Source organism: Nocardiopsis oceanisediminis, assembly GCF_048595525.1.
Classification (GTDB): Bacteria; Actinomycetota; Actinomycetes; order Streptosporangiales; family Streptosporangiaceae; genus Nocardiopsis_A; species Nocardiopsis_A oceanisediminis.
The window spans coordinates 1524830-1580712 of the sequence record NZ_JAFMZJ010000001.1; the positions used below are offsets into that span (position 1 = coordinate 1524830).

A 55883-nucleotide genomic window follows, 5' to 3' on the forward strand; every position below is an offset into this window, starting at 1 on the left:
TCAGCGAGAGCAGGTCGCCCGGGCGCACCAGCAGGGCGGCCGCCACGCACGACGCGACGAACACGTACCCGTTCAGCGCGCTCCAGCCGGTCGCCTCGGCGACCAGCGCGGCGAGCACCCCGGCGGCGATGATGACCAGCACGCCGCCGCGCCCGGTGAGGCGGATCTGCGCCCCGCCGGCCGCCGCCGCTGCCCGGCCGGTCCGCGCGGGCCTCCCCTTGGGCGGCCGCTGCGGCCGCTTCCCGGAGGCGGCGGGCGGTGTGGACGGCCTGGGGCGCGAACGCGTGCGGCGGCGCGGGGGCGGAGGCGTGAAGAAGGGGCCCCGGGGGTCCTCGGGGCTTTCCGTTCTACGCGAGCCCATGGCCGTACGCTCCCTTATATGACTCACAGTGATTAGTGTGTCACTCGTGGTGAGTATTCTTGCTCTTTCTCGGAAGACGTGTCGGTCGACGCCTCCGGGCCGAACACGTCGCCGTACAGTCCGACGCGGACGGCATCGTCCCCGGTTTCCGATTCCTCCCGCCCGTTTCCGGCCATTCCCGAATTCTGTCCCTGAGGCGGCCGCTCGGCTCCGCCGCCGTCCGATTCCTCCGCGGGCCCGCCGGCGGCCGCTCCGGCCGGCGCCCTGGCCGGGAGGTCCTCCGGCCCGGGGGCGGAGCCGGCTCCGGGCCCCGGCCCGGACTCCGCTCCGGCCCGCGGCCCGGTGCCGGCCGGGGCCGCCGCGTCGGCGTCGGCGTTCAGCTCGGCCGAGGCCAGCGGGCGGGCCTGCTCCTCGATCCCGGAGGGGCGGTCCAAGTCGCCGTCGACCAGGCCGAGCTCCTCGAACCGGCGGGCCGTCACCAGCACCCGGCTCTCCAGGGAGCCCACCGTCTGGTTGTAGGCGGTGACCGCCTTGGACAGCGCCCTGCCCAGCCCGTCGACGTGCCCGCCCAGGGTGGACAGCCGCGCGTGCAGCCGCTTGCCGAGCTCGAACACCTCGCGCGCGTTCTCCCCGAGCGCCTGCTGCTGCCAGGCGTACTGCGCCGTGCGCAGCAGCGACACCAGCGTGGTCGGCGTGGCGATGTGCACCCTGCGGCCCATCGCGTACTCCAGCAGCCCGGGGTCGTGCTCCAGCGCCGGGGCCAGGAACGCCTCGCCGGGGATGAACAGCACCACGAACTCCGGCGCCGGGTCGAAGGCCTTCCAGTAGCCCTTCGCCGCCAGCTGGTCGACGTGGGTGCGCAGGTGGCGGGCGTGCGCGCGGAGCCGGTCGGTGCGGAGGCCGCCGTCGTCGGAGTCCACCGCCTCCAAGTAGGCGGCCAGCGACACCTTCGAGTCGACCACGATGTTCTTGCCGCCGGCCAGCCGCACCACCATGTCCGGCCGCCGCGTCCCGTCCTCGGTGCGGACCGAGGCCTGCTCGTCGAAGTCGCAGCGGGCGCTCATCCCGGACAGCTCCGCGACCCGGCGCAGCTGCAGCTCGCCCCAGCGGCCCCGGGCCTCGGGCCGGCGCAGCGCGGTGACCAGCGACCGGGTCTCCTCGCGCAGCCGCTCGGAGCCCTCCCGAACGTACTCCACCTGCTTGGCCAGCTCGGCGTGGGCGGCGCGGCGCCCGGCGTCGGCCTCGCGCAGCTGCCCCTCGACCTTGGCCAGGGTCTCCCGCAGCGGCTCCACCAGCCGCTCCACCTCGCGGCGGCGCAGCTCCATCTCCTGCCCGGCCTCGGCGCCCACCGCGCGCATCCGCCCCTCGGCCAGCTCCATGAACCGCTGCCCGGTGGCGTCCAGGGCCTGGGCGGACAGCGCCCGGAACCGGTCGGCGAGCTGCTCCTCGATGTAGGCGGCCCGCTCCTCGGCGGCCCGGGCGTCCGCCCGCGCCTCCGCGGTGCGCCCGCGCGCCAGCATCCACCCCAGGACCGCGCCGAGGGCGAGGCCGATCAGGAGCACCGCGATCATCTCAAGGCCGTTCATAGCGGCCCATGCTCTCAATCCCGGGCGTCCCAGTGGTTTCCGCCACGCGGGGCCGCGGCGGACCGTCCCGGCGGCCCGGGACCCGCCGGGCGCGGCCGGGGATCAGTCGGCGGGGGCGCCCAGCGCGTCCAGCACCACCCCGACCAGGCGGGCCATGTCCACCGCGCCCCGGTCGTAGAGCCACTGCACCTGCAGCCCGTCCATCACCGCTATGAGCAGCGCCGCCGCGTCCTCGGGGGTGACACCGGGGCGGAGCCTGCCGCCGTGCTCCTCGCGCAGGGTCCGGGCGAACTCGGTGCGCAGCCGCTCGAACCGCTCGCCGAAGAAGCCGTGCGCCGGGTGCCCCTCGGTGACCGCCTCCGCGCTGAGCACCGTGTAGACCTGCACCAGGCCGGGCAGCTCGGTGTTGCGCCGGACGATCTCCTCCAGGCCGGCCGGTCCGATCCGGGCGGCATCGGGCACCCCGGCGCCCCCGTCCTCCCCGCCGGACCCCTCGGCGCGGGCGGCCGCGGTCCGGTTCGCCGCGTCCCGCTGCTCCAGCATCGCCACCAGCAGCGCCTGCTTGCTGGGGAAGTAGTGCAGCAGCCCCTGCTGGGTGATCCCGGCCCGCTCGGCGACCTTCGCCAGCGAGGTCCCGTTGTACCCGCCGTCGGCGAACTCGTCCATGGCGGCGTCCAGGATCGCGTCCCGGCGCCCACCGGGGGCGTACCCCGGCCGCCTGCGGCCCGAATCGGATCCCATCACGTCCTCCCCCCCCGGCCCGTCCCCGGGCCCTTCGCGGCAGTGAGGAGGGTACCGGCGGCGCCGTGGAAGCGCACGTCAGCGAAGCCCTCCGCAGACCGCCGGTGCGGCGGTGAGGGGCTTCACAACGCCGGGGCCCCGGCATACACTCCGAACATCTACCGAGTACTCGGTAGGTCGAAGGGTACGGCCCTGCGGGCGCCGAGGCGCGACCCCGCCCCACCCACCCGAACGGACCCGAGGGGGATCCACCATGACGGCTCATTCCACTGCGGCCCAGGCGGCGGAGGACGCCCGGGAGCGCCGCGTCGACGCGGCCCTCGCCGAACTCGACCTGGAAGCGAAGGTGCGGCTGCTCTCCGGGGCCGGCATGTGGTCGGTCGCCCCGAACCCCGGGATCGGCCTGGGCCGCCTGGTGATGTCGGACGGGCCGGTCGGCGTGCGCGGCGAGGACTGGACGCCCGACGACCCCTCGATCCAGCTGCCCAGCCCCACCGCCATCGCCGCCACCTGGGACACCGCCCTGGTCCGGCGGGCCGGCAACCTGCTCGCCCAGGAGGCCCGCCGCAAGGGCGTGCACGTGCTGCTCGCCCCCACGGTGAACATGCACCGCAGCCCGCTCGGCGGCCGGCACTTCGAGTGCTTCTCCGAGGACCCCTACCTGACCGGCGCCGTCGGCGCGGCCTACGTGCGCGGCGTGCAGGAGGGCGGGGTGGCCACCACCGTCAAGCACTTCGTCGCCAACGACGCCGAGACCGACCGGTTCACCGTGGACAACCGGGTCGGCGAGCGCGCGCTGCGCGAGGTCTACCTCGCCCCCTTCGAGCAGATCACCGCCGAGGCCCGCCCCTGGGGCGTGATGGCCGCCTACAACAGTGTCAACGGCACCACCATGACCGAGCACACCGAGCTCAACGGGGTGCTCCGGGACGAGTTCGGCTTCGACGGGTTCATCGTCTCCGACTGGACCGCCGCCCGGGACACCGTCCGCGACGCCCTGGCCGGACTCGACTCGGCGATGCCCGGCCCGCGCACCGTCTACGGCGACAGACTGGTCGCCGCGGTCCGCGACGGCCGCGTCCCCGAGGAGGCCGTGGACCGGATGGCCCGCCGCATCCTCCGACTGGCCGCCCGGGTCGGCCTGCTGGAGGGCGCCGACCCGGTGGTCGGGGAGTCCGGCCTGCCCGCCGCGCTGGACGGCCGCACCGTCGCCCGCGAGCTGGCCGCCCGCTCGTTCGTGCTGCTCCGCAACGAGGGCCGCGCCCTGCCGATCGACCCCTCCCGGGTGCGCAGGGTCGCCCTGATCGGCCTGGCCGCCGCCGAGGCCCGCACCAGCGGCGGCGGCTCGGCCACCGTCTTCGCCGAGCGCACCGTCGCCCCGCTGGAAGGGCTCCGCGAGGCCCTGCCCGGCGGCGTGGAGCTGACCTACGCGGTCGGCGCCGACCCGCGCGACTCGCTGCCGCCGCTGCGCGGCCCGCTCACCGCGGTCTTCCACGGCCCGGACGGCGCCGAGCTGGCCACCGAGACCATCTCCGACGGCACCGCCCGGTGGATGGGCGAGCTGCCCGCCGGCGTGGAGCCCGGCGCGATGGAGTCGGTCACCGTCACCGGCACCCTCACCCCGGAATCGACCGGCCGGCACACCTTCTCCATCGCCGGCATCGGCCCGTTCACCCTCACCGTCGGCGGCGGGACCGCCTTCGACGGCGCGCTGGCCTTCGAGGGCGACGACCCGGCGGCCGCGCTGTTCCAGCCGCCGCAGCAGGAGATCGCCGTCGACCTCACCGCGGGCGAGCCGGTGGAGGTCTCCCTCACCCACCGCACCAACGGCGTGCCCATCGGCGACTTCGCCTTCGTCGGCTTCTCGCTCAACCACATCGAGCCGCTGGCCGGTGCGGACGAGCTGATCGAGGAGGCGGTCGCCGCGGCGGCCGCCGCCGACGTCGCCGTCGTCGTCGCCGCGACCACCGAGGACGTCGAGTCCGAGGGCTTCGACCGGACCACTCTGGCGCTGCCCGGCCGCCAGGACGAGCTGGTGGCGCGGGTGGCCGCGGCCGCCCCGCGCACCGTGGTCGTGGTCAACGCCGGCGCCCCGGTGCTGATGCCCTGGCGCGAGGACGTCGACGCGGTCCTGCTGAGCTGGTTCGGCGGGCAGGAGCTCGGCGGGGCCCTGGCCGACGTGCTGCTCGGCGCGGAGGAGCCCGGCGGCCGGCTGCCCACCACCTGGCCGGCCGAGGAGAAGGACGTCCCGGTCTGGGACGTGGTGCCCACCGACGGCCGGATCGACTACACCGAGGGCGTGTTCATCGGCTACCGGGCCTGGGAGAAGGCCCCGGCCGCCCCGGCGTTCTGGTTCGGCCACGGCCTCTCCTACACCGAGTGGTCCTACGACGGCATCGAGGTCGCCGCGGACGGTACCGCCGAGGCCCCGGCCGAGGTCAGGGTCAGGGTGACCAACACCGGCGACCGGGCGGGCCGCGAGATCGTCCAGGTCTACCTGGCGCCCCGGGAGCCCGGCGCGGAGCACCCGGCCCGGGTGCTGGCCGGCTTCGCCGCCGTGCAGGCCGGCCCCGGAGAGACGGTGGAGGCCGCGGTCGCCGTCGCGCGCCGCGCGACCGAGGCCTGGGACGCCGACGCGCACGCCTGGCGCCCCGTGCCCGGCGGGCACGACGTCCAGGTGGGCCGCTCCTACGCCGACATCCGGCTCTCGGCCCCGCTCACCGGGGCCTGACCGGAACCGGCGGGACGCGGTCCCTTTCCTCCTCCCGGCGGCGGCCCGGCGGCCGGGAGGAGGCCGCCCGCGTCCCGCCGCACCGCGCCCGGCCGGCACTCCGCCGGCCCCGCTCTTGCCCGCGCCGCCGAGGAACCGGTACGGTCGCCGCCGTTCCGGACCTCAGGGGGAGCGCATGGCCGGACCGGACGCACCGCTCCGGGAACCGCAGGGCATGACCAGGGCCGAGGCGGCCGGCCTGGTCCGCCGGGTGATGGCCGCCGACTACGCCTCCGAGGAGGAGTGCGACCGTATCCTGGACCGGCTCGACCGGGCCCTGGGCTGCCCCGGCGGGCGCGTCGCCGGCCTGGTCTTCTGGCCGGACACGCCGGACCCCGCCCCGGAGCGGGTGGTGGAACGCGCCCTGGCCTACTGCCCCTTCGCGCTCTGAGCCGCCGGGCGGCGGGCCGCCGCGTCCAGGGCGGGCCCGGCGCGCGGTCGCCGCAGGTGAAATCGGGTATCCGGAGCGTGCGATGATCACCCCATGTCTAGCAACGTCTTCTTCGACATCACCATCGACGGCGCCCCCAAGGGGCGGATCGTCTTCAAGCTCTACGACGACGTCGTGCCCGACACGGCCAGGAACTTCCGCGAGCTGGCCACCGGGCAGCACGGCTACGGCTACAAGGGCTCGGCGTTCCACCGGGTCATCCCCGCCTTCATGCTGCAGGGCGGCGACTTCACCGCAGGGGACGGCACCGGCGGCAAGAGCATCTGGGGCGGGGAGTTCGCCGACGAGAACTTCCAGATCAAGCACACCCGACCCGGCCAGCTGTCCATGGCCAACGCCGGCAGGGACACCAACGGCTCGCAGTTCTTCGTCACCACCGTCGCGACCCCCTGGCTGGACGGCAAGCACGTCGTCTTCGGCGAGGTCACCGAGGGCATGGACCTGGTGAAGGAGATCGAGTCGCTCGGCTCGCAGAGCGGCCGGCCCGCCAAGAAGATCGTCATCGCCGACTCGGGGACCGTCTGATCGGGAACCCGTGAGAGCGGGCGGCCGCCGTCCCACCGGGCGGCGGCCGCCCCCATATCGGCGCCGCTCCCCGGGAGCGGCGCGAGACGGCGCCCGAAGCGGCGGCCGCCGGGGCCGCCTCCCGGGGCGGGGCCTTCCCGGTTCTCAGGAGGAGTCGCGCCGGTGCAGCTCCGGTTCCCAGGCGCGGATCGGTGCCCCCGGGTCGGCGTCGCCGGAGACCAGCGCGGCGATGTGCGCGGCCACCTCGCCGGTGGAGAGCACCGGGCGCAGGCCGACGCTGGTCAGCCGGGGCCGCAGCATCCGGCAGAGCGGCAGGTCGTCGGTGCCGACCAGGCGCACCCGGCCGGGGACGTCCACCCCGGCGTCGGCCAGTGCGCCCAGCAGCAGGCCGGCGAACTCGTCGTTGTAGCCGTACACCCCGTCCGGCATGCCGTGCTCGGCCCACTCGGCGACCACGCGCGCTGCGTCCTCCGGGGTCTCGTCCATGTCGGTGCGGCGCACCCGGGCGCCGCCGGCGGCCTTGGCCAGGCCGGCCAGCCGCTCCTCGCCCATCTCCTTGAGCACCGGCGAGCGCGGTACGAGCGCGGCGATGTCGGTGCAGCCCTGCTCGACGAGGTGCAGGCCGCCCGCCTCGCCCATCGAGGCGTGCTCCAGGACCAGGGCCGGAACGCCCCGGTGCGGGGCGCGGCCCAGGGCGATCGGCACCGAGCCGGCCCCGGTCAGCAGGTCCACCGCCGAGGGGGTCAGCCGCCGCCCCTCGGCGATCACCGCGGACGGGCGCAGGGCCGCCCAGGCGCGCGCGGCCTTCGCGCCGCGCGATTCCGGGTCGCCGTGCAGGATCAGCGTGTAGCCGAGGGCGCGCAGCTCATCGGCGAGGCCGCCGAAGAAGCGCGCGGCGAGCGGCCCCAGGGTGGTGGCGGGCATGGCGAACAGGACCAGGTCGCTGCGGCCGGTGCGCAGCGATCGGGCGCTGGCGTGCGGCACGTAGCCGAGGTCTTCGGCGGCGGCCAGGACGCGGCGCCGGGTCTCCTCCGGGATGCGGTTGCCGGGGGTGTCGTTGAGGACGTAGGACACCGTGGCGGTGGAGACCGCGGCGCGCGCCGCGATGTCGCCCATCGTCGGGGGGCGGGAACGGGTCGCATTCATCGTGATCATTCTGCCTCGCTCCGCGACCGGGCGCCCGCCCCGGCGGGGGAGCCGGTGCGCTCCGCCGTGAACATGGCGTGAACGGGGCATTGACTCAGGTTAATCGCATCACCTAGCTTAAACGAATAACCGGCGCCGACCTGCAGGTTCGACGCAGGCCCGACCCCCGCATGGAGGAGAGCGTCCATGAACGAGCCCGCTCGTGTCCACACCGCCGCACCCGGAGCGGCGCGATGACGGCCCCGGCCGCCCCCGCTCCCCCGGAGCGGACGGGCGGGAGGCGGGGACTCCCCCGGTTCCTCGGCCTCTTCGTCGTCGGCAACCTCGCGCTCTACGCGATGTACCTCGGCGTGGTGAGCATCCTGCTCCCGGTCCAGGTCGAGGCGTTCGACCCGGCGAACAAGGAGATCAACCTCGCCGTCGTCACCGGCGTCAGCGCGGTCTTCGCCACCCTGTTCAACCCGCTCGGCGGGGTGCTCTCCGACCGCACCCGGTCCCGCTGGGGGCGGCGCAACCCCTGGCTGCTCGGCGGAGCCCTCGGCGCCCTGGTCTTCCTCGGCCTGATGGGCTTCGCCCCCGCGCTGTGGATCCTGGTGGTGGGCTGGTGCGCCGCGCAGGCGATGGGCAACGTCTACCAGGCCGCCATCACCGCGACCGTGCCGGACCGGGTGCCCGCCGAGCGGCGCGGCAGCGCCTCCGCGATGATGGGCATCGCCCAGTCCATCGGCATGGTGGCCGGCAGCATCGCCGCCGCCCGCTTCGTCGGCGACATCGAACTCGGCTACCTGCTCTTCGGGGCGGTACTGGTGGTCGCGGCGGTGCTGTTCGCCTCGCTCACCCACGACCCGCGCGGGGACGAGCCGCCGGCGGCCGGGCGGAGCGCCGACGGGCTCGCCGCCCAGTTCAAGGGCTTCGGCGCCGCGCTGAAGGCCCCCGACTTCACCTGGGCCTTCACCAGCCGGGCCTTCATGATGATGGGCTTCTTCCTCATCATGGGCTACCAGGCCTACATCCTGGCCGACCACATCGAGCTGCCGGACGGCCTGGCCCCCACCGACGCCATCCCGATGCTGGTCATCGCCAACACCGTGCTGACCGTCGCCTGCACCTCGGTCATCGGCCCGATCTCCGACCGGATCGGCAGGCGCCGCCCGTTCGTGCTGGTCGCCGGGTTCATCGCCGCCGCGGCCACCGTCGTCCCGGCGCTGGTGCCCACCCTGGCCGGGATGTTCGTCTGGGCCGCGATCGGCGGCGCGGCGTTCGGCGTGTTCATGGCCGCCGACCACGCCATCGTCACCCTGGTGCTGCCCGAGCAGAAGGACGCCGCCCGGGACCTGGGCGTGCTCAACATCGCCAACGCCGGGCCGCAGATCATCGCCCCGTTCCTGGCCGGCGCCATCGTCGTCTTCCTGGGCGGCTACACCTGGCTGTTCATCATCGGCGCGGTCTTCTCCCTGATCGGCGCCCTGGCCATCACCCGGGTCAAGGGCGTCGCCTGACCGGCGCCCCGCCCGCACCACACGAGAACGAGGACCGGCCATGCGACTCCACGTGCACACCCTGGGCGGCGGCGACCGCACCGCCCTGCTCGTCCACGGCGCCATGTCCGACCACGGCACCTGGCACGCCGTGGCCGGGGCGCTGGTCGAGCGCGGCTACACCGTGCTCGCCCCCGACCTGCGCGGCCACGGCCTCAGCCCGCGCGGCCGCTACACCCCCGAGGAGGTCGCCGCCGACCTGGCGGAGACCCTGCCGACCGGCGCCGACCTGGCCATCGGCCACTCCATGGGCGGCCTCGCCCTGTCCATGGCGGTCGACCGGCTCCGCCCGGCCCGAGCCGTCTACCACGACCCGGGCTGGCAGTTCGACCACATCCCCGCGGCCGCCGTGGACGGCATGCGCGCCATGGTCGCCGGCGCCACCGCCGAATCGGTCCGCGCGATGAACCCGCGCTGGAGCGACGCCGACATCGAGGCCGAACTCGCCGGCTTCGGCCGGTTCGACCCGGCCTTCTTCGACATGATCGGCGCCCTGGCCGGCGCCGATCTGATCCCCGCGGCCCCGGCGGTGCCCTCCCTGGTGCAGCTGGCCGACCCCAGCTTCACCGTCACCGGGGAGGGCGCCGACCGCCTCCGCGCCGCCGGCTTCGAGGTCCGCGTGGTCAAGGGGGCCGGCCACTGCAGCCACCGGGACGACTTCGACGGCTACATGGCCACCCTGGAGGGCTGGATCTGACCGGGGGGCGGCGCGGTTACCTCCCGGGTAATCGCGCCGCCCCCGCCGGGCGGGCCATGATGGGAGCCCGCGCCGGCCCCGGCGCGGCCACCGGCCCCCGAGGAGTCCGCGATGACCGAGACCGCCCCGACCACCCGCGACGTGGTGCACGAGCTGCTGGCCCGGATCGGCGCGGGCGATCCCGAGCGGATCGCCGGGATGTACGCCGACGGCTGCGACTGGAGGCTGGACTGGCCGGAGGAGGAGCACGGCCGCGCCGCCACCCCGTGGATCCGGCACCGGCGCACCCGGGCCGACGCCGAGGCGCACTACCGCGAGATCGGCCGGCACCACCGGCCGGAGGAGGCGGCGACCGAGGTCGAGCGGATCCTGGTCGACGGCGAGCACGCCGTGGTGCTCGGCGAGATCCGGCAGACCGCGGAGCCGACCGGCCGCCCCTACCGCGCCCGGTTCGCGCTGCACCTCACCGTCGAGGGCGGGCTCATCACCCGGCACCACGTCTACGAGGACAGCCTGGCCGTGGCCCGGGCGTTCGCGCCCTGACCCGCCCCGAGCGGTCAGCGGCACCGCTCCAGCGCCTCGTGCCACCGCCGGGCGCGGGACCACAGCCGGTCGGGGGCGGGGGAGGGGGCGAACAGCCACATCCGGCCGCGCCGCCCGGCGCCGTCGGTGATGGACGGGCGCGGGGCGTGCGGGGGCGGGCCGTCCAGCGGGTACCAGTGGTAGTCGAGCGGGTCGAGCAGCGCGGTCAGCCGGTCGCCGATGCCGCGGCCCGGCAGCACCTTGCAGAGCACCCAGGGGCGGAACCGGCGCAGCACCTCCAGGCCGCCGGCGACCACGTCCGGCTCGGTCGCCCCGGTGTCGATCTTGAGGATCGCGGGGGCGGCCCCGGCCTCCTCGCGCCAGTGCGACAGCTGGCCCACCCGCACCGGGACCCGGCCGACCTCCGGGCGGAACCCGGGGACCAGCGAGTTGGTCGCGTCGCTGGTCGCCGAGAGGCGCAGCCGGGCCGAACCGGTGTGGTTGCTCAGCGCCAGGTCGGCCACCTCGACCCGGAGCCCGTTGTCGGCGGCGATGGCCCGCGCCGCCCGCGCGGCTTGCGGGCACGGCTCGAAGGCGTACACGTCCCGGCCGCTGCGCGCCGCGGCCAGCGCCGCGTAGACCCCGACGTTGGCGCCGACGTCCAGCACCGACCCGGGCCGGGCCGTCTCCACCGCGGCGAGGAAGCAGGCCAGCGCGCCGGGGCGGTGCCCGGCCAGGCCGTACCGGTGCAGCCGGGCGGGGACGGACAGGTCGCCGGGGACGGTGATGCGGAGCTCGTCCGGGCCGCAGGCCGGGCCGTCCTCCAGCCGGGGCAGCATCAGGGAGAACCTGCGGACCCGCGGGGGGACGCGGGCCGGATCCAGCCCGCCGAGGCTGCGCGGCAGCCGGATGCGCAGCTGCCGGGTGGCGTGGCGGACCGCCGGATGGCGCCGGACGAAAGCACGGACCTGCCCAGTGACCATTGTCGATTCCCCCCGATCGGCGAATGGGACGCCTGCGCGCACGTCCGCGCGCGGCCCCCGACCGCTTGCGGACGAAACACGAACGTATAGCGACCGGGACCCCGCCCGCAGGGCGATTCACCCGAAGAGAGGAAAGGGCACACCGAAACCTCCTGGATCCGGGGCGGATCGGGGCGGCGGGGGAGAACGGGCCGGACCCCGCGGACGGACCGCCGACCCGGCATTCCGGGTGGCTCGGGCCGGGCGGCCCGGCTCACCCCGGCGACCGGTGAGGACACGCTCCGGGCGCAACTAGACTCGTGGCCGTGAGTCTGTCTATCGGGATCGTCGGCCTGCCCAACGTCGGCAAGTCCACCCTCTTCAACGCGCTGACCAAGAACGACGCTCTGGCCGCGAACTACCCGTTCGCCACCATCGAGCCCAACGTCGGTGTCGTGGGCGTGCCCGACCCGCGGCTCGACAAGCTGGCCGAGATCTTCGGCTCCGCCAAGGTGCTGCCGGCCACGGTCGACTTCGTCGACATCGCGGGCATCGTCCGCGGCGCCTCCGTCGGTGAGGGGCTGGGCAACCAGTTCCTCGCCAACATCCGCGAGAGCGACGCGATCTGCCAGGTGATCCGGGCCTTCGACGACCCCGACGTCACCCACGTCGACGGGGACATCGAGCCGTCCCGCGACATCGAGACGATCAACACCGAGCTGATCCTGGCCGACCTGCAGACCCTGGAGAAGGCGCTGCCCCGGCTGGAGAAGGACGCCAAGCGCAACGCCAAGGACAAGGCGGCCCAGGAGACCCTGGAGGCGGCCCGGGCCGCGCAGCAGGTCCTCGACTCCGGCAAGGGCCTGTACGCGGGCGCCGCCGAGGCCGGGGTGGACACCGAGCGGATCCGCGAGCTCAACCTGCTCACCGTCAAGCCGTTCATCTACGTGTTCAACCTGGACTCCGGCGAGCTGGCCGACGAGGCGCTGCGCGCCAAGCTCTCCGCGCTGGTCGCCCCGGCCGAGGCGATCTTCCTGGACGCCAAGATCGAGGCCGAGCTGGCCGAGCTGGAGGACGACGAGGCGGCCGAGCTGCTGGAGTCGATGGGCCAGACCGAGTCGGGCCTGGCCCAGCTGGCCCGGGTCGGCTTCGCCACCCTCGGCCTGCAGACCTACCTCACCGCGGGCCCCAAGGAGGCCCGCGCCTGGACGATCAGGAAGGGCGCCACCGCCCCCGAGGCGGCCGGCGTCATCCACACCGACTTCCAGCGCGGCTTCATCAAGGCCGAGATCGTCTCCTACGGCGACCTGGTCGAGGCCGGCACCATGCAGGCCGCCCGCGCCGCGGGCAAGGTCCGCATGGAGGGCAAGGAGTACGTGATGGCCGACGGCGACGTGGTGGAGTTCCGCTTCAACGTCTGACCCGAGCTCTCCGAGCAGGGCGGTCCGGACTCCGGGCCGCCCTGCTCATCGAGGACGTCCGCCGCGCCCCCTTCACCGGTATCGGTAAGCCCGAACCGCTCGAGTACCACTTGCCGGGGGCGTGGTCGCGGAGGATCGATGACGAGCACCGCCTGGTCTACCTGGTCCGGGACCGAGAGGTCGTCATCCTCGCCGCCCGCTATCGCTACTGAGGCCCCTCCGGTCCGCAGGGGCCTCGTCCGGGCCCGAGCGCGCGCGAAGACCGGAGCCTGACCGGAACCGGGCGCGGGGGCGGGACGGACTTCCGGCCCGCCCCGCGTGCCGCAGATCAGTCCGCGATCCAGTCGCCGTTGGCGTCGACCGTGTAGCCGTCGATCTCGCTGTCGGCGACCCAGATCTCGCCGCTCTTCATCACGGTGAGAGCGAGTTCGGCGAAGGTGTCGAACTCGCCCTCCGCCTCGGTGGCGAATTCGAAGGTGAACGCCGCGTCCTCGTCGGTCGGGGACTCCGCGCAGTCGCGCACGAGCGTCACGGTCTCGAAGTCCTCCGAGAAGTACGAGCCCTTCTCAGGGGAGTCCTCGTCGAGGTCGTCGATGGAGAGCCCGGACCAGTCGCCGAGCCGGGGGGCGATGTTCTCCCATTCAGGGGCGTCCGCCGCTTCCGCCACCTTGTCTGCGAAGTGACCCTTGACTCCCTCGGTCACTTCCTGTGCGGTCTCACCGATCGTGGCCGGGCGGTCATCCTCATATTGGGCGAGTTCTGAGGCGTCCGATCCGTCGATCAAGAACTGCTTTGCGTACCAGCCCCAAATTCGGCTGGAAGCCGCGTCCTCAATGGAATCATGCCCTTCGTATTCGAGGTACTCCTGAAAGCTCATGTCCTTGACGTGTCCGAACGGCGTGTTCTCGTGATCGGACCGCAAGGTCTCCCGCGTCTCGTTCACGATGGCCTCTTCGAGGACGGCGGGGTCGTCCAGCCCGAGGTCCTCGGGGTCGTCCAGGCCGAGGTTGCGCCCCAGCGACTCGAAAGCCCTCTGCGCCTCCCTCTCCGCGTCCGCCTCGGTGTATTCGGGGGCCGTGAGCAGTTCGACCGCTCCGTCGGCGTACGAGATCTCGAGGTCGACGGCGCAGTACTCGGCGCCGCCGAGTTCGCGGGAGCTCGCGATGGCCGAGACGAACAGCAGCCCTTCGGCGTCGGATCCGGCGGCTTCGTAAAGCTCCTCGGGGATTTCGATCGACAGCGCGGCGGCGGGTTCCAGGTAGCTGTCCGGGGTGAAGTCGTACACGCTGTCCGGGCCGAAACCGCACCCGGTCAGGGGGAGCCCTGCGGCGGAGATCAGGGCCGCGGGGACGAGTACTCTCTTTCGACTGTCCATGCGAAGTTCGCGCCGGGGCGCGTTTCCTTTCTACACAGGCATGGGGGATTGCCTCGGCAGGAGGAAGAAAGGCCTGCACTGCCGGCTCGAGCTTTCCGAGGATCCTGAAGACATGAAAAAAGAAGGCCGTTTCTCACTGATTGCGCCTCATGGCGCCGACCTTCTGGGGAAGAGTCCTCGGCTCCGCTCTCCGCGGTCATCGTAGCGGGTGCGGAGCCTGCCGGAAGAGGGGCGGCCTGCGGGCTCGCGTGCGGCTCTCGTGTCCGTTCGGACACGGGCCGTTGCGGGGGCGGCCGCGGAGCGGCGCGGTTCCGTCCGGGCGCCGTCCGCGTTCGGGGGGTGCGGCCCTCGGAGCGGGGGAGGGGCGCCCCCGAGTTCCGCCCCGCCTCTTCGGGGCCCTCGGGTCCCGGTGGTGAACCGGGTGAAACCGTGCATCGAGTCGATTCTCCGGCATTCTTCCCTGTGTGGAACGGCCGTTCCCGCTTCTACCTGCGGAAATATCGGAAGGCGCTCTGCCGGCCACCGGAGGGCGGCCCCTGTCAAGGGGGGCGCGCCGGGGAAGGGCAACGTCACATTCGTGTGGCCCGAGGGGAACCCGGCCGTTTCCGGTCGGTCCTCAATTACTGTGCTGACCTTGGAAGATCTCGGGGAGTGACAGGATATGGGCTGGTGCGGGGGTATTGGCCGATAGGTCGGCCGGGTACAAGGTTCGGTCGGGGAGAAAACACGGACACCATTGGCGCCGGAGACTCCGGATAATGCCGCACCATAGGTGGGGTAGACAGAGTGCTCGGGGGAGAATCGTTGCCGCCGCGGACGACCGGGTCCGCGGTGCGAGTGAGGGAGGCGAGATGGCTCGGAGGTCGACCGCGCGGGGCGGCGGCGCGCCCGAGGCGGCCGACGGGTACGACGGTCCCCGGGAGGCCGCCACGGGCCGCCTGAAGCGCCCCAGGGCGGGTTCCGGCGGGCGCTGGTGGGTCTGGGTCGGCCGGGCGGTGCTCTGGGCCTTCATCATCGTCGTCCTGATCAACGGGATCTGGCACCCGCTGCGCGAGGGGATCGCCACCCCCGCCGCCGAGGAGCCGGCCGAGCAGGAGGAGGGCGGCGACTTCCCCGAGACCGCGGCCGCCGCCTTCGCCGTCCGCTTCGCCGAGCACTACCTCAACGTCGAGGAGGGCGGCCGGAAGGAGCGCGCCGAGGCGCTCGCCGCGTTCGTCCCGGAGGGCGCCGCCTCCTCCTACGAGGTCTCCGGCGGCCCCCTCACCGGGACCGAGATCCAGGTGGTCCAGGTGGAGGACGTCGACGGCAGCAACGCCGTGGTGACCCTGGCCGCCGACGTCAACGGCGCCCCGATGACCCTGGACGTCCCGGTGTACGCCGCGGGCCCGTCCTCCCTGGTGGTCTCCGGGCGGCCGGCGCTGCTCGCCGCCCCCGACAAGGCCGACCTGCCCGAGGCGCCCGGCATCGACGTGGACACCGACGCCCGCGCGGAGCTGGAGTCGATGCTCCCCGCGTTCTTCGAGGCCTACTCGGCCAACCCGGACCACCTCTCCCAGTACGTGGAGAGCGGCGTGCGGATCGCCCCGCTGCCCGCCGACACCCTGGCGTTCGAGAAACTCGACGAGGTCGCGGTCCCCGCGCGCACCGCCGCCGCCGGCGACGAGGACGTGCGCCAGGCCGTGGCCGAGGTCGTCTGGCGCGTCCCCGGCGGCTCCGGGGGCGAGGGCGCCACCCTCACGCAGAGCTACCAGCTGACCGTGGTCGAGTCCGGCGGCAAGTGGTACGTGCGCGACGTCCAGGGCTCGCTCCAGGGCCCCCGCCGCTGATCGGCCCCCGGTGAACGAAGCAAGGAGAACAATGGCCATGAACGGCAGATATCCGACCCAGGAGGACGTGGACTGACATGCTCCCCCTGTTTTCCGATGCCGTCCACGCGATTTCGGACGCGGCCGCCCCGATCGCTCTGGCCGCCGCCGACGGAGAGGCCCCCGACACCCAGGGCCTGGCCGATTGGCTGCGCGGCTTCTTCGGGCCGTTGTTCCTGGTGATCGTGTCCATCGTGGCGATCTTCTTCCTCTTCACCAGGGAGATCACCCGATTTGCGCAATTCGTCGTACTGGCGATTTTCATTGGGATCGTCTTCTATGTTCCGAACGTCATCGAGACACTGGCGACCGCGATCGCACGCGCCATGGGCGTCGAGGTAGTCGAGTAGGAGCCCGGGGACATGGACCTGCCCACTTACACCAATATCTGGCGCATCGAGAAGCGGCTGTACAAGCTGTACGACTTCCGCCTGCCGCAACCGCTCTCGGTCGTCACCCTCGGTGTGTTCCTGGGCGTCCTCGCCATCTGGGCGATGCTGCTCCGGCTGGTCGGCTTCCCGCTGGAGACCCCCTGGCACGTCGTCTGGATCGTCCCCCCGTTCGTCATCACCTTCCTCGCCACCCGGCCGGTGATCGAGGGCAAGCGCCTCACCGAGCTGCTCGCCTCCCAGCTGCGCTTCCTGGCCGAGGCCCGGGTCTACACCCGGCTCTCGCCCGAGCACGAGCCCGCCGAGGTCCGGGTCGTGGTGACCGTCTGGCACCGCGACCCGGCCGCAGGCCCGCTGCCCGCGGTGACCAGGACCCGCATCGTCCGCCCCCGCAAGCGCGCCCGCGCGGTCGAGGAGGAGCGGACCGGCACCCGGCCCGGCGCCGCCGCGCCCCCGCTCTCCGCCCCGGAGTCCCGCCGCCCCGCCGCCGGACCGGAGCCACTGGCCCTGCCCGGCGCCGACCGGACCGGGCCCGCGCGCGGCGAGCCCGCGCCCCCGCCGCTCCGGCTCGCCTCCGCACCGGCGGAGGCGGCCCCGCGGCCGCAGCGGGAGGCGGAGCCCGCCCCCGCCCAGGAGCCCGAGCCCCTCCCCGAGGCCCCGGAGCCGCCGCCCCTCGCCGAAGCGGGGGCGGAGGCCCCGGCCGCCGGGGCGCAGGCCGCCCCGGACCCCGGGGAGGAGCCCGGGGAAGAGCGCTCCGAGCCCGCCCTCCGGCACCGCCCGGCCCGCCCCCGCCCGGAGCGCGGCGGCCCCGCGGGGGACCGCCGCGGCATCGGCACCAGGATGCTCAACTACTTCGGTTTCGGTCTGAACCGATCCAAGGAGCGGAGCCCGTCCCCGGAGGAGGAGGCGGAGCAGGCCCCGGTCACCGCGCCGCTCTCCGCCGAGCGCGGCGAGAGCGCCGAGCGCGACCGGCGCGCGGCGCTGGCCGCCGCGCGCCGGGAGAGCGAGGAGTGGCTGCTCAGCGTCCGCGACCCGGCGGACGGCCCGCCCGAGGAGGAGCCGGAGCAGGCGTCCCGCGCGGACAGCGAGGCCCGCCGCCGCGCCGAGGAGATGATGGCCGCGCCCGCCCCCGAGCAGCGGCACACCTCCGCCGCGGCCGACCCCGCCCGGACCGGGGAGGACGGGGAAGAAGAGGAGACCGCCGCCGCCGACCGGGAGCGGACCGGCGAGCAGGCGGAGCCGGACCGCGCCTCCCTGCGCCGGCTGCGCGGCCGGGTCCAGGGCGTGCGGGTCGCCCGCCGCCTGGAGCAGGAGCGCGCCGACCGGGCGGGCGAGCGGATGCAGGCCGCACCGCCCGCGCCGCGCGTCCGCGGCGCCGGCACCCCGGCCGGCCCCGAGGAGGCCGCCGCCCAGGAGCGGCCCGCCCCCGCCCGCCGCCCGCACGCCGCCCCGTGGGAGCTGCCCGAGCGCGGCGCCCCGTCCGGAACCGGCGAGCGGGCCGGGGCCGGGAAGGGCACCGGGGAGAGCGGGGCCGAACCGGGCGCCGCCGAGGACGGCTCCGCCGACTCCGGAAAGCGGAGGCTGGAGGCGCTCGACCGGCACCTCGCCCAGGTCGACACCCCCGCCCCGCCCGCCCCCCGGTTCGCCGAGGCCGACGGCCCCGGCGCCGCCCGCCGGAACTCCTCCGGCTGGTTCACCGAGGCGCGCGGCACCGAACCCGCCCGCCCCGGGCAGGCCGGGACGCCGCAGCGGCCGGAGAAGGCGCGGAAGGCCGAGGAGGAGAAGAAGGCCAAACCCGGCCTCCAGCTCGACCACGGCACCGGCGACCAGGAGAGCTTCGCCGCGACCCTGCCCGCCCCCGCCGACCGGGGCGGAGCCGGGCAGGAGCCCGCCGCTGAGCGCAAGTCCGAGTACGAGCTGGACCACGGCACCGGCGAGCACGAGAGCTTCGCCGACACCGCCGCTCCGGACGCGGCGGCCCAGCCGCCCGCCGCCCGCGCGGAGGCCGCCGGAACCCCCGCCCCGGCCGAGCCCGCCGCCCAGGCCGAACCGCCCGGGGCCGGGCCGGGCAAGTCGGAGTACGAGCTGGACCACGGGACGGGCGAGCACGAGAGCTTCTCCTCCGCGCTGCCCGGGACCGGCCCGGACGCGACCGCCGACCGCGAGGCCGATGCGGACGCCGCCCCCCGGCGGGAGGACGGCCCGAAAACCGGACCCGAGTCCGGAAACGCCGCGGAGAATGCGGCCGCCCCGGCCGCGCAGGCGCCGGACTCCCGGCCCGGAGGCCGGACGGGCGGGCAGCGGGACGACGCGCGGCCGAGCACCGCCGAGGCCACGGCGGAGGCCGCCGCCGGAACCGATGGGACGGCGGCCGAAGCCGTCCCGTCCGCCGCCTCTGACCAGGCGCCCACCGGGGCCGAGGCGTCCGCGCGGCCCGACGGAGGCCCCCGGGGCGCGGCGGGCCCCGGCCCGGTCGCCGAGCCGGACGCCTCCCGGGCCCCCGCCGCCCCGGCGGAGGCCGGAGCAGCGGAGAGCGCCCCCGCCGCGCCGCAGCGGACCACCGAGGCGGAGGCGGCCGGCGAGGAGCGCCCGGACCGCGACGAGACCGGCGGCGCCGTGGAGACCGGTGCGTCCCCGGCCCGGCAGGCCGAGGCCCCCGCGGCCGCCTCCGCGCACCCCGGCCCTGAGTCGGGCCCCGCCGCCGAGAAGACCGAAGCCGCCTCCGAGGAAGCGGGCGGGTCCGCCCCCGCCGCCGGGACCACCGGCGCGGAGGAGGCCCGCAGCGACCGCGCGGAGCCCGCGCCCGAGGCATCCGGAGAGCGGCCGACCGGGACCGCCCGGCCCGCCACCGAAGGAACCGCCGAGACCTCCGCCGAGAAGCCCGCGGACGGACGGCCCGAGGCCCCCGCCGTCCCCGGCACCGGTGCCCCGGACACCGCCGCCGCCGCCGAGCGGCCGGAGCCCGAGCCGAGCGCCCCGCCCGCCAAGTCCGGCTACGAGCTGGACCACGGCACCGGCGAGCACGAGAGCTTCGTCGCCACCGCCGCCCCCGAGCGGGAGGTGCAGGCCCCCGACGAGTTCGCCTCGGAGACCCGCGGGGAGAGCGCCGCCCCGGCCGGTCAGGGGCGCGCCGCCGAGCAGGCCGCCTCCGCCGCCTTTGCCCGCGCCGCCGAGGTGCCCTCCGGCTCGGCCGAGCCGGCCGGCGGCGACACGGCCGAAAGGGCGGCGGAGTCCGCGGCCCCGGCCGCCGGCGCACGCCCCGCCGGCCAGGCCGCCTCCACCGCTCCCGAGCGGAAGGCCGAAGCGCCCGCTGCGGAGGCGTCCGCCGGCCGCGCCGAGACGGCCGCCTCCGGCCCCGCTGAAAAGGCCGCGGAATCCGCCGCCCCGGCCGCCGACGCGCGCCCGGAGCCCGCACGCCCCGCCGCCGAGGCGCCCGCCGCGCTCCCCGCCGAGCAGGCGCCCGCCGCCGGCCGGCGGTCGGCCCCGGCCGCGCCCGAGCGCGGAGCCGAACCCAAGCGCACCACCGCCGAGGACCTGGCCGCGGCCGAGGAGGCCGCCTTCCGGGCGCGCCAGTCCCGGCTGGGCCGCACCGCGGAGCGGCCGGACCGCGACGCCTCCCCGGAGCGCCCCTCGGAGCACGGCCCCGCCGCGCCCGCCGGAAACGGCGACCGCCCGGCCCGCGCCGACCGCTCTGTCGCCGAACGCCCTGCCGCCGACCGGAGCGAGAAGGCCTCCGACGGCGCCGCCCCGCCCCCCGGCGGCGAAGAGGGCGTCTTCAGCCGGGTGGCGGAGAACGCCCGCCGGCTGAGCAGCCTGTTCGGCGGCCCGGACGCGGGCCGCGCCGAAGAGCCGCGCCGCCCCCGGAAGAACGGCGCGGAAGAGCGCACCGCCCCCGCCGGCCGGGCCGCCGACCGCCCCGCCGCCCAGGACCCCGACGCGGACGCCAAGCCCGCCCTCCAGCTCGACCACGGCACCGGCGAGCAGGACCGGCTCCCGCGCGGCGGCGACCGGGACGCCGCCGGCGCGGACGCCGCCCCGGACGCCTCCGCCCCCGCCGGGAACGGCCGCGCCGCCGCCCCGGCGCCCGCCCCCGGCTCCCCGGCCTCCGCCGACTCCGGCGGCACCCGCGGCTGGCGCCGCCTGGCCCGGGTCGTCACCGGCGGATCGGCCGCCGCCCCCAAGGCGACGGGCCCGCAGACCGGCGACGTCGACCGGATCCGCTGCGACATCGGCCGGCCGCGCCGGATCGTCGTGCTCGGCTGCACCGGCGGGGCCGGCCAGACCGTCACCGCCCTCATGCTCGCCCACACCCTGGCCGCCTACCGGGACGAGCGGGTCGTCGCCGTCGACGTCAACCCGGGCGCCGGCGGCATGTCCCGGCGGATCGGCACGCGGACCCCGGAGACGCTCACCTCCCTGCTGGCCAACGCCGACGGCATCGACGGCTACCAGGCCATGCGCCGCTACACCTCGTCCACCGCCACCGGCCTGGAGGTCGTCTCCTCCCTGGACGACCCCTACGTGCAGACCCTCGACGACCGCGACTACGCCTCCCTGGCCGACCTGCTCTCCGGGTTCTACGAGGTCGCGGTCCTCGACCCGGCGGCCACCGGCGTCGCCCGCGCCCTGCCCACCGCAGACGGACTGGTGCTGGTCGCCCCCGCCAGCGCCGACGCCGCCCGCTCGGTGGCGATGACCTTCGAGTGGCTGGACGGGCACGGCTACGCCGACCTGCGCTCCCGCTCCGTCGTCGTGGTGAACGGCGTCAGCAGGCGCAGCCTGACCGACGTGGACGAGGCGGAGCAGGTGGCCCGCGGCCGCTGCCGCGCCATCGTCCGCGTCCCCTGGGACGACCACATCACCTCCGGAGACCTCGGCGGCACCGAGGAGCTGCGCACCAGCACCCGCCGCGCGCACGCGGCGCTGGCCGGCGTCCTCATGCACGCACTCTCCCCGGAGGGCCGCCCGGCCCCCGGCCGCACCACCCGCACGGAGGCGCACCGATGACCCGCCGCGCCACCGGGCCCCGGACCACCGCCCGCGGCGCGCCGAGACCGGCGCCGCGGCCAGGCGGACGGGAACAGCCGAGACAGCACACCAGCACCCGGGAGGGGCAGCGATGAACAGCAGGGGCGGGAGCCGGCTCTCGGTCCGCTACTTCGACGACCGCATCCTGCTCAGCGACTCGGAGGCCTGGGCCTACTTCCGGCTCCCCACGGTCTCCTACGAGTTCTCCACCCCGGAGGAGCGGGAGGCGCTGGCCACCAACGTCACCATCGCGCTCGCCGCGATCCGGATGGACGACGCCGAGGTGCACCTGCGGGTCGCGCACCGCACCTACCCGGCGGCGCAGTGGGCGACCCGGCTGGACGAGACCTCCGACTCCGGGCCCGGCTGGTACGACTACCTCGACGAGATGTACCGGCACGTGTGGGCCAAGGACTTCTGGACCAAGGAGGTCTACCTCGGGGTCCGGCTGGGGATCCGCGGCGGCGTCCGCGGCCAGCTCAAGCAGGGCGCCCTCGCTCAGCTGCTCGGCGCCTACCAGCGCTCCGAGCAGGTGCTGGGCATCGAGGACCCGGCCATCGACGCCAAGGAGCTGGCCCGCTGGACCGAGCAGTCCGAGCGGCTCGGCCGGGCGCTGGCCGCCAGCTCGCTGCACGCCCGGCACGCCACCGCCAACCAGGTCGCCTGGCTGCTCCGGCACGCGGTGGCCGGCACCGCGGAGGAGCCCCGGTCGTCGGCGGCCGCCCGCCGCACCTGGGGGCGCGGCGAGATCGAGCAGCTGGTGGAGGGGGTCGTGCACAACGGCCGCTCGATGCTGCGGCTGGAGCAGTTCGCCGGCGACACCTACGTCGCCTACCTGTCGTTCTCCCGCTTCCCGGACCTGATGCCGTTCCCCGACGGCGAACCGTGGATGCACCACTCCGACGCGCTGCCGTTCCCGGTGGAGATCAGCTCCCGGATGAAGCTGATCCCGCCCGCCAAGGCCAGCAAGGACGTCAGCCGCAAACTCGCGCACGCCCGGGACATGGACGCCCACATCCGGGAGGCCGGCGCGGACATGCCGATCGCGCTGGCCGAGCAGATCGACGCCGCCCGCATGCTGGAGCACGGCATCACCAAGGAGCGGCTGCCGTTCGTCTACGGCTGGCACCGGCTGATGGTGTCGGCGCCCACCGAGAGCGAGCTGGTGCAGCGGGTCGAGGCGGTGGTGGAGCACTACCGCGACATCGGCATCGACGTGGTCAACTCCACCGGCGACCAGCTGTCGCTGTTCAACGAGTCGCTGCCGGGGGACCGGATCCGGCTCGGCGCCTACGCCCAGCGCCAGCCGCTGCGCACCATCGCCGGCGGCATGCCCACCGCCACCGTGGACCTGGGCGACCGGCGCGACCCCAGCCAGGGCGGGGGCGGCTGGACCGGCCCCTACATCGGCGAGACCCTGGGCCGGGCCCGGTCCATCGTGCACTTCGACCCGATGGTCGCCGCGGCCCGCAACCGCCCCACCGCCATCGCGATCACCGGCGAGCCGGGCGGCGGCAAGACCACCCTGGCGCTGCTGCTCATCTACCAGCTGGCGCTGCGCGGGGTGACGGTCACCGCGATCGACCCGAAGGGGGACGCGGAGTCCCTGGTCCGGCTGCTGCAGCGGCGCGGCCGCAAGGCGCGGATCATGTCGCTCGGCTCGGCCCAGCCCGGCCTGCTGGACCCGTTCGCCTTCGGCGACGACCTGCCGACGAAGAAGACCATGGCGACGGAGACGCTGCGGCTGCTGCTCCCGCGGATGAGCGAGGAGCGCGAGTCCGCGATGATCCAGGCGGTCGCGGCCGTCTCCAACCAGCCCAAGCCGAGCCTGGCCAAGGTCGTGCAGTACCTGGAGCGCTCGCACGACCCGGCCTCGCGCAACCTCGGCGCGGTGCTCCAGTCGATGTCGGAGATGCGGCTGGCCAGCCTCTGCTTCGACCCGCAGGGCGACGCCCAGGTCGACACCGAGGGGTGGACCACGGTGTTCACCCTGGGCGGGCTGACCCTGCCGGACTCCACCATCCAGCGCGACGACTACTCCTATGAGCAGCGGCTCAGCGTGGCGCTGCTCTACCTGGTCAGCCAGTTCGCCCGGCGGCTGATGAACGGGCTCGACCGCCACCTGCCCAAGGCGATCTTCCTGGACGAGGCGTGGGCGGTGACCTCCACCCCCGAGGGCGCCAAGCTCGTGCCGGAGGTCAGCCGGATGGGGCGCTCCCGCAACACCGCGCTGATCCTGGTCAGCCAGAACGCCGGGGACCTGCTGAACGAGCAGGTCACCAACTGCCTGTCGAGCGTGTTCACCTTCCGGTCGAGCGAGCGCTACGAGGTGGAGAGCGTGATGTCGCTGCTGGGGGTCGAGCCGACCGAGGAGCACCAGGCGATGCTCCGCAACCTCGGCAACGGCGAATGCATCTTCCGCGACCTCGACGGGCGCGCCGGCCGCATCGGCGTCGACCTGATCTCCGAGGAGCTGCTGCGCTGGCTGGACACCAACCCGACCCGGCAGCACCCCGACCAAGAGGAAGAAGCGGCCTTCGAGGGCGCGGAGGCACTGATCGGCACCGGCAGGGGCAACGGGCAGGAACGGTGATCATGCGGCGGCGGCAGCAGGCGGCGCGGGCGGCAGCACGGACGGTGGAGCGGGACGGGACGGCCGACCGGACGGGGGGCCGAAGGCGGAAGGCACGCAGGGCATGGGGGGAGAAGGGCCGGCTGCGCCGGTCCTTGTCCATGCTGGTGATGGCACTGGCGTTCGTACTGGTGCCGGTGGGATCGGCCTGGGCGGACCCGGCGGACGAGGAGACCACGGCGCCTGCGGGGTCACTGTGCCCGGGGGAGCCTGCGCCGCAGCCGGAGATGGCCGGTACCGGTTCTGATGGGCTGCTCGTTCCGCCTGAATCGCAATCCGCGGTTGTTGGATCACCGGATGGGCTCCCCCCGGACGCCAGCATCTATGGTCAGTACGGGACAGCAGGACAGCAGTGGCACGTAATTCGTGAGAGCTGCGTCGACAAGATGAGCGCGAGCGCTGTGGCCACCTTGAGCAACAGCGTATGGGACCTGTCGAAAACGATCAACCAGTCCACAGTCACCGTCTATCAGGCCGCGACGTCAAACGGCCTGCTCGCCAGTTTCAATGACCTGGTTGTCAGTACCATAACGCAGCTCAGGTCTGGTATTTGGGAGCCTCTTCTTCCTACTGTCATTATTCTTGGGGCGGTGTGGCTCGGCTGGTACGGGCTGATCCGAAAGCGTTTGACTCTGACGATCGAGAGCACTGTCTGGATGGTCCTGGCGACGGCTTTGGGGCTCTGGATAATGGTGAACCCCGGGAATGTCCTCTCGCTGGCCGGTGGAATAGTAAATTCCGGTACACAGTTGATCAACAATGCTGTTGCGAAGATCTCTTACTCCGGTGGGACGACTGCATGCCCGGCCGGAGCGGAGTCGGTCGAGCAGGCGGACTGGGAGAGCGACAGTGACTTCGCGGTCCGCAAGAACTCCGACATGCTCTGGAGCAGTCTGGTCTGCCAGCCGTGGGTGGCTGGTGTCTTCGGTAGTGGAACCGCAGGGGATGACGCTGCGGAATACTACGCGGTGGATCTTCTCGCCGCGCAGGGGATCAGTCGGACAGAGCAGCAGCAGATCAATGACGGTGACGTTGATCCTGCTGAGCTCGTTGAAGAAAAGCAGGCGCAATACGAAGAGATCGCGTCGGGGATGGAACGTACCTACCCGGCCCAGTATCCGCTCTTCTCGGGAGATCAGCAGGGGCAGCGCTTGGGGGTCTCCTTCTTGGCTCTCTTTGCGGCTGTCTTCGCCGGAGGGCTGATCCTTGCAGGATCAGTGGCGCTAATAGTTCTCAAAATCGGCTTCATGCTGCTGCTTCTCCTGGCTCCTGTATTCCTGCTCATCGGAGTGCATCCGGGGTATGGTAGGACCGTTCTCCTCCGCTGGGTGGAGATGCTGTTCGGGCTGTTGTTGAAGCAGATTTTCATCGTTCTATTGATCGCCTTGCTCGTCATGTGCTACGGGATGGTGATGTCCACATCGCTCGGATGGGGACTCCAGATGATCCTCATGGCGCTCTTCACGCTGGCGCTCTTCATCTACCGAAAGCCGTTCGCCCACCTCTTCGCTTCTGTGAACGCGAATACCTTCACCTCCCGGATGGTCAACGACACATTGGCGAGCAAGGCGTTGGGTAACAGCGCGAACGTCCTGCCCCCGGTCGCTTACATGCGGGCGCAGCGCTGGGGACTCCGGCGCGCTCCCCAGCTCGCTGCGACAGCAGGTGGTTTTCCCGCAGGCCCCGGTGGGGGAACAGAGCAGCAGGGCGGTCAGGTCGCCGGAGCGGGCGCGGCCGAGCAGAGCGAAGGCGAGGGGGCCTCGGGAGCTCGCTCGGAAGGCCGTCGCGTTCGAGGTACCACGGGATACGGGCACACGCGCGGGAAGTCTGGGCCGCCGCCGCTCAAACTGGGCGGAAACGAATCCGCGGGTGCAGAGCAGCGCACGGGATCGTCTACCTCTACCTCCCGGACCTCTGCGGAGGCTCCGAGCCTGGGCAACGCGGCCTACAGCGGTGGTACGGGATCCGGCTCCTCGTCCGCACCCTCGTCCTCCGCTGGCTCCATTCCGCCCCGTCCCGCAGGCGGCTACCGGGGCACCGGAGACACCGGATGGGCCTCGGTCTTCGGTACGAGCAGCGGAAGCGGGCAGCGTGCCGCCTCCGGCCGGTCGGACGGCGGGAACGAGCGGACTTCCGGTGCGCCTTCGCCGACGAGCGGTTCCGGGATCTTCTCCAGTCGGGAGCCCGCCCGCCCGGAGGGGAACACCAACGGCCGCTCGCGCTGGGGCGAGCACCGGTCCCGCCGGGAGAAGGCGGCGCCGCCTCCGCGCCAGCCCCGGCAGCCCGCCGCGCGCGGCGGGGAGGGTGGGAACTGGTTCAAGTCCAGCGGCAAACGCGACCCGGACCGTCCGATCAGCCCGTTCTGGACCGGGTCCGAGGGGCAGCGCCGGGCCAACCGGGACGTCCCCTTCTGGCTGCGGGACAGCGACTCGTGACCGGCGGCGGTCCCGGCGGGCTGAGCCGGCAGCACCTTTTCCGTAGCGGACACCGCGGAGGATTCCCCCGTCATGCCCAAGACGCTTACTGACCGGCAGCAGCGCTTCGTCTTCGGAGGGCTGGTCGTCGTCCTGGTGGCCTTCGGCGTCTACCTGAGCTTCGGCGGCTTCGGCGGTGTTGACGAGCAGGGCGGGCGGGAGCCGCAGGCGGGCTCATCCTCGGGGGTGGGTGGGCCGGCGACGGCCGCGCCGAGCCCGATCCCGACCACCGCCGTCGAGGACATGCGGGTGCTCGACTGGCTGCCCTTCGAGGAGGCCGAGCTGAAGGCCGCGGGGGCGACCGCCCAGGCGTTCGGCGAGGCCTACGGGACGATCGACTACACGGCTTCGCCGGAGGACTACTACGCCTCGATGGAGGAGCTGGCCGCGGAGGAGTACGCGAAGACGCTCGCGCGGAGTTCGGGGGCGGGCGCCTTCTGGTCGGAGATGAGTGAGAAGAAGACGGTCGCCGAGGGGCGTGCGGACGTCCGGTCGATCCGCAGCTTCGACAAGTCCTCCGTCGTGTTCGTGGTCAAGGTCCAGTCGATCGTCGAGAACGACGAAGGGGCCGACGAGGACCTGGGCGACTACGCGGTGACCGTGCAGAAGAAGGGGTCCCGGTGGGAGGTCTACGACTTCCAGCCGGCCGACGCCGGGAACGTGGGTGGGAAGTGACCCCGGACGGTTCGAGACTGCCGATCGTGCTACCCCCTGGCAGGTGATGGAATGCTCTCCCCCTTCGTGAAATCCCCTTCCGGAGACGACGGCTCCTGTGCAACGCGACTGGCCATCGCCGTGGGCCTGTTCATGCTCGGAGCCATTGCCTTGGTGATGGTCGTGATGCCTGCGATGACCATGAACCCCGCAGGGCTGCTGGCCTTGCAATGCACTCCAGGGGGGTCCTCCGAGCAGACGGAGAGCAGCGGATACGCAGAGGACTCCATCCCGGAGAACTACTTGGATCTTTACAAGAAGTGGGGGGAGGAGAAGGGGGTCCCGTGGAACATCCTGGCGGGGGTCGGTCAGGTGGAGAGCAAGCACGGCCGCTGGGACGGTCCGGGGATCACCGAGGGGCACAACGACTGGGGTGCAGCCGGTCCGATGCAGTTCGGCGCGCTGGACGGATCGGCCGCGGGGAACAGCTGGGGAGGTCGGCCGGTCATGAAGACCGAGGAGCGGCCGGAGGAGGGGTATGGCCAGGACGGCAACGAGGACGGAATCGTCAGTGTCTACGACCCGGAGGACGCCATCCCGGCCTCGGCCGACTACCTGATCGCGCACGGGATCAAGGACGACGTCCGGCAGGCCATCTACGGCTACAACCACGCGTGGTGGTACGTGGATGACGTGCTGGGGTGGGCGGACAAGTACGCCGACGGAGACTTCGACCCCAGCGAGTCGGTGAAGGTCGGCGTCGAGTGCAACGTCAACGAGGACGGGCTGCCGATCGGGCGGGCTCCGGACGAGTTGTCGCAGGCGGTGGTCGACTGGGCGCTGGCCCAGCGGGGGAAGTCATATGTCTATGGCGCGACCGGGCCGAACACGTTCGACTGCTCGGGGCTGACGATGAAGGCGTACGAGAGCGTCGGGGCGACGATTCCGCGGATCTCCCAGGACCAGTGGGGTTTCGGGCCGAAGATTCCGCAGGGGGAGGAGCAGCCGGGTGACCTGGTCTTCTTCGACGTCTCGAGGTCGTACGAGCCGCCAGGGCCGGGGCACGTCGGAATGGTGGTCGGCGACGGGCTGATGGTGGAGGCCTGGTGCACCGACTGCGGGCCGATCGCGGTGCGTGAGTACGATAACCCGAACCGCGCGGACATCCTTGGGTTCACGAGGCCGCTGGAGCACCCGGACGTGAAAGCTCAATTGGAGTCTCGCGGGGGAGAAGGGTAAAGTTTCCCGCTCAGAGGAGTTCTAGGAAGTGAACGGCAGAAAAGAGAAAAAGAAGAAAGGTCTGCATGGATGGCGGGCGTTTCTTGTCGTGTTCGCTTCCGGGACCCTGGCCGCTTTTTTGGTGGTGGGATTGATCGTTGGAGGGTTGCGATTGTTCGCTTCGACGATCACCTCGGGATTGCAAGGCGAAGGGTCTTCTTCGCAAGGCTTTGTGGAGCAAAGTGCGAAGCCGCAAGTCAGTGTCCCTCCAGGCAAGTTGGATGTTTGCGGAAGGACGCTTCCCACAACCGATGGAATTGATATTGATCGGTTGGACGGCGAAGAAGATTACCATGATGACGCCCTGGGGGGCGAGGGCGAATCAGGGGAGAGGGTCGTAAGGGATGAGTGTGACTGGGAGTTGACTCCGGCGTACACGTCGATTAACAAATGGAGCTTCACCTTCTCTTATGAGGCAATCCTGGAGTCTTCGGGGGAGGATAGAGAAGATCGTGCCATCCGTCTCTTTGATGATTGGAAAATGGAGTCGCAGAAGGATTTCTCGGAGATCATCAATGAAGGGGAAGGGGGGTACTCCGATCAAAGCTACTTTATATACGGTGAGGTTGAGGGAGGTGCGGAGGGTGCTATGAGTGCTCTAGTTCGTACGCGGAGTGCAGTGTACGAGATGCGTATCGTTGGCGATCCGGGGCGGGAGGAGCGAATACCTGAGGGGGCGTTCAGTCATGAGATCGACAACATGGTCGAGAGGCTGGATCAGGCGTTCAATGCCAGGATACCGGAGTGATCTAGATATCTTCCATCTTGATGAAGGAGATCCATTCAATTGGAGGGAGGGATAGGATCTCTCCTTCGGGTCTTTTTGAGTCTCGAATCTGGACGCTATTGTCGATAAGGTCTCTGGCCTCCAGGCACTCCTGCCCTTCGGGGCTGCTGTAGCTGCTCTTCTTCCAGATCATTTTTCCTCCTCTGCGAGCTTGTCGACTAGTAGTGAGAGGTGGCTGTTCGAAGCTTCGGCAGGTAGGGCCGCCTTCGATAGTCCGGAGAACCTGTCGACATACCTCTGAACTTCATCGGGTTCTTCCAGGAATATCCCGTCGCGAGATATGTCTATGAAGACGACGCTCCCCTGCTGTCCGGGAGGGAAGCTGAGGACAGCAAATTGCCCAGTGACTCCCTGATGTCCCCCGAAGGCGTCGGGAATCACTTGTATCTTTGCGCTTCCCGTTTCATTGAGCAGCATGAGGTGCAGGAGCTGCTCGCGCATCGTGAGTGCGCCTCCGACGAGCTTCCGGAGGGCTGCTTCATCGATGATGGCTCGTACCTTTGGAGGCGCTGCGCGCTCCATGATCGCTTGGCGTGCGAGTCGGGCTTCAACTCGGCGCTTGACCTCGTGTGGATCGGTGACGCCACCGGAGCGGATGAGGGCTTTGGCGTAGGAGGAAGTCTGAAGCAGGCCAGGGATCATCAAAGCCCCGAACAGCCGGATCTCAGAGGACTGGGCTTCAAGGCTCACATAGGAGCCAGGTCCAAGGACGTCGTGGTAGCGGACCCACCATCCTTTCTCCTTGGCCTGCTTCGCCATGGCGATCAGTGCTTGGATCCGACCTGCTTCCTGCACGCCGTAGAGCCTGCAGAGGTCGCGTATGTCCGTTTCTTTGAGGCGCTTCCACTGGCTCCGTTCGATCCGGTTCACCTTGGAGCGGTCCCAACCGAGGTGCTGTGCCACCTCCAAGGTGTCAAGGCCGGCTGCCTCGCGGAGCTGCTTGAGCTCGTTGGACAGGCGTCGGTGGCGCACGGTCGGGGTGTGCTCGTCAGTCACTGAGCCTCCTGCTGTGGGTCGCTAGCCGATCCTAAGGCGATGCCGGGCACTTGTACTTACCTCCAAGGCTCAAGTTCTGCTTGCAAAATACCTCGGAGGTAAATGATACTGACGGTAAGCGGTCGACTCGTCACTCTCAGGGTTGGCCATGCACCTCAGGTGGTGACACATGCTCATGTCCTCCTACTCCGGCTCACCTCTCCACCCCCTCTACGCCCTGGCCAAGGAGCTCGAAGCCCGCGGCCTCGGCGTCTCCGTCGACACCTCTGTCTCGGTCGTCGACGCCTTCCTCCCCGGCCCCGAGGCCGCCGATCCCGCCCGCCGCTACGCCCGTACCTCCTCCTTCCAGCGCGCCGTCCTCCGCCCCGACCCGATCAGCGCGCACCCCTGGTGGTGGCTGCTCTGGCCCGGGGAGCGCTTCAAGACCGAGAGCGCCGAGCCCGAGCTCACCCGGCTCCTCCCCGTCGAGGACACCGCCGACGTCGCGCGCCGCATGCGCAACATCCTCATCCTCGACAGCACCGAGTAGAACCCCCGACCCCTCCCGCAAAGGACCGAAACCATGTCCCACGACCGACCGGCCCTCGACCCCCGCATCCGCCGGGTCCTCGCCGGCCCGCCCGGTGCCCGCTTCTCCCGATCCCGCCCCTACACCGACCCGCCCCCGGCCACGCCGCCCGACCTCCCGCGCCCCCTCCTCTCCCCGCACTCCCGCGCGGGCCGCCCCCGAGACGGCAGCGACCTCCCGCCCTGGCTCCGGCAGACCGCCGACCAGCTCAGCCCCGCCGCCCGCGACGCTGCCCCCACCAGCGGAGACGTCCGCGAACTCGCCGCCGCCCGCCGCAGCCGGCCCGACCTCGCCCGCCCGCGTTCCCGCCGCTCCTGGCACCCGTCCAGCCGCGCCTACCGCCGCTTCAAGCGCCGCGCCCTCCGCAGCACCGGTGGCCTGACCTTCTACTACTTCGCCGCCTACGAGATGCTCCCCTACTCCTGCAGCGTCCTCGCGGTCCTCCTCCTCGCCCACCTGCTGAACCTGTTCCCCTGAGCCCTCGAACCGGCGCTCCGCCCGCTTGGGGGCCGGGCGGAGCGCCTTTCCCTACCCCGCGCTGATTTATCGATCGGTCTCGCTCCGTCGGCCCGTACGGGGGTGTGCCGCTGGACCGGTCGATCATTCATGGCGCTTCTCTGTCTGCTCGCCGGCCAAGGGGGTAGTCGGTCAGACTTCTTGTAGCAGGTCGATCTCGGCCTGCAGCTCTTGGAGTAGGGCGGTCATTTCGCTGCGGCTTAAGTTGTGCTTGGTCTTGATCCTCCAGGTTCGTAGCATCTGTTGCTTTGCCTCTTCTTTGGCCTCGAGAGTGGTGGCGGCTTCTGCCTTTTCTTTGTAGAGAGCTGCGGCGTAGTTGGCGGTCTCGCGAAGGGCTTCGAAGAGAACCACGTCTGAGACGTCCGGGCCGAGGTCCTGGGGTTCTCGCGCGTTAGGTGATCCTTTCGTTCAGATTGGGGCAATCGCTGCCGTATCAGAGAGTGGAAGGGAAGGGGGCACTCCGGTTTCGGTTGCAGGTCGCCCGTGTGGCTGCGCAGAGCATTGCCGCACCCTTTTGTCTTTGGGGTGTCGACTCGACTTCCCTGGAAATTGAATTCCCGATTTCGAAGTCGAAGATCCATTTTAGTTGTTTTGATGGTGTACTGTATGGGGGTATTGCTTAGGTGTCCCGTAGCCGGTTGATCTCCTCTTGCAGCTCCTGGCGTAGGGTTCGCATTTCTTTGCGGCTGAGGTCGTGCCTCCTCTTGACGCTCCAGGCTCGCTCCATTTTCCGTTGGGCCTCTTCTTCGGCCTCGGGGGTGGTGGCAGCTCTTTTCTTCCGCAAGTATGCGACCACGGCGCGGTCGGCGGTCTCGCGGAGGGCTTCGAAGAGAACCACGTCCGGGACGTTCGGGCTGGGATCTTCTTGTCCTTGCACGGTGGTGATCCTTTCGTTCGGATTGGTGTGATCACTGCCGCATCGGGTTTCACTTCGCAGAGGGCGAGCATGGCTCATGAACCCCGTAGCCGGTCGATCTCGGCCTGTAGTTCCCGGCGCAGGGAGATCATCTCGTCGCGGCTCAGGTTGCGCTTGTCCATGACCCTCCAGGCTCGGAGCATCTGCTGTTTGGCCTCTTCTTTGGCCTCGGGGGTGGCGGCTGCTTCTGCCTTCCGCATGTAGGCGCCGGCAGCGCGGCTGGCGGTTTCGTGAAGGGCGTCGTAGAGGACATCGTCTGAGACGTTCGTTCTGGGGTCCTGGGGATCTCGCACGGTGGGTGATCCTTCCGTTCGGATTGGTGCAATCACTACCGCATCAGAGAGGGAAAGAAGAGAGGGCGCCCGGTCCGGTTTCGGTCACAGGCCGACCACGCGGTCGGGCCGGATACGGAGCCGTGCAGAGTCTTGCCCCGCCCTTCGGGACGTGCTCGGCTGGGCCCATGACGCAACGGGAAGTGCCCCTCGAGCCCGTCCGGCGCGAAGGTCTGCAGGCCCTGCTGGAGCGGCGGCGCAGCACGCGCGACTTCGCCCCCCGGGCGCTGAGCCTGGCCCAGGTCTCTCTCCTGGTGCGGGCGGCGCAGGGGCGGACCGGTGACGGGCGCCGCACAAGCCCGTCGGCGCACGCGCTGTACCCGCTGGCGCTCACCGTGGTCGCGGGTGACGTCGACGGCCTGGCCGCCGGGGTCTACCGGTACGACGCCGAGCGCGATGCGCTGGCCCTGGTCTCCGAGGGCGACCACCGGGCCCGGGTCTCCGACACCACCCTGGCCGACCGCGAATGGCTGCCCCGGGCTCCGGCGCTGCTGCTGATCAGCGGTGACCTGGAGGCGGCCGGCCGGCATTTCGCCGACCAGCCGCCGGGACGGCGGGGCGAGCGGTACGTGTGGCTGGAGGCCGGGCACGCCGGCCAGAACGTCTACCTCCAGGCCGCCGAGGCCGGCCTGGGCGCCGTGCTCGTCGCCGGTTTCGACGACGATCGGCTCCTCGGGCTCGCCCCCGCCGTCGTCCCGCCGGGGAGGCATCCGCTGGGGCTGCTCGGCATCGGCCACCCGGCGGACCGGCGGAGCTGAAGCCGCCCCGCCGGGCGCGCGGCTCGGAGGGGGACGGCATCGCCCCCGGTCCGCCGGGTGGCCGATGCGTCGATCCGGCGAGGGGCAGGGGGAGGCCCTTTCCTCCGCGGCGGGCGGGTGGGCCGCCCCGGAACGGCTAGACGCCGAGGTCGCCGAGCCAGCGGGCGAGCGGCCGGGGAACCAGCCCGAGGAGCTTCTGCGCGCTGTTCTCCTCGCCGATGGTGTTCGCCGACCGGGCGTTCATCGCCCGGTAGGCGCCGACCACCGGGGCGGCGGCCCCGGGGCCGAAGAGCGGGGTGATCAGCTCGCCGAACGCCTCCGGGGTGATGGCCTCGTAGCGGACCTCGCGGCCGAGGTGCTCGGCGAAGGCCGCGGCGAGGTCGGTGCCGGTCAGGCCGGGCAGGTGCCCGATGGCCACGGTCCCGGTGCCGCCGGTGCCGGTCAGGAGCCGGACGGCCGCCTCGGCGACGTCGAGGTGGGAGCTCCAGGAGACCGGGAGGTCCGCGGGGAGCGGGTAGCGCAGCACCCCCTCCTTCCGGACGGAGTCGGCGATCACCGGCACGAGGAGGTTCTCCAGGTACAGCCGGGGCGCGACGACGGAGGTCGGCACGCCGGTGGCGGTGACCCCGCGGATCAGGACGGCGACCGGAGCCGACTCGGGCAGCTGGAGCGGCGACCCCGGCCGGTCGACGACGGCCCCGCTGGTGGAGACCACCACCCGCTTCGGCCGCGCCGCCCCGACCGCGGCGGCGATCGCCTCGGCCTGGGCCCCGCCCTGGTCGTGCGTGCTCATCGGAAGGTGGACGAACACCCCGTCCGCGCCGGTGTAGGCGGCCGCGAGCGAATCCGGGTCGGCGAGGTCGACGGCGACGGCGTCGCCGGGCACGTTCGCGGCGGTGCGCACCGCGGCCACGGCGTGCTCGCCGGCGGCGCGGAGTGCGGAGAGGACAGGGGAGCCCTGGGCGCCGGTGGCGCCGTGCACGATGTAGGACATGGGGCCATTAGTGCATAGGATGCACCGGTTACGTCAACTGCACTATCGGCGTATCGTGGCATCCGTGAACGAGATGGATCTCCCCGAGTGCGGGGTGGCGAAGTTCCTGAAGCTGTTCAACGGGCCGTGGGCGACGCTCATCGTGCGCGAGCTGATGCACGGGGCGCGCCGCTTCGGCGAGCTGCGCGACGCCCTGCCCGGCATCAGCGCGCACACCTTGACCAACCGGCTGCGCCTCTTCGAGGCGCGCGGCATCGTCACCCGCACCTCGTACCCGGAGATCCCGCCCCGCGTGGTCTACGAGCTGACCCCGCTGGGGCGGCGGCTGCGCCCGGTCCTCGACGCCATGAACGAGTGGGGCGAGGCCGCCCCGGCGTCGGCCTTCGCCGCGGAGGCCGCTCCGGCGGGGCCGCCCGCCGGAGATGTCGGCGAATCCGTGTAGGTTTCCCGCGACCGGCCGCCCTCCGACGGGCACTCCGTTCCCGGTATCCCCGTGTCCGAAGAGGGGCTTCTGTGTCTCGCAACCCGCACCGCGACGCCTTCGACCGGGCGCTCGGCCGATTGAGCGCCGGATTCTGGACGGTCGTCGACGCCGAGCGCTTCGAATCCGACACCGGGACCGGCGGCCTGCTGAGCCTCCCGGGCGACCTCGCCGGCCGGTTCGGCCCTGACGGCGCCCTGCTCGGCGACGTCGCCATCCGCTGCCGGGGCGGTGTCGCGCCCATGCTCCAGTCGGCCTTCGCCCGCGAGGGCCTCGTGCTCGCCCTGCCGGAGCGGGGACCCGGGGACGGCGGGCGGTACGCGGCGGCGATGGCGGAACCGCGAGCCTGGGAGGACGGCGCGGTCGGCCCCGAGGAGTGGACGGCGGTCTGCCCGGCCGGCGGCCGGACCTCCGACCTCTGCCGGATCACCGGGGCGTTCGACCGCCTCGCCGGGCACGGCTACATCGCCGAGCCCGCCCTGTGGCCGACCACCTCCGGCTGCTGGGAGCACGTCCGCGGCCGGACCGTGGACGGGCGGCCCCCGCGGGCCGTCTTCTGGAACACCCAGAGCCACGACGCCTGCTTCGACCCCCGCGGCGACCTGGCCGATGAGCTCTACGTGCACTGGGCCGGCGACCGGGACCTCATCGCCGAGGCCCTGGCCGGCACCGGGCTCGAGGTGGAGGTGCCCGGGAGCGAGGGGCACGCCTTCGTCGTCCGCCCCGTCGGCCACATCGGCTGGGACGCCGAGGTCGACGTCGTCCTGGAGTCGGCCGGCGCCGAGTGGGCGCGGGTGGTCAGGGCCGTGCGCCGGGTCGCTTCCGGCCTCGGGATCCTGGAGGCCAGGGAGCTGGTGCGGAATGCGCCGAAGCCGGTGCTGGAGAACGTCGCCCTGTCCACCGCCGCGGCCGCGAAGGAGGCGCTGGAGGCCGCGGGTGCGACGGTCGCCGTCGAGCGGTCGCGCGCCGGCCGGGGGCGCCCGGGAGGGGCATGGTCGGGCACGGCGGTATGAACCCGCAGGCGGCGGGCGGGGGGCGTCCGCGGATCCGTGTAGATTTCCCGCTACCGATCCCCCTACGGAGAAAGCGGGTCCTGACGATGCCGGGTGCGGTGCGGGTGACGGGAGCGGCGCTGTTCGCCGCAGGGGTGCTGGCCGGGTGCGGGGCCGAGGGCCTCGACGGTGAGTGGGAGGCGCTCGCCGACGATCCCGCCATCGAGGTGCTGACGATCACCGGGAACACGGTGGAGACGGAGGGCGAGATCGCCTGCCCGGGAACCCTGGACCCCGCCGAGGACGGCACCACCGCCGCCATCGAGCTGGACTGCGAGGACCCCGACCCCCAGCGCCAGAGCGGAACCCTGGAGCTGAAGGACGGCACCCTCGTCATCAGCTGGGACGGCGCCGAGTGGGGCGGCTACATCGACACCTTCTCCTGACCGGCCGCCGCCCCCGGGCGGCCCGGTCGGGGCCCGGATGGGCGGCGCTTTCCCGGGTAAGGGGAGCGGTGCCCGATCCCCTTACCCGGGCGCGGCCCGGGAGGAACCAGGAGTCCGCCGTGCCCCGGGAGAACATCGTCCCGTTCATCCTGCAGGTCGTGCTCCCGTGGGCGGTCGCGGCGGCCGTCGTCGCCGGCGCCGTGGCGGGCAACGTGTGGATGGTCCAGAGGGCCTACTTCCCGGAGGAGCGCCCCTGGGAGTACAGCGGGCGCGCCGAAGCGGTCGTGACCGGGCGCGAGGAGCGCGGCGGCGGAGGGCCCGCTCCGCCCGCGGTGAAGGTGTACGTGGAATACACCCCTGGAGGCGGCGCTCCGCTCACCGGCGTCAGGCTGCGCGGGGACGGCGCCATCGCCCACTTGGAAGGCGACACCCTCCCCGTCGCCTTCCACCCGGACGCGCCCGAGATCCCCTTCACCCTGGACACCCTCGAACGGCCGGGGCCGGTGACGCGGGCCGCCGGCGTCGCCACCGCCCTCTTCTTCGGCGGGCTGCTCTGCTGGATCGGCCCCGCATGGGCCGCCGAGGTCTCCACGGTGGAGACGCGCTGGTGGATGCGGCGCCGACCGGCCCGGTACGGCGGCGGGGCCCGGGGAGCCGGGCCGCGCGGCCGGTGAACGGCGGCGGGCGGCCGGACCACCGGGCGCGGGCCGATATCGCCCCGGTATCGCCTGCGGGCCGCCCCGGGGGCGGCGAACCCGGCAGAGCTCCCCGAACCGGGGCGACCCGGCGCGGCAGTTCCGCGGAGAAGCGGGCGCCCGCGCGGGCCCGGGGATAGAGTCGCCCCATTCGGCTTCCCCTACCGAATGAGGTCGCGACGTGACGCACTGGCACTCCCTGGTCGTATCCGTGCCCGACGACGGCTCCACCGGTGTCCTGGTCGGGTTCTACGAACCGAGGACGCAGGTCGACTCCTGGCGTTCGCTCTACGGGGTGCTGACCGGTGTCGGCGCGATGGACGCCGCGGCGGTCTGGGCCGAGCACGAGGGCGCCGTCCCGGTCGTGCTGCGCGGCCCGGCCGAGCTCTACCACCACATGGTCGCCGAGTGCTCCGGCGACTGCGACCGGAGCATCGCCGCGAGGATCCGCCGCGAGCTGGGAGAGGACTTCATCTACACGCTGAGGTCCCAGACCCGCTGAGGGCGCCGCCCCTCCCGGTCGCCCCGGCGCCGCCGCCGAAGCGCACGTACAGCAGGGCGCACGCCCCCAGCAGGAGCGGCAGCGCCATCAGGGCGCCGGTGAAGAGCAGGACCGCGCCGACGAGCAGGGAGGCCGCCACCGCGCAGGCGCGCAGCGGCCGGCCGGGGAGGAGCCGCACCGCGGCGGCCGTCCCGGTGACCGTCACCGCGGCCAGGCACGACGCCGTCCCGCGGAGGAGGGCGTCCAGGTCGGTGCCGAACGCCGCGGTGGCCGCGCCGAGCACCGCGCAGCACCCGGCGAGCACGCCGAGGCTCCGCCTGGGGACGTCCCCGGCCCGGGTCCCGTCGTCGAACCAGCGCGGGAAGCCCCCGTCGCGCCCCAGGGCCGCGCCCAGGCGGGCCCCGCTCGCGATGTAGGCGTTGATCGCCCCGAACGTCAGCAGCAGCGCCGCGCCCGAGGTCAGCGCGAGGGCGACCGGCCCGAACGCCTCCTCCATCAGGAGCAGGAGCGGGACCTGCGACCGCGCGCCCTCGGCGCCCAGCACGCCGACGGTGGCGAGGGCCAGCCCCAGGTAGAGCACTCCGACGATGGCGACCGTCCACAGCGTCACCCGGGGCAGGTCGCGCCCCGGGTCGGCGAACTCCCCGGACAGGTGGCTCGCCGCCTCCCAGCCGGCGAACGCGAAGAACAGGGCCCCGGCGGCGCCGCCGACCGCCCACCACCCGTGCGGGGCGAACGGGGTGAAGTTGCCCGGTTCGATGCCGGGTGCGGAGAAGCCCACGGCGACCAGCAGCAGGAGGACCAGGAGCCCGGCGAGGAGCAGCTGCAGGCGCCCGGAGACGTGCAGGCCGGCCCGGTTCACCGCGAAGCCCGCGCCGAGGAGGAGCCCGGCGGTGACGAGGACGGCCCCGTCGCCCAGCCCCAGCGCCCGGGCCGCGTACCGGCCGCCGATCACGGCGGCCGCCAGCACGCCGACCGGTACCGCGGCGAAGAACCACCAGCCGACCGCGGCCGCCGCCCGGGGGCCGAAGGCGCGCGCGGCGAAGGTCGCCACGCCCCCGCCGTCCGGGTACCGGGCGCCCAGTGCGGCGAAGGTCGCCGAGACCGGGACGCTCGCGCACAGCAGGAAGAGCCAGGCGAGCAGCGACGCCGGACCCGCGGTCCGCGCCGCCAGGGCCGGCAGCGCGAGCACCCCGGGCCCCAGCACGGCCCCCAGGTACAGGGCGGTCCCCGCCGCCGGTCCCAGCCGGTAACCCCTCTTCACGACCCCTCCCCGCTCCTCCGCCGACCGCCCGCGCGCATGCCCCGCTCCGCTAGGAGAGGAGGGGGAGGCGCTTGGTGAGCCTGGTGACCGCGCCGCGGGGGCCGAACAAGGCCACCCCGACATAGCCGACCTCGTCGGACGGGGTGGCGGCCAGCGCCTCCAGGTACTGCCCGTAGCTCCTGGAGGCGCGTGCGACCTCGTTGAACCCCACCACGACCACCCCCTCCTGCCGCGACGCCCGGTCGTGCAGGTCGCGCAGCCGCTCGGCGCCGGCGGCGAGGGTGGGGACGGGGTGCGGGTTGAGGCCGGCGTGCACGGCCCCCGACGCGTCCTTCCCGTCCTCGGCCAGGGAGTCCTCCAGGCGGCCGCCGAGCGCCAGGCCCAGGACGGCGGCGGCGTTGGCCGCTATGGCGGGCGAGAGCTCCTCGTGCAGGGCGATGACCAGCTTCATGGACGGCAAAAATCGCTCCTAAGGGATCAGATGGCTTTCAATCGACTGGAAGCCTAGACAGATGGAGATCTCCCATGCCATTTTGCTGAACATTGTTCGGTGAAATAGGGAAAGGGATCGTCGTGGACGAACTTGATTCGGTGATCATCCGCGAGCTCCAGCTGGATGCGCGGCAGACCAACCGCGAACTCGCCCGCCGCGTCGGTGTCGCCCCCTCGACCTGCCTGGAGCGGGTGCGGTCGCTGCACGCGCGCGGCGTCATCCGCGGCTACCACGCCGAGATCGACCCGGCGGCCCTCAACCGGAGCGTGGAGGCGTTCGTCTCGGCGCGCCTGCGCCCCCTGAGCAGGCCGGTCATCGACGGCTTCGAGCGGGCCATGATCGAGCTGCCCGAGGTCCTGGCCGTCTTCGTCGTGGCCGGCGACGACGACTTCCTGATCCAGGTCGCCGTCCAGGACCTGGACCACCTGCACGACTTCCTCATCGACCGGCTCAGCCGGCGCCGCGAGGTGGTGAGTTTCCGCAGCCAGATCATCTACCAGAGCAGCCAGAAGAACGTCCGCGACCGCCTTCCCGGGAAATGACGGCGCATACCGGGCCGGCGCCGGCATGCGGAGAACGGGGGCGGGGAGGGCGGCGGGCCGCCGGGAGGCCGATAGCCGGTTCCGGCCCGCCGAATGCCCGATTTCCACCAGACGGGTCCCCGTGTCCCCGATACGGTTGTTCTCATTCCGGATACCGCTTCCGGACCACTGCTTCCGGATGATGCGGCGGCCTCGCCCGAGAACGGAGAAGGGAACCGGATGGACATCTCCCAGCTTGCGACGGACGGCGCGGCCGCACTCATGCAGGCCATGGTCAGCGACCTGTGGCAGGGGGTGCGCCCCCGCTTCGCCGCCCTCTTCGGCAAGGGCCGGGACGCCGTCGACGAGGAACTGGAGCAGGTGCGCGCCGAAATCGACGAGGGCGCGGCCGACTCCGGCGACATCGAGGACGAGTGGGCCGCCCGCCTGCGCCGGGTGCTCAAGAGGGACCCGCAGGCGGCCGAGGCGCTGCGGGCGATCATCGACGAGGTCGCTCCGGAGCAGGGCCCCGTCTACAGCAGCGTGAACACGATCAGCGGCCATGTGCACGGCAACGCGGTGCAGATCGGCCACGTGCACGGCAACGCCACCACCACGCACTACGGCGGCGACCACGTCGACCTGCGCGGCGCCCGCGCGCAGGGCGACGTGGTCGGCAGGCGGCACGGCCGCGGCCCCCGCCGCGAGGGGTGAGCGCGGACCGCGGCGACCCCGAGAAGAAGCGGGGCCGGGCGGCCCCCGCCCGGCCCGACTCCAGCGCCGGGGACGGCCCGGTGGTGCCGGAACCCCGCCCCCGTGGGCGCCCCTGAGCACGGCATGCCGTGCGGGGCGCCGTCCTCGCCCGTTCCCCGGTAGGCGGGGACGGGCCGGCCGAAATCGGCCATAGGGCCCCCTCCGAGCGGAATTGGGCCCCAGGGCTCTATAACGCCCGGTTCCTCCCCCGGTACGGTTGGCTGCTTTCTCGCGGGTTCGAGCGCCTCAGCGCGCCCTGACGGGAGCATCGATGTCCGGTATGTGATCAGGAGGACCTGCGCGATGCGCTGGGTGTGGAGGGCCGAAGCCGGCGGGTTCAAGGTCGAGTACGCGGCCCTGGTGCTGCTGATCGCCACCCTGGTGACCGCGGTCTTCGCGTTCGGCCTCCCGACCGACGTGCAGCGCCTCTACGCCATCGGCCTCTGCCGGATCGCCGGCGACGAGGCGTGCGAGGAGGTCGAGGGCGGCGGCGCGGACCAGGGCTCGCCCGGGGAAGAGGAGTCCGGGAACCCCGGCGGCCCCGACGGGGGCGCGCCGGGCGAGGAGGGCGCCGAGCCGAGCGCGGGCCCCAGCGCCTCCCCCGGCGAGGGCGGGGAGAACGGCGAGGACTGGGTCAACCCGGCCGACGCGATCCTGGCCCAGTACGACCCGGTGGCGGCCCAGGAGTACGCGGACGCGGAGTCCGACCTCGCCGACGCGCAGCAGGACCTGGAGGACGCCGACTACGACGCGGTCTACGACGAGCTGATCAATCTGGTCGGCGACATCATCGGCTACAACGACGCCAAGGCCTGCCTCACCGAGGGCGACATCATGGCCTGCCTGTGGACCGTGGTCGGCTTCACCCCCTGGGGCAAGGGCGCCAAGCTCGTCAAGAACTCCGCCAAGATCATCAAGCTGTGGAACCGCTTCCGCAAGGCCAAGAAGGCCAAGGAGGCGGCCGAGAAGGCCGTGTCCACCGCCCAGGCCAAGCTGGACGACCTGGTCTCGAAGGTCACCTCGTCCTGCAAGATCAGCAGCTTCCTGCCGTGCACCGAGGTCCTGATGGCCGACGGCGGCACCAAGGCCATCTCGCAGGTCGAGGTCGGCGACCTGGTGATGTCGGAGGATCCGGTCACCGGGGAGCGAGCGCCCCAGCCGGTGACCGCGGTCATCGGCTCCTACGGCGACAAGGAGCTCGTCTCCCTCGGCTTCCGCGACTGGAGCGGCGGGATCACCGGGGTCGGCGGCCTGACCGCCACCGGCGGCCACCCCTTCTGGATCGAGGACGAGCAGCGCTGGAAGGAGGCCCGCGACCTCGTCCCCGGCGACGAGGTGACCGGCCCCGACGGGAGCCGGTCGTGGGTGACCTCCACCAGCACCGAGCTGCGCCCGCAGCAGGTCAACAACCTGAGCGTGGCGAACTTCCACACCTACTACGTCTGGACCGGCTCCGGCGCCGCGCTCGTCCACAACTGCAAGCTCAAGGAGCTCAACGGGCCCGGCCGCCCGTTCCAGACCCCGAAGGGCCTGATCTTCCGGGACCGCTACTACAACGACACGGGGCAGAACCAGCACGCCCTCCAGCACGTCCTGGAGCACAGCTCGGACAACTCGCCCAAGGCGATCGACCGGATGAAGAACGGGCGGCCGCACACCAAGTTCAAGCAGGACGGGAACGCGCTGCAGACCCTCAACGACGCCTGGGGCAAGCGGAAGAAGAAGGACGTCCGGAAGTCCACCCACAACGGCAAGACGACCTTCTGGATCCCGATGGGCAAGGCCGTCGGCGATGATGGCGAGGAGATCGTCAAGATCGTCGTGGAGAAGGGCAACGAGGTCGTCACCGCCTTCCCGGTGAAGAAGATGGGCGACTGAGCCCGCCGAGAGGCGGAAGGGAAGCGATGCAGCGCTGCAACGAGTGCGGAAGCCTCGACCTTGAGAAGATGTGCGCGGAGCGCACCGGCGAGTGCCTGTGGGCGTGCTACGAGTGCGGGTCCCTCTGGCGGGACGGGGAGGACCTGGTGGGTCCGGCGTCCGGGGACACCAACACCTATGTGCCCCCGCCCGGCGGGGCGGCGCTGACGGAGTTCGCCAACGTCCCGATCCCCCCGCACGAGCGCATGTACTACCCCAAGGCGGTCCGCGCGATGGCGGACCTGGTGTCCGTGGGCTTCTACGACCCGGTCATGCTCGGCATGCCCGCGGGCGAGGCCTTCGCCCTGCTCGGCCACGGCGGGGAGGTGCCGTCGGCGGGGGAGCAGTGGGCACCGGAGGAGGGCCCGCTGCGGGTCAGGGTCGCCTTCGGCGAGGTCGCCGAGATCGACATCGCCCCGCCCGGCGGCCCGCTGCCGCTGCCCGGAGGCCTGCGCCCGGGGCCCGACCTCTCCCTGATCGACATCCCGCTGGCCAAAGAGGCCGTCACCGAGGCCCAGGGGTCCTTCGAGACGAGCGGGGAGTTCCTGGGGGCCGTGCGGATCGACTTCCGGACCGCCGAGACCACCGGTGAGCTGGACTTCATCCGCTACCGGATGACCCGGGCCCGCGTCCGCCGGGTCCGCGTCCAACGGCCCCGCGCCCGCTGGGCCCGCATCCGCTAGGCGGGCTGAGGCGGGCCCGCGGGCCGGACCCCGTCGAGTCCGGCCCGGCGGGGGTCAGGCCTGCGCCGCCCCGGTGGCGGCCGGGCCGTCCGGGATGTGCAGGACCGCGTCGGCGGAGTCCAGGATCTCCCGGTCCAGGGGGAAGTAGCCCTGCTCCGGGACCGGGTCGGTGCGGGTGCGGGCGGAGGCCGGGGCGGTCGGCCCGCTCAGGACCCAGGCGGCGGTGCCGGCGGTACCGGTCAGGTGGGCCTCGAAGGTGTCCGGTGCCGGGTCGCCGAGCCCGATCGCGTCGCTGCGGCCCAGGCTGCAGGCGATGAAGACGTACTCCTCGCGGGTCAGGGACGCGACGATGGCGCCGGCGCCGGACCAGGTGAGGTGCTCGCCGGCCATCGCCATGCCGCTCGGGTTCCGCTTCAGGTGCAGGTTGTGCGCGAAGACCAGCGTCGGGCCGCGCTCCGCCTCGGTGGTGCGGATGTCGAGGAGGTTCTGCGCCATGAGCGCGTCCCGGGTGGAGGCCAGGAGGTTCAGCCGCGGGCCCAGGCCGAGGCGGTGCGCCGCCTGCTTGTGGTAGCGGAGCAGGTCGAGGCCTGCGGTCAGGTGCGTCCTGGCCCGGAGCCACGCGGTGCGCGACGTCGCCGCGATCAGCTCCGGTGCGCGGGCGTAGAGCCTGGTGAGCATGTCGTCGGCGACCGTCCGCAGCCGCTCGGCCTCGGCCGTCGCGCCGGGCGAGGCCGCCGGGTCCATGATCGCCTCGGTGCGGCTCCACCGCTCGTCGCCGCCGACGAGGCCGGCGATGTCGAGGTCGAGCCCCAGGTAGTCGCGGGTGTACTCCAGATGGCGGCGCGGGCTGGGCGCCTCGGTGGTCTCCATCGGGGCGTCGAAGCCGTGGAAGGCCAGCCGCTCCTCCGCCGGGCGGTCCCGGTTGTACTCGCGCATCCAGGCGACCAGCGCCCGGTTGGCCTGGAGTTTCCCGAAGCCGTGCGAGAAGCCCGCGGCCATCACCGCGTCGAGGTCGCCGGCGCCCTCCCGGACGTGGTCGTCCACGGCGAGCGCGGCCACCCGGTCGGTCTCCATGGCGATCGACCGGAAGCCGAGGCCGGCCAGCCGGGCGAACAGCTCGTTGCGGACCCAGCCGAAGGAGGGTTCCAGATGCGTCGGCTCGCCGAGTGCCAGCAGGCCGCGGGAGGCGGGGATCAGGTCCCGGATTTCCTGGTTCATGCCTCTTAAGCGTATCCTTGAAGGAACGGTTGAGACTTGGGGTGCTCCGGCCGCCTCTCCCCGCTGAAAAGCTTCAAACGAGGGGTCAGCATGCGACCTTCCGACCTGGCCCGCGGGCACGGTATATCGGCCCAGGCGGTCCGCAACTACGAGCGGGACGGCTTCCTCCCGCCCGCCGAGCGCACCCGCAGCGGCTACCGGGTCTACACCGAGCTGCACGCGGCGGCGCTCCGCGCCTACCTCGCCCTCGTCCCGGCCCACGGCTACCCCACCGCCAACCTGGTCATGCGCGCCCTGCACGCCGGCGCGGTGGACGACGCCCTGACCGCCATCGACCGCGGGCACGCCCTGCTCCTCCGCGACCGGGAGACCCTCGACGCGGTGCGCGGGGCGCTGGACCACCTGACGGCGGAGCCGGGCCCGGACCCCGGGTCCGCCCCGGGGCGGGCGGCCGACCGCGGCCCCCGCACCATCGGCGAACTCGCCCACCGGCTCGGCGTCACCGCGGCGACCCTGCGCAGCTGGGAGGAGTCCGGCATCCTCGCCCCCGAGCGGGACCCGGCCACCGGCTTCCGCGTCTTCGGCGCGGCCGACGTCCGCGACGCCGAACTCGCCCACCTGCTGCGGCGCGGCGGCTACCTGCTCGACCACATCTCCGCCGTGGTCCGGCAGATCCGCACGGCGGGCGGCACCGGGGCACTGGCCGCCTCCATGGCCGACTGGCAGCGGAGGCTGACCGGCCGCGGCCGCGCCATGCTGAACGCGGCCGCGCGGCTCGACGAGTACCTGGACATGCTCGACGGGCGGCGGGCCGCGGAGGAGGAGCGGCCGGGGCCGGCCCCCGGATGAGCGGACCCGGGAGAGCCGCGGGTCACCCCTGGGCGGCCTGGTCCGCGACGCGCCGAACGGCCTCGACGGCGGTGCCGGGCCGGCTGCGCTCGGAGAGCCCGCGCGGCTTCTCCTGCCCCTCGGCCCACACCCGCTCCAGGTCGTCGCCGTATTCGGGGATCTCGCCGAGGTAGGGCACCCCGTGCCGGACGATCTCCACCGGGACGTCCCCGGCGGAGCGGACCTCCGGGTCGCTCTCGATCTTCTCCGGGTTCTCTCCCCCGGAACACCGCGAGGTTCTGCGCGTGCACCTCCCCGCTGTCGGCGATGCTCTGCGGGCCGTCCGGGGGGCGCTCTTCCCCTTGCCCGCCGCAACGCACAGCGCCCCGGGGCTTGCGGCAAGGCCCGGTCCGGGGCGCAGAGCCGCTGCTCGAATCCGGTTTCCGGGAAGAAGAGGGGCGAGGAAACGCGTGTGCCTCCGGCGGTGTACGGGGCGCGCGGGGACGTCGAACCGGTGGCGGCGCCGGCGGCGCGGCTGCGGGCGCTCGGTGCCGAGGTGCGGGTGCGCGCGCCGCCGGACGAGGTCTTCGCGGAGCCGCTGGACCGCACCGGCGTGCCGGTGGCGCCGTTCGAGAGGCCGCGGCGCTCCCCGGAGGCGGCCCCGGCGGCGTCCGGGCCGGGCCGGCCGTGGGATCATGCGCCGATGGGAGCGACAGGCGAGCACGCGCGGCTGTGGGTCGCGGACGGCAGTCCGCAGGTGGAGCTCCTGTCCGCCCGCTTCCAGCGGTTCGCCTTCGACCGGCACAGCCACGAGCAGCTCTCCGTCGGCGTCATCGAGCAGGGCGCGGAGGGGCTGCACATGGCCGGCGGGAAGGTCGTGGTGCCGGCCGGTCAGCTGGTGATCATCAACCCCGGCCAGGTGCACACCGGCTTCGCCGCGGAGGAGGCCGGCTGGCGGTACCGGATGTTCTACTTCGACACCGCGATGGTCGGCGAGCTGGCCCGCGAGCACCTCGGCGCCCGGGACGTCTGGTTCACCGAGACGGCCGTGCAGGACCCCGGCCTGTTCGCCCGGCTGCGCTCCGTCCACCGGGAGCAGGAGGGCGCCGCCGACCCCCTCACCGCCGAGTCCCTGCTGCTCGGCGCCCTCGAGGCGGTGCTGCGCCGGCACGCCCGCACCGGACGGGCGGCCGCCGCCGGCCCGGGCGGTGCGCGCGGCGGCCCCGACCTGGCCCGGCGGGTGCTGCACGACCGGTGGACCGAGCCGGTCACCGTCGCGGAGCTCAGCGCCGCCGCGGACATGCCGCGGGCCTCGCTCATCGCCGCCTTCCGCCGGGCCTACGGCCTGCCGCCGCACGCCTACCTGCTGCGGCTGCGCGCCAACCGCGCCCGCCGCCTGCTCCTGGAGGGGCGGCGCCCCGCAGAGGTGGCGGCCGCCGCGGGCTTCGCCGACCAGGCGCACCTGACCCGCGTCTGCAAGCGCTACTTCGGCGTCACGCCGGGGGCCATCCGCGCCTGAGGCCGCCTCCGCGCCCGCCCTCCGACTTTCGTTCAAGACCCCCGCCCGCCCGCGCCGCCAGGCTGTTCCGCGCAGAAGCAGAGGAAGACGGAAGGCGGCCGGAGCGATGGTCTGGGCGATGGCGGTTTCCCCGCTCGTCATGGTGCTGGGGGTGATCGCGGGGCTGCGCCGCCCCGCGCACTGGGCGGCGGCCGCGGGCGCCGCGCTGGCGGCGGTGCTGATCTGGTGGCGCCCGGACTTCGCACTGCCGGCGGACGCGCGGGCCGCGGCCGCCGGAGGGGCCGGCCTGCTGGTGCTCAACGCCGCCGCGGTGATGCTGCCCGGCGTCTACCTCGCCCAGGTGCTCACCCGCCGGGAGGTGCACCGGTCGCTGCAGGAGTGGGTGCGCGGGCTGCCGCTGCCCGGCCCGGCGAAGGTCGCCCTGGTGGTGGCGGGCATCGCCCCCATGGTGGAGGCGCTCACCGGGTTCGGGGTCTCGCTGCTGGTGACCGTCCCGGTGCTGCTCGCCCTGGCGCCGCCCGCGACCGCGCTGCGGCAGGCCATGCTCGGCATGAACATCATGCCGTGGGGCACCCTCGGCCTGGCCACCGTCATCGCCGCCGCGCTCACCGGCGCCCAGACGGCCGCCCTCGGCACCGCCACCGCGGTCACCAGCGGGCTGGTCTTTCCACTGGTGACGGCGTGGGCGGCGCTGCTGGCCCGCCCCCGGCGCCGGTTCCGGACCGCCGCGGCGGCCGCGGGCGCGGGCGGCGTGCTCGCGCTCGCGCTGCTGGCGCTCAACCTGGCCGGCGCGGTCCAGCCCGCGGGCGTCCTGGCCGGTCTGCTCACCACGGCCCTGGGGCTCGCGGCCTGCGCCGTCCTGCGCTCCCGCGCGGGCGCAGGGCACGCCGGCCGGCTGCTGCCGCCGGGCGGGGTGCTGCGCGCCTACGGGCTGGTCCTCGGCGGCATCGCCGTCGCCCGCGCGGCCGCGGCCGCCGGCGTCCCGTCCCTGGAACTGCACGCCGGCGGCGCGAGCTTCGATCTGCTCTCCTCACCGGGCCTGCCCCTGCTGGCCGCCGCCCTGGTGCTGGACCGGGGCCGGGTGCACGCCCCGGACGCCCGCGCCGCGTCGGCCCGGGCCGCCCGGCCGCTGCTGGCCCTGGCCGGGTTCGTCGCGCTCGGCCGGCTGATGGCGGACAGCGGCATGATCGGGGAGCTGGGCGCCGCGGTCGCCGCGGCACCGCCGCCGGTCATCGCGCTGGCCGCGCCCGCGCTCGGGATGCTCAGCGGCTTCGTCACCGGTTCGAACGTCGGCGGGAACGCGCTGATGATGCCGCTCCAGCAGAGCATCGCGCCGGCCGGCGCCGGGCTCGGCCCCTGGTCCGCGGCCCTGCAGAACAGCGCGGCGGGCCACGCGGTCTTCACCTCGCTGCCGATGATCATGCTGGTCCTGGCGGTGGCCGGCGACCGGGCGAAGACCGCGGGGGTCACGGAGCACGGCCTGCTCCGCTTCGGCCTGAAGGCGGCGGCCGCGGTCTACGCGGCCCTGGCGGTCCCGGCCGCCGCCCTCCTCTGGGCGGCGTGACCCGGCGGGGCCCCCGGGCGCCCGGGGCGAGGGCCCCCCGGGGGGCGAAGGCGGCACGGGCCTCCGCCCCGCTCCTGCCGCGCGGGTCCCGGACATCAGGCCTGCTCCCGGGCCCCGTCCCCGGGAGCCGCGCCCCGCCGCTCCGTCCGGGCCGGGGTCACCGCTCGAAGACCTCGGCGGCGAAGTCGAGGGCGACCGGCATCTGGTCCTCGATGACTCCCGGACCGTGCCCGCCGCCCTCGACGATGGTGAGGTCGGCCTGGTGCCCGGCGGCGGTGAGCGCCTTGTGGAGCTCCTCCGACTGCTGGTGGGGGACGACGCAGTCGGAGTCGCCCGCGGCGATGCTGACCGGTGGGACCTCGTCCGCGGCGGGGATGTAGGTGATGGGGTCGGCCTGCTTCACCTTGTCCGGAAGCTCGCTCGGCCGGCCACCGAGCCAGATGCCCTCGGGCGAATCCGCCAGATCGTGTTCGAGCGGCCCGCCCTCGCACGCGTCCGGGGGATCGGCGGCGAACTGCCGGTCCGCCGCGGCGAAGTCGTACATCCCGAACCAGGCGACGGCGCCCTGCACGGCACCGGACACCCCGGCGTTGCCGAGGCCGCCGTCGTCGAACACGGTCTCCTGGTCCCCGGTGATCGCGAGCATCGCGGCCATGTAGCCGCCCGCGGACTCGCCCCAGGCGATGAACCTGTCGGGGTCGAGGCTGTAGGCGTCGGCGTTGGCCCGCAGCCACCGGACCGCCGCCTTGACGTCCTGGGCGCCGGCCGGGAACTCGGCCTCGCAGCTCAGCCGGTAGTTGACGGTGGCCACGGCGTAGCCCTCGCCGAGCAGCGGGCCGGCCAGCATCGCAGCGGACCGCTCCTTGTCACCCGCGATGAAGCCGCCCCCGTGGACGGCGATGACCAGGGGCGTCTCGCCGGAGGCGTCCGGGGGCAGGTAGAGGTCGAGCTTCTGGGCGGGAGAGGTCTCGGCGTAGGCGACATCCTCGTGCGCCGGCGGAGGGGGCGGGGCCGCGGCTGCGGACGGTTGCGGGGGAGCGCCTGCGGGCATGTCGGGCTTCCCCTGGTCGTCGCAGGTGAGCCCGGGCAGCGCCCCGGGGGTCGGGGCGGCGGCCTCCCCGGTATCGCCCGCGGAGCCGCCGCCGCACGCCGTGGCGAGGAGGACGGCGCAGGCGGCCGCGCCGGCCACCGCGGCGCGGCGTGCGGCGGGACCGCGATGCCGCGGTGTGCGGACGGAAGGCATGAGGTTCACGATCACCCAATCGTTTCGAGGGTCGGAGAAAGCCGTTTCGGCGGATGCGGGCATGCCTCCGGAGAACGCCGGCGGAACCCGCCTCCCGGGGCCGGCGCGGACCGGGTCGAGGTCCTGCGCCGAGCACCGCGGCCGCCCTGCCGCGCGGCGTGCGGCCGGGTCGGCGGGGCCTCCGCGGCGGGTTCGCCCGACCGCGCGGAGAGGGGAGGAGGCGGAGGCGTCCGCCGCCCCCCGTGCCCGACGGCCCGGGAGGTTCCGCCGCTGCCGCCAGCATCGGACAGCGGGTCCCGAATCCGCGTCGTCCGCGCGCGGTAATCGGCGCCTACTGCGATCGCAGCACGCCGCGGCGGCCGCCTCAGGGCGGCCTCCGCTACGGTGCGGAGTCGCCGGCGCGGACCAGCCCGGTCTGATAGGCGATCACGACCAGGTGGGCCCGGTCGCGCGCGCCCAGCTTGCCCATCGCCCTGTTGGCGTGCGTCTTCGCGGTGAAAGGGGAGATGAAGAGCGTTTCGGCGATCTGCTCGGTGCTCATCCCCTGGCCGAGGAGCGCGACGATCTCCCGCTCCCGGTCGGTGAGCGCGGAGAGCCTCCCGTCCGAGGCGAGCGGCGAGCCCGCCATGGGGGTGGCCAGGTAGCGCGCGATCAGGCTGCGGGTGGCCCGCGGGGACAGCAGCGCCCCGCCCGCGGCCACGATGCGGACCGCGTCCAGCAGGCCGCGCGGCCCCACGTCCTTGCCGAGGAAGCCGACCGCCCCGGCGCGCAGGCCGGCCAGCATGTTCTCCTCCGCGTCGAAGGTCGTCAGGATGACCACGCGCACCCCGCTCAGAGCAGGATCCCCGGTGATCTCCCCGGCCGCGCGGATGCCGTCCAGCCCGGGCATCCGGATGTCCATCAGCACGACGTCGGGTTCGAGGCGGCGTGCCGCGTCCACGGCCTCGTGCCCCGTCGTGGCCTCGCCCGCGACCTCGATGTCGGCCTCGGGGCCGATGACGGCGGCGAACCCCGCGCGGATCAGGGGCTGGTCATCGGCGATGAGCACGCGGATCGTCACGTCCGGTGGCCTTTCTCCGTCGGGACGGCGACCCGGACCGCGAACCGCCCGCCGGCCGCTGGCCCGGCCGACACGGTGCCGCCGATGAGCGCCGCCCGCTCCCGCATACCGACCAGGCCGTGCCCTCCGCCGGCTCTCCTTCCCGGCGGCTCCCGGCGCACGTCGTTGCTCACCTCGATGGTCAGACCGCCGCCGCTCTGCCCGGTCGTCAGCGAGACGGTCCCCGTCCCGTGGCGGGCCGCGTTGGTCAGGGCCTCCTGCACGATCCGGTAGACGTGCACCTCGGCGCGGCGGGGGACGCACATCTCGGAGCCCTGCTCCCGCCAGACGACGCGGGTGCCGCCGGCGCGCACGCCCGCCACCAGCCGATGGATGTCGGCGACCCCGGGTGCGGGGGGCGCGGCCGGGGAGTGCGCATCGGCGCGCAACAGCCCGACCATGTCGCTCATCTCCTGCAGCGCCTCACCGCCGGCCGTGCGCACCTGCGCCAGCGCGCCCCTGGCCGCCGCCGGGTCGGTCTCCCCCAAGTGCTCGGCCACGCCGGCCTGGACGTTGATCACCGCGATCTTGTGGGCGACGGAGTCGTGCAGTTCGCGGGAGATGCGCAGCCGCTCCTCCGCGACGAGCCGGCGCGCCTTCTCGTCCCGGGCGGCCTCCGCTTGCTCGGCGCGCTCCACGGCCGCGGCGGTCATCGCGCGGTGGCCGCGCACCGCATCACCCAGGAGGACGGCCAGAGCGCACCAGGAGACGGTCAGGTAGGCCACCGCGCCCGGCGCCTCGAACCCGCCTCCTCCGATGGCCACGGGCAGTACGACCGTCGACGACGCGGCCGCGGCGGCCCAGGCCCACCGGCGGCCGCCGAAGGCCGCCGACGCGTACAGCGCGGCCAGGAGGGCGAGTGCCAGGCGCCAGGTCCCTCCCCCCGGCAGGACCGAATCGGCGACGGCGAGAGCGGCTACGACCAGCCATACCGCGTACGGGCGGCTGCGGCGCATCAGCAGCGCCGCGGCGCCGATCGCCAGCAGGGGCACCTCGGCCGGAGCGAGCGGCCGGGCGAAGGACCAGCCGTGAGGGGCGGGCAGCGGCGGCGGCTCGACGAAGACCGACCCGGCGAAGACCGCGAGCACCACCCCCAGGTCGACCAGGCGGGGGTGCCGCCCCAGCAGGTCGGCCACCGCGGTCGCATGCACAGGCCACTCCTCGCAAAGGTCGGCGGGGCCGATTCCGGCCCCGCTGCGGTCAGCCGAGTCTAACTTCGCAGCTGAGCGGGGCGTCGGAGCAGGTCGGCGCGGTGGCGTCCCGGGGTGGGAGGGGGCGCGGCGGCCTCCCGCCACCGCCCAGAGAGGGCCGGTCCGGCGCACCGTTCGGGCCCGTGCCGACTCAAGGCGGCCGACGCGGGAACCGGTGGCGGGGCCCCCGGGGCTACCCCTCCCGGGAGAGCGCGGAGGGGAGGACGTCCCGGTAGGACGGCGCCCCCGGGCGGCCGGAGGCGTGCAGGACGCCGTCGGCGACCGCGCGGGCGAACACCGCCGCGGTGGCGGAGAGGACCCGCTGGAACGCGGCCAGGTCGCCCTCGCGCTCACCGGTGGACAGGGCGAACACCGTGTCGCCGTCGACCATGGTGTGCGCCGGGCGCACCGCGCGGGCCAGGCCGTCCTGGGCGACGCCGGCCAGCTTCGCCGCCTGCGCCTTGGTCAGCCGCAGGTCGGTGGCGACCACCCCGATGGTGGTGTTGAAGCCGCCCGGGGCCGCCGGGCCGCCCCACGCCTCCAGCTCCGCCGCGTCCGGGAGGGAGAGCGGGAACTCGCCGCCCAGACCGTCGTGCGCCCCGTACAGCGCGCCGGTCCGCGGGTCCACCGCGCTGCCCGCCGCGTTGACCGCGGCCACCGCCCCGATCGCGGTGCCGTCGGCCAGCAGCAGGCTCGCCGAGCCCACCCCGCCGGCCAGGCCGCCCACCAGCGCCCCGGTGGCCGCGCCCACCGAACCGCGCGCCACCGCTCTCCCGCCTTCGGCGTCGGCGCAGGCCAGCGCCCCCAGCTCGGCGTCGGGCACGGCCCGGAACCGGCCGCCCCGGCCCAGGTCGTACAGGACCGCCGCGGGCACGATCGGCACCACCTCGCCCTCCGCGCCGACCTGCAGCCCCACCCCGGCGTCGGCCAGCCGGTGCATGACGCCGCCCGCCGCGTCCAGCCCGTACGCCGACCCGCCGCTGAGCACGATCGCGTGCACCCGCTCCACCATGTTCCGCGGGTCGAGCAGGTCGGTCTCCCGGGTGCCGGGGGCCGCCCCGCGCACGTCCACCCCGGCGACCGCGCCCTCCCCGGGCGGCAGTACCACGGTCACCCCGGTGCGGTACCCGTCCCCGACCCGCTGCGCGTGGCCGACGCGGATCCCCGCCACATCGGTCACGTCATTGCGCGCCCCGGTCCGGGCCCCCTCCCCGACCTCCACCCGGACCGCCCGCCCTGCCGCCTGCTCACCCATGCCCGCTCCTCTCCGCCTCGGTTCTCCTTGGGGGAAGGGTGGCACACCGCCGGATCCGGGCCGGGGCCGTCCTTGAGAAACGGCACGGGGGCGCTCACGCCTCCTTGCGCACCGGAGTGTGCGCAAGAATGAGTACGGCACTTCCCTCGGCCAGGGAGAAGGAACGGCTTGGCGCCGTATCCGACCAGGCCAAGGGTGGTGAGCCCCGCGCACGCGGGGATGGGCCGCCTAGGAGTCCGCCTGTTCGGGAAAGCAGGAACCTTTCCCGGGGGAATCGGGGACCTGGTGTACCCGAGGGAGGACCTCCGGCATTGAATTCCGCACACGCCGCAGAAGAACCGCTCATCGAGCAGCCGGTGGCCACCCCGGACTCCCTGCGGTCCGCCGTCGCGGCGCTGGAACCCGCGCGGCTGGGGGAGTTCCTCAGCGATCTGACCGCGGCCAAGGCCGACTCCGTGAAAACATCGAGCATGCGGCCGATGCTGGCTTTCTACGCCAAGTGGTCGCAGTTCGCGGCCCTGCACCGCTTCCCGAAGCGGCGTGAGCGCCTGCGCCGATTGGAGCGGACCGTGGCAGAGGAGGCCGACCCGGTGAAGAACCGCGCGGCGATCAGGGAGATCTCGCTGCTCTTGGCCGAAGTGGAGCGGGAGATCAACGGGTGACGGACCGGGGGTGCGCCTTCGAACCCGGGGATCTCGCCGGCGGCCTTCCGCCCGGTGCCCTGGCCGAGGTGGAGCGGGTCGCCGCGGAACCGGCCGAGTCGGACCGGACGCCGAGCATGTGGGCGAGCCCGAGGGGCGCCCGGGCGGGTTGCGCACGCTCCACCTGAGGGACGGACCCGGATTCTTCCTCTTCTTGGTTGGGCGGCCGACCCGGGAGATCGTCGTCGTTCAGGTGACCGCGCTGTGAACACGCTCTCGCGGAGGCGGCCGCAGGGCCGGTGATCCCCGTGGCCGGTACCGGTCGGGCGCAACCGCCGGGCGGGCAGGAGCATCCGAGTGGACATGCCCCCCGAAGAACGGGGCGGCCGCAGGGCCGCCCGATTCCGTGTCGGACAGGTGATCGCCGCCGCTGCGGTCGCCGCCGTCCTGATCGCGGCCGCCGCGCTCGCCGTCGCCGCGTTCGCGCCGGTCGGGGCGGCGAAGGAGCCCGGTCCGGCCGCCGGGCGCGCGGTCGCCTCGCTCCGCTCCGACGTGCTGGTCGAACGGGACGGCGACGTCCGGGTGACCGAGCGGATCACCTACGAGTTCGGCGGCGACGGCTCCCCGGTTGTCCGCCGCCTGCCGCACACCGCGAGCATCGACGGCGCCCCGGAGCGGGACCTGGGGCTGCGCGGCGTCGACGTCTCCGACGACGGCGGCGTGCGGCCGGTCGAGACCGCCGAGGAGGGCGGCCGGACCGAGGTCCGCATCGGCGACCCCGGCGACCCGCTCACCGGGACCCGCTCCTTCACCATCGAGTACGTCTACGAGGACCTGCTGGTGCAGGACTCCCGGGGGCGCCCCCGGCTCTTCTTCGACGCGGTCGGGACCGACTGGTCGCTCCCGGTCCGCCGTGCCACCGTCGACGTCTCCCTCCCCGGAGCGCCCGAGGAGGCGGCCTGCTACGCCGGCCCGCAGGGCTCCAGGAGCCCCTGCGACTCGGCCGAGCAGGGCGGGGACGGCGCGGTCTTCACCCAGCGCAGCATCGCCCCCGGCCAGGCGGTGAGCGTCGACCTCTCCCTCGCCCCGGGCGACCTCGACGCGGAGATCCCCGGCCCCCGCGAGGAGGGCGGCGGCACCGACTCCACGATGGCGGTGCTGCTCGCCTTCGCCTGGGGCGTCGCCGTCCTCACCGTGCTCGGCATCGTCTTCGGCGCCGGGCGCACGGTGGCGGGCGGCGGCGGGCCCTACGGCGGCTCCCATGGAGGGGGCGGCGGTGACGGAGGCGACGGCGGCGCGGGCGACGGAGGCGGGGGAGGGGGCGGCGACTGAGCGCGGCGGCCCCGCGGCCCCGGCCCCGGAGGGCGGGGCCGCCGCCGGGGTCAGGCGCCCGGGGTCTTCTCGCCGTCCTTCACCTGCTCGAAGACGTCCACGTTGCCGCTGTCCCAGGTCACCTCGACCCGGGGCTTGCCGCGGTAGGCGGTGAGGTCGGCGCTCCCGGAGTGGTCGGTGCTGCCCGCCGCCATGTCCGCCAGGTTCGAGCAGCTCACGGTGAAGTCGACCGGGACGGCAGCCGGGTCGCCGTCGAACTCGCCGGCGCAGAGCGGGGCCTGGCCCTCCTCCACGCTCTCCAGCCCGGGGTCGCCCAGCATGCTGACCTTGCCCTCCTCGCTGAACTGGATGGAGACCACCGCGGCGCTGTCGGAGGAGCTCCGCACGCTCCACCAGAAGCCGAGCACGCCCTTCTGCTCCTCTTCCTCCGCCGCGGCGGCCCCTCCGGTCGGGGTGGGGGAGGGAGACTCCTCGGCCGAGGGGGAGGCGGAGGCGCTCCCGGTGTCCTCCGCGGGCTCCGGCCGGGGCGGTTCGCCGCCGCACCCGGCGGCCAGCAGGCCGGCGGAGAGGAGGACCGACGCGGTGATGGTGGGACGCACTCCGGCACCTTCGCTTCCATGCATGGGGGACGAGGCCTCCCATGGTGCCGGTCCGGCGGGGTGTTCTGTTCCGGAAAAGCGCCCTTCGACCGGTTCCGGCCGGGCCGTGGCCGGAACCGGCGGCGCGGCGGCCCGCTCGGCCGCCGCGAAGAAGCGGACCGCCCCGGCGGGAGGAGGGCGCTGAGGCCCTGCCCCCGCCGAGGGCGGCCGGATCAGACGCCGAAGGCCGGCGGGTAGGCGATGGTGCCGGTCGGCACCGGGCGGTCCGGGGCCAGGGCGAGGGCCATCATCGCCTCGTCCGGGACCTCGAACGGCGGCCGGACGCCGAACCCGGAGGCCGGGGTGAACCCGAACCGCGGGTAGTAG

General features: G+C 73.5%; 54 protein-coding genes and 2 pseudogenes (2 of these 56 running past the window's edge). 35 read left to right on the forward strand and 21 right to left on the reverse strand.

The genetic code is table 11. The features are described 5' to 3' along the window. The 3 genes from J0910_RS06870 to J0910_RS06880 form a co-directional block, all read right to left on the reverse strand. A protein-coding gene (locus tag J0910_RS06870) for a DUF6542 domain-containing protein (protein ID WP_420157679.1) crosses the window boundary here: on the reverse strand, nucleotides 1–361 show its 5' portion. The gene continues 239 nt to the left of window position 1, outside the view; 361 of the gene's 600 nt are visible here — the first part of the coding sequence; the start codon lies at nucleotides 359–361; the stop codon falls past the left edge of the window. Between the two features lie 32 nt (nucleotides 362–393). Further along, complete coding sequence (locus J0910_RS06875; RefSeq protein WP_420157680.1) at nucleotides 394–1947, reverse strand: DNA recombination protein RmuC; 1554 nt, start codon at nucleotides 1945–1947, stop codon at nucleotides 394–396. A 102-nt stretch (nucleotides 1948–2049) separates the two neighbouring features. Beyond that, complete coding sequence (locus J0910_RS06880; RefSeq protein WP_420157681.1) at nucleotides 2050–2688, reverse strand: TetR/AcrR family transcriptional regulator; 639 nt, start codon at nucleotides 2686–2688, stop codon at nucleotides 2050–2052. 418 nt (nucleotides 2689–3106) lie between these two features. Between J0910_RS06880 and J0910_RS06885 the strand changes: the two are divergent. From J0910_RS06885 to J0910_RS06905, 5 genes and pseudogenes are all read left to right on the forward strand, one after another. Further along, nucleotides 3107–3802, forward strand: a pseudogene (locus J0910_RS06885) (glycoside hydrolase family 3 protein); the annotation flags it as partial. Continuing rightward, nucleotides 3782–4990: pseudogene (locus J0910_RS06890) on the forward strand (glycoside hydrolase family 3 C-terminal domain-containing protein); the annotation flags it as partial. The pseudogenes J0910_RS06885 and J0910_RS06890, both read left to right, overlap by 21 nt. A 147-nt stretch (nucleotides 4991–5137) precedes the next feature. Continuing rightward, nucleotides 5138–5419: a fibronectin type III-like domain-contianing protein gene (locus J0910_RS06895; RefSeq protein WP_420161909.1), complete on the forward strand. Its 282-nt coding sequence runs from the start codon at nucleotides 5138–5140 to the stop codon at nucleotides 5417–5419. 175 nt (nucleotides 5420–5594) lie between these two features. Beyond that, nucleotides 5595–5849, forward strand: coding sequence for a hypothetical protein (locus tag J0910_RS06900; RefSeq protein WP_420157682.1), 255 nt, complete (start codon nucleotides 5595–5597; stop codon nucleotides 5847–5849). A gap of 93 nt (nucleotides 5850–5942) precedes the next feature. Continuing rightward, entirely contained in the window at nucleotides 5943–6434 is a 492-nt protein-coding gene (locus J0910_RS06905) for a peptidylprolyl isomerase (protein ID WP_420157683.1), read from the forward strand. A 144-nt stretch (nucleotides 6435–6578) separates the two neighbouring features. On the opposite strand, the gene J0910_RS06910 is transcribed toward J0910_RS06905, so the two are convergent. Further along, nucleotides 6579–7580, reverse strand: a complete 1002-nt coding sequence (locus tag J0910_RS06910; RefSeq protein WP_420157684.1) for a LacI family DNA-binding transcriptional regulator — start codon at nucleotides 7578–7580, stop codon at nucleotides 6579–6581. 233 nt (nucleotides 7581–7813) lie between these two features. On the opposite strand from J0910_RS06910, the gene J0910_RS06915 reads away from it, so the two are divergent. The 3 genes from J0910_RS06915 (at nucleotide 7814) to J0910_RS06925 (ending at nucleotide 10358) form a co-directional block, all read left to right on the forward strand. Next, nucleotides 7814–9079, forward strand: coding sequence for an MFS transporter (locus tag J0910_RS06915; RefSeq protein ID WP_420157685.1), 1266 nt, complete (start codon nucleotides 7814–7816; stop codon nucleotides 9077–9079). A gap of 40 nt (nucleotides 9080–9119) precedes the next feature. Continuing rightward, nucleotides 9120–9815 carry an alpha/beta fold hydrolase gene (locus J0910_RS06920; protein ID WP_420157686.1) on the forward strand — a complete coding sequence of 232 codons (696 nt, stop codon included), beginning with the start codon at nucleotides 9120–9122 and terminating at the stop codon, nucleotides 9813–9815. A 111-nt stretch (nucleotides 9816–9926) separates the two neighbouring features. Beyond that, entirely contained in the window at nucleotides 9927–10358 is a 432-nt protein-coding gene (locus tag J0910_RS06925; RefSeq protein ID WP_420157687.1) for a nuclear transport factor 2 family protein, read from the forward strand. A gap of 14 nt (nucleotides 10359–10372) precedes the next feature. Here J0910_RS06925 and J0910_RS06930 read toward each other — a convergent pair whose 3' ends face one another. After that, nucleotides 10373–11320 carry an FkbM family methyltransferase gene (locus J0910_RS06930; protein WP_420157688.1) on the reverse strand — a complete coding sequence of 316 codons (948 nt, stop codon included), beginning with the start codon at nucleotides 11318–11320 and terminating at the stop codon, nucleotides 10373–10375. 305 nt (nucleotides 11321–11625) lie between these two features. On the opposite strand from J0910_RS06930, the gene ychF reads away from it, so the two are divergent. Both ychF and J0910_RS06940 read left to right on the forward strand, forming a co-directional pair. Next, a complete protein-coding gene (gene ychF / locus J0910_RS06935) occupies nucleotides 11626–12720 on the forward strand; it encodes a redox-regulated ATPase YchF (RefSeq protein ID WP_420157689.1) in 1095 nt (364 codons plus the stop codon). A gap of 41 nt (nucleotides 12721–12761) precedes the next feature. Continuing rightward, nucleotides 12762–12932: a Txe/YoeB family addiction module toxin gene (locus tag J0910_RS06940; protein ID WP_420161910.1), complete on the forward strand. Its 171-nt coding sequence runs from the start codon at nucleotides 12762–12764 to the stop codon at nucleotides 12930–12932. A 116-nt stretch (nucleotides 12933–13048) separates the two neighbouring features. Here the strand turns inward: J0910_RS06940 and J0910_RS06945 are convergent, their stop codons facing one another. Next, nucleotides 13049–14095 (reverse strand): hypothetical protein, encoded by a 1047-nt coding sequence (locus J0910_RS06945; protein ID WP_420157690.1) that lies wholly within the window; start codon nucleotides 14093–14095, stop codon nucleotides 13049–13051. An 851-nt stretch (nucleotides 14096–14946) separates the two neighbouring features. On the opposite strand from J0910_RS06945, the gene J0910_RS06950 reads away from it, so the two are divergent. The 8 genes from J0910_RS06950 (at nucleotide 14947) to J0910_RS06985 (ending at nucleotide 29163) form a co-directional block, all read left to right on the forward strand. Beyond that, nucleotides 14947–15921, forward strand: coding sequence for a conjugal transfer protein (locus J0910_RS06950; RefSeq protein ID WP_420157691.1), 975 nt, complete (start codon nucleotides 14947–14949; stop codon nucleotides 15919–15921). 77 nt (nucleotides 15922–15998) lie between these two features. Beyond that, complete coding sequence (locus J0910_RS06955) at nucleotides 15999–16310, forward strand: hypothetical protein (protein ID WP_420157692.1); 312 nt, start codon at nucleotides 15999–16001, stop codon at nucleotides 16308–16310. Nucleotides 16311–16322: 12 nt separating this feature from the next. After that, entirely contained in the window at nucleotides 16323–21356 is a 5034-nt protein-coding gene (locus J0910_RS06960; RefSeq protein WP_420157693.1) for a TcpE family conjugal transfer membrane protein, read from the forward strand. A gap of 112 nt (nucleotides 21357–21468) precedes the next feature. Further along, complete coding sequence (locus tag J0910_RS06965; RefSeq protein ID WP_420157694.1) at nucleotides 21469–23970, forward strand: ATP-binding protein; 2502 nt, start codon at nucleotides 21469–21471, stop codon at nucleotides 23968–23970. Between the two features lie 149 nt (nucleotides 23971–24119). Next, the gene (locus J0910_RS06970; RefSeq protein WP_420157695.1) at nucleotides 24120–26444 is read left to right on the forward strand and encodes a type IV secretion system protein; all 2325 of its coding nucleotides are present in this window, start codon (nucleotides 24120–24122) and stop codon (nucleotides 26442–26444) included. 72 nt (nucleotides 26445–26516) lie between these two features. Then, entirely contained in the window at nucleotides 26517–27158 is a 642-nt protein-coding gene (locus J0910_RS06975; RefSeq protein WP_420157696.1) for a hypothetical protein, read from the forward strand. Between the two features lie 51 nt (nucleotides 27159–27209). After that, nucleotides 27210–28376 carry a C40 family peptidase gene (locus J0910_RS06980; RefSeq protein WP_420157697.1) on the forward strand — a complete coding sequence of 389 codons (1167 nt, stop codon included), beginning with the start codon at nucleotides 27210–27212 and terminating at the stop codon, nucleotides 28374–28376. Between the two features lie 28 nt (nucleotides 28377–28404). Beyond that, nucleotides 28405–29163 carry a hypothetical protein gene (locus J0910_RS06985; protein WP_420157698.1) on the forward strand — a complete coding sequence of 253 codons (759 nt, stop codon included), beginning with the start codon at nucleotides 28405–28407 and terminating at the stop codon, nucleotides 29161–29163. Between the two features lies 1 nt (nucleotide 29164). Here the strand turns inward: J0910_RS06985 and J0910_RS06990 are convergent, their stop codons facing one another. Next, nucleotides 29165–29335, reverse strand: coding sequence for a DUF397 domain-containing protein (locus J0910_RS06990; RefSeq protein ID WP_420157699.1), 171 nt, complete (start codon nucleotides 29333–29335; stop codon nucleotides 29165–29167). Continuing rightward, the gene (locus J0910_RS06995; protein WP_420157700.1) at nucleotides 29332–30198 is read right to left on the reverse strand and encodes a helix-turn-helix domain-containing protein; all 867 of its coding nucleotides are present in this window, start codon (nucleotides 30196–30198) and stop codon (nucleotides 29332–29334) included. Before J0910_RS06995 ends, J0910_RS06990 begins: the two co-directional genes overlap by 4 nt. A 169-nt stretch (nucleotides 30199–30367) precedes the next feature. Here J0910_RS06995 and J0910_RS07000 point away from each other — a divergent pair, with 169 nt between their 5' ends. Together J0910_RS07000 and J0910_RS07005 are read left to right on the forward strand one after the other, a co-directional pair. Next, nucleotides 30368–30727, forward strand: coding sequence for a hypothetical protein (locus J0910_RS07000; protein ID WP_420157701.1), 360 nt, complete (start codon nucleotides 30368–30370; stop codon nucleotides 30725–30727). 33 nt (nucleotides 30728–30760) lie between these two features. Continuing rightward, entirely contained in the window at nucleotides 30761–31243 is a 483-nt protein-coding gene (locus J0910_RS07005; protein ID WP_420157702.1) for a hypothetical protein, read from the forward strand. A 171-nt stretch (nucleotides 31244–31414) separates the two neighbouring features. Here J0910_RS07005 and J0910_RS07010 read toward each other — a convergent pair whose 3' ends face one another. Both J0910_RS07010 and J0910_RS07015 read right to left on the reverse strand, forming a co-directional pair. Then, the gene (locus J0910_RS07010; protein ID WP_420157703.1) at nucleotides 31415–31633 is read right to left on the reverse strand and encodes a hypothetical protein; all 219 of its coding nucleotides are present in this window, start codon (nucleotides 31631–31633) and stop codon (nucleotides 31415–31417) included. Between the two features lie 600 nt (nucleotides 31634–32233). After that, nucleotides 32234–32491, reverse strand: coding sequence for a hypothetical protein (locus J0910_RS07015; protein WP_420157704.1), 258 nt, complete (start codon nucleotides 32489–32491; stop codon nucleotides 32234–32236). A 167-nt stretch (nucleotides 32492–32658) separates the two neighbouring features. On the opposite strand from J0910_RS07015, the gene J0910_RS07020 reads away from it, so the two are divergent. Beyond that, nucleotides 32659–33288 (forward strand): SagB/ThcOx family dehydrogenase, encoded by a 630-nt coding sequence (locus J0910_RS07020; RefSeq protein ID WP_420157705.1) that lies wholly within the window; start codon nucleotides 32659–32661, stop codon nucleotides 33286–33288. A gap of 136 nt (nucleotides 33289–33424) precedes the next feature. Here the strand turns inward: J0910_RS07020 and J0910_RS07025 are convergent, their stop codons facing one another. Continuing rightward, the gene (locus J0910_RS07025) at nucleotides 33425–34282 is read right to left on the reverse strand and encodes an NmrA family NAD(P)-binding protein (protein WP_420157706.1); all 858 of its coding nucleotides are present in this window, start codon (nucleotides 34280–34282) and stop codon (nucleotides 33425–33427) included. Nucleotides 34283–34355: 73 nt separating this feature from the next. Here J0910_RS07025 and J0910_RS07030 point away from each other — a divergent pair, with 73 nt between their 5' ends. The 5 genes from J0910_RS07030 (at nucleotide 34356) to J0910_RS07050 (ending at nucleotide 37398) form a co-directional block, all read left to right on the forward strand. Further along, nucleotides 34356–34724, forward strand: a complete 369-nt coding sequence (locus tag J0910_RS07030) for a winged helix-turn-helix transcriptional regulator (protein ID WP_420161911.1) — start codon at nucleotides 34356–34358, stop codon at nucleotides 34722–34724. Between the two features lie 71 nt (nucleotides 34725–34795). Further along, the gene (locus tag J0910_RS07035; RefSeq protein WP_420157707.1) at nucleotides 34796–35776 is read left to right on the forward strand and encodes a ribosomal protein L7/L12; all 981 of its coding nucleotides are present in this window, start codon (nucleotides 34796–34798) and stop codon (nucleotides 35774–35776) included. 86 nt (nucleotides 35777–35862) lie between these two features. Further along, entirely contained in the window at nucleotides 35863–36201 is a 339-nt protein-coding gene (locus J0910_RS07040; RefSeq protein ID WP_420157708.1) for a hypothetical protein, read from the forward strand. A gap of 119 nt (nucleotides 36202–36320) precedes the next feature. Then, complete coding sequence (locus J0910_RS07045) at nucleotides 36321–36875, forward strand: DUF3592 domain-containing protein (RefSeq protein ID WP_420157709.1); 555 nt, start codon at nucleotides 36321–36323, stop codon at nucleotides 36873–36875. A gap of 202 nt (nucleotides 36876–37077) precedes the next feature. Then, nucleotides 37078–37398 carry a hypothetical protein gene (locus J0910_RS07050; protein WP_420157710.1) on the forward strand — a complete coding sequence of 107 codons (321 nt, stop codon included), beginning with the start codon at nucleotides 37078–37080 and terminating at the stop codon, nucleotides 37396–37398. On the opposite strand, the gene J0910_RS07055 is transcribed toward J0910_RS07050, so the two are convergent. Together J0910_RS07055 and J0910_RS07060 are read right to left on the reverse strand one after the other, a co-directional pair. Further along, entirely contained in the window at nucleotides 37367–38662 is a 1296-nt protein-coding gene (locus tag J0910_RS07055) for an APC family permease (protein WP_420157711.1), read from the reverse strand. The two genes, J0910_RS07050 and J0910_RS07055, sit on opposite strands and share 32 nt — an antisense overlap. Nucleotides 38663–38711: 49 nt before the next feature. Then, entirely contained in the window at nucleotides 38712–39113 is a 402-nt protein-coding gene (locus J0910_RS07060; protein WP_420161912.1) for a DUF2000 domain-containing protein, read from the reverse strand. Between the two features lie 122 nt (nucleotides 39114–39235). On the opposite strand from J0910_RS07060, the gene J0910_RS07065 reads away from it, so the two are divergent. From J0910_RS07065 to J0910_RS07080, 4 genes are all read left to right on the forward strand, one after another. Further along, on the forward strand, nucleotides 39236–39697 hold the full coding sequence (locus J0910_RS07065) for an Lrp/AsnC family transcriptional regulator (protein ID WP_420157712.1): 462 nt from the start codon (nucleotides 39236–39238) through the stop codon (nucleotides 39695–39697). Between the two features lie 219 nt (nucleotides 39698–39916). Next, entirely contained in the window at nucleotides 39917–40390 is a 474-nt protein-coding gene (locus tag J0910_RS07070; protein WP_420157713.1) for a hypothetical protein, read from the forward strand. A 342-nt stretch (nucleotides 40391–40732) separates the two neighbouring features. Further along, on the forward strand, nucleotides 40733–42307 hold the full coding sequence (locus tag J0910_RS07075; RefSeq protein ID WP_420157714.1) for a polymorphic toxin-type HINT domain-containing protein: 1575 nt from the start codon (nucleotides 40733–40735) through the stop codon (nucleotides 42305–42307). A gap of 26 nt (nucleotides 42308–42333) precedes the next feature. After that, a complete protein-coding gene (locus J0910_RS07080; RefSeq protein ID WP_420157715.1) occupies nucleotides 42334–43029 on the forward strand; it encodes a hypothetical protein in 696 nt (231 codons plus the stop codon). A gap of 54 nt (nucleotides 43030–43083) precedes the next feature. On the opposite strand, the gene J0910_RS07085 is transcribed toward J0910_RS07080, so the two are convergent. Then, entirely contained in the window at nucleotides 43084–44247 is a 1164-nt protein-coding gene (locus tag J0910_RS07085; RefSeq protein ID WP_420157716.1) for an erythromycin esterase family protein, read from the reverse strand. Nucleotides 44248–44337: 90 nt separating this feature from the next. On the opposite strand from J0910_RS07085, the gene J0910_RS07090 reads away from it, so the two are divergent. Further along, a complete protein-coding gene (locus J0910_RS07090; protein WP_420157717.1) occupies nucleotides 44338–45096 on the forward strand; it encodes a TioE family transcriptional regulator in 759 nt (252 codons plus the stop codon). A gap of 22 nt (nucleotides 45097–45118) precedes the next feature. Here the strand turns inward: J0910_RS07090 and J0910_RS07095 are convergent, their stop codons facing one another. Then, a complete protein-coding gene (locus tag J0910_RS07095) occupies nucleotides 45119–45295 on the reverse strand; it encodes a hypothetical protein (RefSeq protein ID WP_420157718.1) in 177 nt (58 codons plus the stop codon). Nucleotides 45296–45547: 252 nt separating this feature from the next. Between J0910_RS07095 and J0910_RS07100 the strand changes: the two genes are divergently transcribed. Together J0910_RS07100 and J0910_RS07105 are read left to right on the forward strand one after the other, a co-directional pair. Then, a complete protein-coding gene (locus J0910_RS07100; protein WP_420157719.1) occupies nucleotides 45548–46594 on the forward strand; it encodes an AraC family ligand binding domain-containing protein in 1047 nt (348 codons plus the stop codon). A 118-nt stretch (nucleotides 46595–46712) separates the two neighbouring features. After that, nucleotides 46713–48158, forward strand: coding sequence for an L-lactate permease (locus tag J0910_RS07105; RefSeq protein WP_420157720.1), 1446 nt, complete (start codon nucleotides 46713–46715; stop codon nucleotides 48156–48158). Nucleotides 48159–48315: 157 nt separating this feature from the next. Here J0910_RS07105 and J0910_RS07110 read toward each other — a convergent pair whose 3' ends face one another. From J0910_RS07110 to J0910_RS07125, 4 genes are all read right to left on the reverse strand, one after another. Then, complete coding sequence (locus J0910_RS07110) at nucleotides 48316–49401, reverse strand: alpha/beta hydrolase fold domain-containing protein (protein WP_420157721.1); 1086 nt, start codon at nucleotides 49399–49401, stop codon at nucleotides 48316–48318. Nucleotides 49402–49780: 379 nt separating this feature from the next. Continuing rightward, nucleotides 49781–50455 (reverse strand): response regulator, encoded by a 675-nt coding sequence (locus tag J0910_RS07115; RefSeq protein WP_420161913.1) that lies wholly within the window; start codon nucleotides 50453–50455, stop codon nucleotides 49781–49783. A gap of 2 nt (nucleotides 50456–50457) precedes the next feature. Then, nucleotides 50458–51651, reverse strand: coding sequence for a sensor histidine kinase (locus J0910_RS07120; RefSeq protein WP_420157722.1), 1194 nt, complete (start codon nucleotides 51649–51651; stop codon nucleotides 50458–50460). A gap of 232 nt (nucleotides 51652–51883) precedes the next feature. Continuing rightward, nucleotides 51884–52945 (reverse strand): P1 family peptidase, encoded by a 1062-nt coding sequence (locus J0910_RS07125; protein WP_420157723.1) that lies wholly within the window; start codon nucleotides 52943–52945, stop codon nucleotides 51884–51886. Nucleotides 52946–53256: 311 nt separating this feature from the next. Here J0910_RS07125 and J0910_RS07130 point away from each other — a divergent pair, with 311 nt between their 5' ends. Beyond that, the gene (locus J0910_RS07130; RefSeq protein ID WP_420157724.1) at nucleotides 53257–53607 is read left to right on the forward strand and encodes a hypothetical protein; all 351 of its coding nucleotides are present in this window, start codon (nucleotides 53257–53259) and stop codon (nucleotides 53605–53607) included. A gap of 342 nt (nucleotides 53608–53949) precedes the next feature. After that, nucleotides 53950–54918 carry a DUF2207 domain-containing protein gene (locus J0910_RS07135; RefSeq protein WP_420157725.1) on the forward strand — a complete coding sequence of 323 codons (969 nt, stop codon included), beginning with the start codon at nucleotides 53950–53952 and terminating at the stop codon, nucleotides 54916–54918. A 50-nt stretch (nucleotides 54919–54968) separates the two neighbouring features. Here the strand turns inward: J0910_RS07135 and J0910_RS07140 are convergent, their stop codons facing one another. Together J0910_RS07140 and J0910_RS07145 are read right to left on the reverse strand one after the other, a co-directional pair. Further along, a complete protein-coding gene (locus J0910_RS07140; RefSeq protein WP_420157726.1) occupies nucleotides 54969–55517 on the reverse strand; it encodes a hypothetical protein in 549 nt (182 codons plus the stop codon). 212 nt (nucleotides 55518–55729) lie between these two features. Beyond that, nucleotides 55730–55883, reverse strand: the 3' end of a protein-coding gene (locus J0910_RS07145) for a GNAT family N-acetyltransferase (RefSeq protein ID WP_420157727.1). The gene runs 371 nt beyond the window's last position; the window shows 154 of its 525 coding nt (coding positions 372–525); the start codon falls outside the window, past its right edge; its stop codon occupies nucleotides 55730–55732.

Bases quoted from the DNA above. Each gene is read 5' to 3' on its own strand.
- J0910_RS07080 (WP_420157715.1), top strand. From the start codon at position 42,334: ATGCAGCGCTGCAACGAGTGCGGAAGCCTCGACCTTGAGAAGATGTGC.
- J0910_RS06915 (WP_420157685.1), top strand. From the start codon at position 7,814: ATGACGGCCCCGGCCGCCCCCGCTCCCCCGGAGCGGACGGGCGGGAGG.
- J0910_RS06965 (WP_420157694.1), top strand. From the start codon at position 21,469: ATGAACAGCAGGGGCGGGAGCCGGCTCTCGGTCCGCTACTTCGACGAC.
- J0910_RS07110 (WP_420157721.1), bottom strand. From the start codon at position 49,401: ATGCCTTCCGTCCGCACACCGCGGCATCGCGGTCCCGCCGCACGCCGC.
- J0910_RS07070 (WP_420157713.1), top strand. From the start codon at position 39,917: ATGGACATCTCCCAGCTTGCGACGGACGGCGCGGCCGCACTCATGCAG.
- J0910_RS07030 (WP_420161911.1), top strand. From the start codon at position 34,356: ATGGATCTCCCCGAGTGCGGGGTGGCGAAGTTCCTGAAGCTGTTCAAC.
- J0910_RS07000 (WP_420157701.1), top strand. From the start codon at position 30,368: ATGCTCATGTCCTCCTACTCCGGCTCACCTCTCCACCCCCTCTACGCC.
- J0910_RS06930 (WP_420157688.1), bottom strand. From the start codon at position 11,320: ATGGTCACTGGGCAGGTCCGTGCTTTCGTCCGGCGCCATCCGGCGGTC.
- J0910_RS07075 (WP_420157714.1), top strand. From the start codon at position 40,733: ATGCGCTGGGTGTGGAGGGCCGAAGCCGGCGGGTTCAAGGTCGAGTAC.
- J0910_RS06950 (WP_420157691.1), top strand. From the start codon at position 14,947: ATGGCTCGGAGGTCGACCGCGCGGGGCGGCGGCGCGCCCGAGGCGGCC.
- J0910_RS07040 (WP_420157708.1), top strand. From the start codon at position 35,863: ATGCCGGGTGCGGTGCGGGTGACGGGAGCGGCGCTGTTCGCCGCAGGG.
- J0910_RS06980 (WP_420157697.1), top strand. From the start codon at position 27,210: ATGCTCTCCCCCTTCGTGAAATCCCCTTCCGGAGACGACGGCTCCTGT.
- J0910_RS06925 (WP_420157687.1), top strand. From the start codon at position 9,927: ATGACCGAGACCGCCCCGACCACCCGCGACGTGGTGCACGAGCTGCTG.
- J0910_RS06955 (WP_420157692.1), top strand. From the start codon at position 15,999: ATGCTCCCCCTGTTTTCCGATGCCGTCCACGCGATTTCGGACGCGGCC.
- J0910_RS06970 (WP_420157695.1), top strand. From the start codon at position 24,120: ATGGCACTGGCGTTCGTACTGGTGCCGGTGGGATCGGCCTGGGCGGAC.
- J0910_RS06960 (WP_420157693.1), top strand. From the start codon at position 16,323: ATGGACCTGCCCACTTACACCAATATCTGGCGCATCGAGAAGCGGCTG.
- J0910_RS07085 (WP_420157716.1), bottom strand. From the start codon at position 44,247: ATGAACCAGGAAATCCGGGACCTGATCCCCGCCTCCCGCGGCCTGCTG.
- J0910_RS06920 (WP_420157686.1), top strand. From the start codon at position 9,120: ATGCGACTCCACGTGCACACCCTGGGCGGCGGCGACCGCACCGCCCTG.
- J0910_RS06945 (WP_420157690.1), bottom strand. From the start codon at position 14,095: ATGGACAGTCGAAAGAGAGTACTCGTCCCCGCGGCCCTGATCTCCGCC.
- J0910_RS07005 (WP_420157702.1), top strand. From the start codon at position 30,761: ATGTCCCACGACCGACCGGCCCTCGACCCCCGCATCCGCCGGGTCCTC.
- J0910_RS06880 (WP_420157681.1), bottom strand. From the start codon at position 2,688: ATGGGATCCGATTCGGGCCGCAGGCGGCCGGGGTACGCCCCCGGTGGG.
- J0910_RS06875 (WP_420157680.1), bottom strand. From the start codon at position 1,947: ATGAACGGCCTTGAGATGATCGCGGTGCTCCTGATCGGCCTCGCCCTC.
- J0910_RS06900 (WP_420157682.1), top strand. From the start codon at position 5,595: ATGGCCGGACCGGACGCACCGCTCCGGGAACCGCAGGGCATGACCAGG.
- J0910_RS07105 (WP_420157720.1), top strand. From the start codon at position 46,713: ATGGCGGTTTCCCCGCTCGTCATGGTGCTGGGGGTGATCGCGGGGCTG.
- J0910_RS07135 (WP_420157725.1), top strand. From the start codon at position 53,950: ATGCCCCCCGAAGAACGGGGCGGCCGCAGGGCCGCCCGATTCCGTGTC.
- J0910_RS07125 (WP_420157723.1), bottom strand. From the start codon at position 52,945: ATGGGTGAGCAGGCGGCAGGGCGGGCGGTCCGGGTGGAGGTCGGGGAG.
- J0910_RS07060 (WP_420161912.1), bottom strand. From the start codon at position 39,113: ATGAAGCTGGTCATCGCCCTGCACGAGGAGCTCTCGCCCGCCATAGCG.
- J0910_RS06910 (WP_420157684.1), bottom strand. From the start codon at position 7,580: ATGAATGCGACCCGTTCCCGCCCCCCGACGATGGGCGACATCGCGGCG.
- J0910_RS07020 (WP_420157705.1), top strand. From the start codon at position 32,659: ATGACGCAACGGGAAGTGCCCCTCGAGCCCGTCCGGCGCGAAGGTCTG.
- J0910_RS06975 (WP_420157696.1), top strand. From the start codon at position 26,517: ATGCCCAAGACGCTTACTGACCGGCAGCAGCGCTTCGTCTTCGGAGGG.
- J0910_RS07025 (WP_420157706.1), bottom strand. From the start codon at position 34,282: ATGTCCTACATCGTGCACGGCGCCACCGGCGCCCAGGGCTCCCCTGTC.
- J0910_RS07090 (WP_420157717.1), top strand. From the start codon at position 44,338: ATGCGACCTTCCGACCTGGCCCGCGGGCACGGTATATCGGCCCAGGCG.
- J0910_RS06905 (WP_420157683.1), top strand. From the start codon at position 5,943: ATGTCTAGCAACGTCTTCTTCGACATCACCATCGACGGCGCCCCCAAG.
- J0910_RS06990 (WP_420157699.1), bottom strand. From the start codon at position 29,335: ATGATCTGGAAGAAGAGCAGCTACAGCAGCCCCGAAGGGCAGGAGTGC.